The following is a 50,587-nucleotide window of genomic DNA, read 5'->3' on the forward strand; positions in this document are numbered from 1 at the left end:
ACCTGGTCCCAGCAGCCCGTGACCAGCGTGCACAGGAGAACGACCATGCAGGCCAGAGTAAGACGCCTATTCATGGCCCCTCACCCCGCGGATGATGGCGAGCAGCAGTAGCAGGATGGGGCACAGGTAGACGATAATCATTCCGAAATACGTCACATAGTCGGCAAACGTAAAGAAGTCGACCAGATTTTGCGGGAGCATCGCGACGAAGTAAATAATCGGCGACAAGAGCAGGATCCAGACCATTTTTTTTACGTTGCGGAACATCGACGCTAAATTGAGGATCGTGATATCGAGCCACATCATGCACGTATCGAAAATCGTCATGATCCAGATCGCAAAAAAGATCGATTCGACCCGCTCGAAAAAACCGCCGGGAATTTCCACTTCTTTCGCAAGATCAATCGTCGGGTACGTCAAGTTTTTGGCGACCTCGGCCGAAAAGACGCCGATGACGAAAATGTAGATCGTCAAGTAGAGGGCCACCGGGATGAACAGCCCGAGCGCCATGGCCTTTGTTCCGTCTTTTGGCCGTTTCATCAGCATCGTATAGAAGAGAATGATTTCGAACCCGGAGTAGGAAAGCCCCACCGCTTGCGAGCCGTCCAGCAAGGAGCGCCAGTCGGATGAGAAAAAGGGGCGAACGTTTTCGACTTCGATCAATTGCGAGGTGAACAGCAAGACGAAAAACATCACGACCAGGACGACTGGCAAAAACAACAGGTTGAGCCGCAGCATGGAGATGCGCGATCCCGCCACGGCATACTGGACGATCAACAGAAAGCTCAACGTAATCATTTCGACTGGGGTGTTGTAAAACAAATACTGCTTGGCGATGTTGCCGATCGCGCGAATCTCGAAGGACACGAACAGCATCGTGTACAGACAGACGAGCAAGGTCAGGACGTAGCCGACCGGCTTGCTTGCGATCATCGAGGTGTACTCGAAAAAAGTTTGCCTGGGGAAGCGGGCGGCGAGCTTGGCGAGCAGCCAGCCGATCAGAAAGGCGATCAGGCCGCTGATGACGACGGAAATCCAGCCGTCGAATCCGCTGGTCGCTTTGGCGAGCCCGCGCGGGAAGGTCAGGATGCCGACACCGATCGTAACCGCGGCGATGTTGATACCCATATGATTTTTGGTGAGCATTTTATCTGACAAGGTTTGTGCACTCATTTGGAGTCCCCTGTTCTCATTCGGATTTCATCTTCTGGGTGCAGGACTTCGGGACGGTCTTTTAAAAAGGTGACAGGCGCGCGCAAAATCAAGTCTTTCCAGTCTCTGGGCATTTGCGGGGCAAACGGAGCCAGGTACGGATGGCCGATGCTCGTCAGATTGGACAGGTGGATGATGATCGTAATCAGGCTTAGCACGACGCCGTACACCCCGAAGATGGCGGCGGCAAACATGGCGAAAAACCGGATCATGCGAAACGCGATCGCCAGGTGGTACGACGGAATGGCAAAGGACGAAATCGCTGTCAGCGCTACGACGATGACCATGACCGGGCTGACGATCCCGGCTGATACCGCGGCGTCGCCGATGACGAGACCGCCGACGATGCCGACCGTCTGGCCAATCGGTTTGGGCAGACGCAGCCCCGCCTCCTGCAACAGCTCCATCGTCGTAATCATCATGATCGACTCCACGAAAGCCGGAAATGGAACGCCGTCCCGTGTGGCGGCAATGGAGAAGGCGAGATCGGACGGAATCAGGCCAGGGTGAAACGTGACCAGGGCGATGTAGAGCGACGGCGAAAATACAGCGAAAAAAGCGGCCAAATAACGCAAGAGCCGGGTCAGTGTGCCGACGATCCAACGCTCGTAGTAGTCCTCGGGAGAGTGCATGAGCAGACCGAGCGTGACGGGGAGAATCAGTACCATCGGCGTGCCGTCCAGCATGATCGCGACCCGCCCTTGAAACAGGGCGGCACTCACCTTGTCCGGGCGCTCCGTATTGTGCACCTGGGGGAAGGGCGAGAGAAAATCGTCCTCGATCCACTGCTCGATAAACCCTGACTCTTCTACTTCATCAATGTCGATGGTGGCGATTCTGCGGTGAACTTCCTTGACCAAATTGTGATCCACAATATTGTCGATGTAGGCGACGATCAGCTCGGTTTTGCTGCGCGTTCCTACCAGGGTGCTATCAAAGCGCAGGCTCGGGTCCTTTACTCTTCTGCGGATCAGCACCGTGTTGTCCCGGATGCTTTCAGTGAAGCCGTCGCGTGGACCGCGCACAAGCCCTTCGGAGACGGGCTCCTCGATGGCCCGGGACTTCCAGCCTTTGCTGTCAATGAGGATGATCTCGCTCGTGCCGTCGACAAAAATGGCGGTATCTCCGGACAAAATACAGTCGATGGTGGCTGCGAGAGACGTTTCTTTTTTTATTTCGACAACGGACAAGACCTCATCAAAAAGCAGGTTGAGGATCGCATCTGGTTCAGTAGGAACGGTTTTTTCCGCGGTAGAGATCATCAACTGGATATGGCCCAGCACTTGCGCATGGAGCATATCCGCATTGGCCAGACCATCAATCGCAATGACGGCGCACGGATGGTTGCTGTTGCCGATGAGAAAGCTGCGGATCAGCAGATCGTGAGGGTTGCCAAGCAAGGAGCGAAACAGGTCCATGTTTTCCTGCAGGCTGCTGGACAGCTTTTTGCCGGCAAGCTGTGGCTGTGACTGCTGCATGTGCTGCATGAGGGGAGAGGTTTTCTTTTTGCGTCGCTGGGCGAAAAATTTTCGCATCATGGAAGTCCCTCCCGTTCAAAATGCGAATAGCATGTTAGTGCGATTTTTTCCAGAACAAAGGGAATTTATGCGGATGAAAGTTCCACGACAAACTTTCGCACAAAGAATTGAACAACCCTATGAGGTATGATACATTCGGCATGGTAGAATAGAGAGTAGTAGAGAGAGTAGGAAAGACGGAGAAGGGTGGAATCGTAGTGCTTGACAGTCAAGTTTTGGTTCGGGAGACAGACTTTGCGAAACTCGCGCATACATGGGAAGAGCTGGCGCAAGCGATGGCCGGGCAGGGAGATCAAGCGACTCCTGCCAAGCTGAAGCAGCTTGCAAAAAAAACGCGGAAAGCCGAGCTGAACATCGCTTTCTGTGGACACTTTTCCGCAGGGAAGTCCACGATGATTAATACGCTGCTGGGGGTCAGCCTGCTGCCCTCCAATCCGATTCCGACCAGCGCCAATGTCGTGAAGATCCGCGGTGGCGAAAAAGCTGCTCGCGTCTATACAATGAACGGCGACGTCGTGACGTTTGATCCGGATACGGAGATGGAGAAGCTCAAGCAGTTTGCCGTTGATGGAGATACCGTGGAGTCTGTAGAAGTCTCCTATCCGGGAACGCTTCTCGACGAGCATTCCAGCCTGCTCGATACGCCAGGGATCGACTCGACCGACGCCGCGCACAAAATCGCGACGGAATCCGCGCTGCACCTGGCTGACGTCGTCATTTACATGATGGATTACAACCACGTCCAGGCAGAGGAAAACTTCAACTTTACGAAAACCTTGAAAGATCGCGGCAAGCCAGTCTATCTGGTTGTGAACATGATTGACAAGCACATTGACTTTGAGCTTGATTTTGAGAGCTACAAGGAAAGTGTGGAGGAAGCGTTCGCGACCTGGAACATTCATCCCGACGGCATTTTTTACACCTCGCTCGCGGAGCCGGACCATCCGGAAAACCAGTACGCGGAGTTTCGGCAAAAGCTGCTGGCGCTGATCGCTGGACGCGAGGAGCTGGTAGGCAAAAGCGTTCGCAGCGCTGCCGAGCATTTGATCGAGGAACACGTCCAGGCGGTAAAGGCCAGCCATGCCTCCAAGCGTCAGGAGCTGGAAAGCAAGCTGGACAGCCTGGAGCTGGCAGACGTAGACAGCCGCGATGCCCAAGGGGTGTCCGCCGCGCTTGCCCAGGCAGAGGCGCTCATGGCGTCGCTGAAAAACCGCACAGCAGAAGCGCGCGCCCAGATGGAAAAAGACTTGGGCTCGCTGCTCGACAACGCCCGGTTGACGTACTACAGCACGAACGAAGCGGCGCAAAGCTACCTGGAGAGCCGCAAGCCTGGCTTCAAGGTGGGCTTTTTGTTTGCGGGGAAAAAGACCGAGGAAGAGCGCCAGCGCCGCGAGGAAGCGCTGTTGGCCGAGTTCCGCGAAAAAGTGGCGGGCAATCTCGACTTCCATTTCAAGGAACTGATGAGCAAGCAGCTTCAAGCGCATGACATCCGCGACGAGGAGTACCACGCGCGTGTCCATGCGACCGAGATCGCAATAACGGGCGAGTTCCTGGCCAAGCACATCAAGGATGGGGCGGCTTCCCGCGAGTATGTGATGAACTACTGTACAGACGTCGCGAACGCGATCAAGCTGGAGTACAGACGCGCGGGTCTTCTGTTCATCGAGGAAGTCGTCGGACGCCTGGAGAGCCAAAGCGAGCAGGAGAGCGCGGCACAGCTCGAACGCCTTGGCGTCCTGCGCGAGATGGCTTCGCTGCATGAACAGCTTGCAAGCCTCACCGCGAGCGAAGAAAACACGAGAGAAAGATTGCAGGCAATCATGCGTGAAGGAGAATAGGAATCATGAATCAGCTTCGAGACAAACTTGTGGCGGCCGCAGAACGGCTGCGCCGCGCAAGCCATGAAATCGTTTCCGTACCAGGGATGCAACAACAGGCGCAGGCGATGCAGGAGCGGGCAGAGCGCCTGACCGCCAACCGCTTCACGGTCGCCTTGTTCGGCGCATTCAGCGCCGGAAAATCTTCTTTTGCCAATGCGTTGATGGGCGATCTCGTCCTGCCTGTATCGCCGAACCCGACGACGGCGGCGATCAACAAAATCATGCCGCCAAGCGCGGAGCACCCGCACGGCACGGTGCGCGTGGTGCTGAAACAAAGAGACGCGGTGGAGCAGGACGTGCTGCGCTCGCTCGCCGTTTTTGGACTGCATGCCGCAAGCCTGGAAGGCGCGCTGTCCGAACTGAACAAAATTGACGTGGCGCAAATTCCGCCGACAGCGAAGCCGCACTACACGTTTTTGAAAGCCGTCACGAAAGGTCTTCCCGAGATGGACACGCATCTGGGCGGAGAGCTGATCGTGGACATGCAAGCATTTAAAAGCTTCGTCGCCAAAGAAGAAAAGGCTTGCTTTGCCGAATACATCGAGCTTTTCTACTCTTGCCCGCTCACCGATCAGGGCATCGTGCTGGTCGACACGCCAGGGGCGGATTCCATCAATGCCCGCCATACGGGTGTGGCGTTTGAATACATGAAAAACGCGGACGCTGTCCTGTTCGTCACGTATTACAATCACGCGTTTTCCCAGGCTGACCGCGAGTTTTTGCTGCAAATGGGCCGGGTCAAGGACACGTTCGAGATGGACAAGATGTTTTTCATCGTCAATGCGGCTGACCTCGCCGCTTCGGAAGAGGAGCTGCAGGGTGTCATTGCGCACGTAGAGAAAAACTTGCTCACCTGCGGCATCCGCCTGCCGCGCATTTATCCGGTATCCAGCCAGACGGCGCTTTTGGCGCGCATGCATGAAAAAGGCAAGCTGGCGGCTTCGGCGGAAAAAGTGTACCGTCAGCGCACGCAAACGGCAGAAGGCGCTCCGCTCATGCCGGCAGAGGAAGCGTTCAAGCTGTCAGGCATGGCCGCTTTTGAAACAGCGTTTCTCCGGTTCACGATCGACGAGCTGACACAGATTGCCGTGAACGCAGCGATGGGCGAAATTCGCCGCGCTTACGACACGTTGACCGAGTTCATGCGCATGGCCCAGTCCGGTGAAGACGAGCGGCTCGCCCGCAAGGAAGCGGCGAGCAAGGCCCAGTCGGATGCGTTGGCTGCCGTAGCGGCTCTGTCTACCGCTTCGTACGAGCGCGACCTGGCAAAAGAGCGCGAGGAACTGCTCTACTACGTCAAGCAGCGGCTGTTTTTCCGCTTCAACGAGCTGTTCAACTTCGCCTTTAACCCGGCGGTTCTCAAGGAAGACGGGCGCAGCATGAAGCAGGCGCTCCAGGGCTGCCTGACCGATCTGCTGCGCTCGATCAGCTACGATCTGGCACAGGAGCTGCGCGCCACCACACTGCGCCTGGAAAAGTTCCTGAGCAAGCAGGGAGCCGCGCTCGTTTCCGCGTGGCAAAAAGACGTGCACGCCTACGCAGCAGGTTTGACGCTGGCGCCGTACCAGCAGCGCCAGGTCGAGACGCTCGCCTTTGCCGAGGAGCTGCCGGTGTCTGTTGAGGCATTCCAGCCAGCGCTTGGGCTGTTCAAAAACACGAAAGACTTTTTTGAGCAGGACGGCAAGCTGAAGCTGCGCGAAGAGCTGGAAAAGCGCATGCAAGAGCCGGTAGCGGCTTACGTCGCGACCGGAAGCGAGCAGCTTGGCGAGCAGTTCAGCGCGCTGTTCAGCGAGATGGTCGCGACAGAGCGGAACCGGGTTGTCGAGCAGATTAACGAATACTTCACAGGGCTGTTTGCCGCGCTGGATATGACCGTGGATCTCGAAGAGCTGGGAGCGAAGGTAAACCGCGTGGCCGCGGAACTGGAGTAACGGCTTGTGAAGCGATAGAAAAAAGAAGGCAGCGCACGCTTTTCGTCAGGCAAGGGACGGGCGTGGCTGCCTTTTTTTACGTGCAGCTAAGACGGCGCCAGCGGCTTGGCGCAGCCAAATTTTGTCATGCGGTCCGAATCTGTCGGAACAAGAACCGCTGCGGGCGGGTAAGCAAGTTTGGCGCACAGCAACGGTTGCTCGTGCGAGGGCCTGACAAATAGCGGCCAAAGCTTTAACCGCAACGAAAAAAACGCCCAAGCATTTGCACGGGAGGCAAAGCGTGGGCGTTTTTTGCTTGGGCCAGTTTTATTCGCTTGCTTTTTTGTACTGGTCAAACTGGGCAGCCACTTCCTTGGACGGTTCGCTGGTCAGCTTGCTGACGATAAGGATGGCGAGCAAGCTTGCGGCGAAGCCCGGAACCATTTCGTACAGGAAGTCTTTCAGCACATCGAAGCGCGTCCAGACGATGACGGTGACGGCTCCGGCGATCATGCCAGCGAGCGCGCCCCATTTGTTCATCCGCTTCCAGTAGAGGGACAGCAGGATGACAGGACCGAACGAAGCGCCGAATCCGGCCCAGGCGTAGCCGACGAGGTCGAGGATCGTATCGTTTTTGTTCAGCGCCAGCAAAAAGGCGATGACGGCGACGATCAGGACGGAGAGGCGGCCGACGGCGACCAGCTCTTTATCCGAAGCCGAGCGCTTGAGAAACGTTTTGAAAATGTCTTCCGTCAGCGAGCTGGAGGTTACGAGCAACTGGGAAGAAATCGTGCTCATGATCGCAGCCAAAATCGCAGCGAGCAAAAAGCCGGTGATGAGCGGATGGAACAACACAGTACCGAGCTGGATAAAGATCGTTTCCGGGTCGGCAATCGTCCAGCCTTGCTTCGCGAACAGCGCAATCCCGATCAGTCCGGTAAACATGGCGCCAGCTACGGAGAAAATCATCCAGCCCATTCCGATTGAACGCGCTTTCTTAATTTCTTTTGTTGAAGTAATCGCCATAAAGCGGACGATGATGTGCGGCTGTCCGAAGTAGCCGAGCCCCCAGGCGAACAAGGAAATAATTCCGAGCAGACTTGTATCTTTGAAAATATCGAGCAGGGACGGATCGACCGAGCGAATGGTCGTAAACGTTTCGCCCACGCCGCCAACGGTCAAGATCGTGACGAGCGGCACCATGATGAGGGCAATGACCATAATCAGCCCTTGCACGGCATCGGTCCAGCTTACGGCGAGGAAGCCGCCAAACAGCGTGTACGCGATGGTAACCAGGCCAACTACCCACAAGCCTGTACGGTAGTCCATGTCAAACGTGTTTTCAAACAGGACACCGCCGGATACAAGGCCAGACGAGACGTAAAACGTGAAGAAGATCATGATAACGAGTGCCGAGACAAGGCGCAGCATCCGGGAGCCATCACCGAAGCGGTTTTCCAGGTAAGCCGGGATCGTAATGGAGTTGTTGGCTACCTCCGTGTACGTGCGCAGACGCGGAGCCACGTACAGCCAGTTGGCATACGCACCGAGTGTCAGACCGATGGCGATCCAGGAGGCGCTAAGGCCTGTGGCGTACATCGCACCGGGCAATCCCATCATCAGCCAGCCGCTCATGTCGGATGCGCCAGCGCTGAGAGCGGTTACAGTTGGTCCGAGTGACCTGCCGCCGAGCATGTAGTCACTCAAGTTGGAGGTACGCTTGTAGGCATAATAGCCGATGAGCAGCATGCCTACCATGTACACAATGATGGACGTGAGCAGCATATTCATGGATAGCACCTCTTGTTCAGTTCAATATTGTTAAAAGTAATAGTGACGTCTTACACAATATCATGCCCAGATATGAAAATCTACAAAAAAACACAGAAAATTTAGTAGAAAAACAATAAAAAGTTTTTAATCGAATTAAAAAAACCCGCGATTTTACCATCGCAGGTTCAATTTTCTATTTTATCCTTTTTTTACTGCACTTGAATCTGTCCATTGCCGTCAAGAGTCACCTTGAACTCCTTCACGACAGTAGGCTCTGCACCCGGGTTGTTCAAATCGTGTTTCAGCACTTGAAAAGACCCGTCGCCAGCGAGCTTGCCTGTGTATTCCACTCCGAACAGTTCGGACTTGTAAAAACTGAAGTTGGCCAGCTCAGTCTGCTGCAACTGGTCGACGAGCAACTGTCCGTCACCGCTGAACATGGCGTTGCGCAGAGGCTCAGAGGATTCGTATTTTTGCTGGAGATAAGTCTTCAATTGCTGGGCGATTTCCGATTCTGCGAGCTGCTTGCCCGCTTCCACCGCCTGCTTGCCTACCTCGATGGCCTGTTTGCCCGTTTCTACTGCCTGTTGCGCTGTCTGTACGCCTTCGGAAATTTCCGAGCAGGCTGTCAAGAGCAGCGCGCAGCCGAGAATCCATGCTTTTTTCATGTTCGTGCTCCACCCCTTCCTTGCACTCTTGAATCGTACTTTATTTATTTTACTGTATATCCACTTTCGGCGCATCCGCATATGATGAGGTAAGCGTAAGAGCTGCACTGATTACAGGGAGGAAGCGCAATGATTCAAGGGAAAGTAAAATGGTTCAGCAAGGAAAAAGGATATGGATTCATCGAGCGGGATGGAGGCCCTGACGTGTTCGTGCACTATTCGGCGATCACGGGCACAGGCTACCGGAATTTGGAGGAAGGCGAGCAGGTCGTGTTTGAGATTGTGAATGGACAGCGGGGATTGCAAGCGGCAAATGTCGCGCGCAAAATCGTCTAGGCAAGAACAGAGCTTATACTGTAGCCTGTAAAAACAGCAGATGACCGATCCGTCATCTTTTGATTCCAGACGCCGTCACACCCGTAAGGGCAGACGGCGTCTTATTGTTGGCAGACCGTTCTTCCAGGGGGGGTTTCCCCCGCAGGGAGTGCAAGTCCTACAGGTTGTAGAGAAAGACGGCCAAGGCGATGACGAGCATCGACGTAATACACCCGTATATGAGCAGCAGGTTGCGCGAACGCTGCTTGAAGCTGCGCTGCTTGGCTTCCACAGGCTTCAGACCGATGAGAAACGTCCCGACGAACGCAAAGACAACGAGGATGATGACGGCAACAATAAAGGGAAAAATAGTCATGACGGACCAATCGTCCTTTCTGTATCACACAGTCATCCTGTGAGGCACACACAAGGATGCAGATGGTTGGTAAGGTATCTGCTTCGATCATATACCGTCCTATGCAAAAAGTGGCCATCCACTTTGCGGTTTTTTTGCTCATCCACTTGCGGTAAATGCTTCTGCAAAACGCTCGACTGCGGCAGGAATTTGTCCGAGAGAGGCTCTTCCGAACGTAAAGCGCACATGCCCCGGCGCTGCTCCGAACAAATGGCCGGGCACGAAGACGACGCCCCGCTTGACGGCTTCGGTCAGGAGCTGCTGCTCGCTCCATGTTCCGGCAAAGCGGCACCAGAGATGGATGCCGCCTTGTGCTCCCGCCATGTCGACCTGTTCGCCGAATGTTTCTTGCAGCGAAAAAAATAGCTGGTCGTGACGGAGGGCAAGCTGCGTGCGCAGCCGATCGACGTGCCGGGCAAACTCGGCGGAAGCCAAAAAGCGGTCGGCCAGCCATTGCGGGAAAATGCTGTGCCCGAAGTCAAACTGCTGCTTCGCGTCCGCCAGCCGCTCGATGACGGTCTGCGGGCCGACAATCCAGCCGATGCGCAGGCCGGACGCGACGATTTTGGTCAGCGAGCTGATGTACAGGACTGTGCCGTGCTTGTCCAATGATTTGAGCGTAGGGATCGGTTCTTTGGAAAAAGCGGTCAGGCTGTAAGGATCGTCCTCGATGATCGGAATGCCGTTTTCAGCGGAAAAAGCGAGCAGTTGCTTCCGGCGGGCAAGCGACAGGAGCGTCCCGGTCGGATTTTGGAAGTTCGGGTTGAGAAACACCATTTTGATCCGATGCTTGCGGTGCAGTTCGGCGAGCTGGTTCGGGTCGATGCCATGCCGCTCGACGGGAAGCGAAAAGGTGCGCAAGCCAGCCGAGTGAAACAGCGGCAAGGAATGGCAGTACGAAGGCGTCTCGATCGCTACGGCGTCGCCTGGTTTGAGCAGGCATTGCACGACGAGGTGCAAGGCTTGCTGCGCCCCGGAAGTAATCATGATCGAGGTGGCGGGCGCTTCGATGCTGCGCCATTCTTGCATATGGCGGCCCAGCGTCTCGCGCAGCGACCAGTTGCCTTGCGGATGCTCGTAGCCGAGGTGAGCGGGAAAGTCATCCGGGCTTATCAACTGTCGCAGCGTATCGCGGGGAACGAGATCAGGCGAAAGCTCGCCGCTCGCCAGGTCGATCAGTTCGTTTTCCTGCGTTTCTCTGCGGATTTTCCGGATGAGCGGCAGATTGGGGCGAAACGATCCGGTCTCGGTCAGATGCCGCCAGTTCGGGACCCGCGTGCGAGCCAAGCCCCAAATGTCCTGGCTGACGAGCGTTCCGCTCCCTTGCCTGCGCTCCACGATCCCGGCCGCCTGCAGCTCGTCGTAGGCGGCGACAATCGTCGAACGGTTGACGCCCAGCTCTTTTGCCAGCGAGCGCTCCGAGGGCAGGCTGCTGCCCGGGCCGAACTCGCCGCTGCTGATGCGCTGCTCGATCTGCTCGGCAATTTGCTTGTATAACGGCTTTGTTTTTGTCCCTGTCGTCTTGTCGTCCATGTCCATCCTGCTTTCTGTGCGTGTTCAAATTCCGTGGCAGAAGTTAAAATCATCCAGCTCATTATACCATTGATCGAATCTTGGCTTTCAATTTTGACACGGTTTGTTTAGTATAGAGGACGAAGGAGTTGATGGGGTTGAAACAATATTTAGACTTGTGCCGACGCATTTTGGCTGAAGGCGTCACGAAAGAAGACCGGACAGGCACAGGTACGATGAGCGTTTTCGGGCATCAGATGCGTTTTGATTTGAGCGAGGGCTTTCCGTTGGTCACGACGAAAAAGCTGCATATGAAATCAATCATTCACGAGCTGTTGTGGTTTTTGTCTGGAGACACCAACATTCGCTACCTCCAGGAAAACGGGGTGCGAATCTGGAATGAGTGGGCAGACGAGAACGGCGATTTAGGCCCGGTGTACGGCAAGCAGTGGCGTTCCTTTACCGGGCGCGACGGCAAGACCGTGGACCAAATTCAATGGGTGGTGGAGGAAATCAAAAAAAATCCGGACTCCCGCCGTCTGGTCGTGAGCGCGTGGAATCCGGCGGACTTGGACGAGATGGCGCTGCCGCCGTGCCATTTGCTGTTCCAGTTTTACGTGGCGGACGGCAAGCTGTCGTGCCAACTGTATCAGCGCAGTGCCGACACGTTTTTGGGCGTGCCGTTCAACATTGCTTCCTACGCGCTGTTGACGCACATGGTGGCACACGTCACCGGGCTCAAGGTCGGCGATTTTGTCCACACGCTGGGCGACGCGCACCTGTATGTGAACCATATCGAGCAGGTGAAGCTCCAGCTCACGCGCGAGCCGAAGCCGCTGCCCAAGCTGAAGCTCAATCCGGCGGTCACGTCCATTTTTGACTTCACGTATGACGATATCGAAATTGTCGATTACGAGGCGCATCCGCACATCAAGGGCGAGGTGGCGGTATGATTAGCCTGATTGTGGCCTACGCGAAAAATCAGGTGATCGGCAAAGACGGCGACATGCCGTGGAGCCTGCCAGCCGACTTGAAAAACGTCAAGGAGATCACGACCGGCAAAACGATTGTCATGGGCAGGAAGACGTTCGAGTCGATCGGCAAGCCGCTTCCGAACAGGCGAAACGTCGTGCTGACCCGCAGCCGGGCCTTTCACCCGGAGGGCGTCGACGTCGTGCACACAAAAGAAGAGGTGCTCGCGCTGGGCGACGTCATCATTTTTGGCGGTGCCGAGATTTACCGCCAGTTTCTGGATGTCGTGGATCGGATGTACATTACGGAAATTGATCTGGAGACGGAAGGCGACACGTTTTTTCCGGCCTGGGACCGCGACGCGTTTGTGCTTGTGGACAAGCGCGAGGGCGTAGTGGACGAGAAAAACGCGCATCCGCATACGTTTTACGTGTACGAGCGCAAAAAATAGATGATCGGCGATCATATAGAAAAAATGCCTCCTGTCAGTCAGGAGGCATTTTTGGTTTGGCGGCGCGTTCAGATAGCTCCAGATAGGCGTCACGCAGCCACGGATGCACGACGCGGAGCTTGTCGCGCCGCTCCCACAAATACGCCAGATAGACGAGCGCGGCGCACTCCAGCGAATCGTCCAGCGCCGCGAGCAACGGCTGGAGATAGGGGGGCGTGCCCGGCTGATCCCACTTGATTTTGTCGGCAACAAAAAGGACGAGGTCCAACGGCTTCGCGCCGGCCTTCAATGTCGTGTGGCAGCCGATAGCAGATAAAATGTCTGCATCCGAAACCGCAAAAAGCTCGCGGGCTATGACGACGGACAGCTTTTGGTGCACGATCATCGGAAATTGTTCTTCCTCTGGCAGCACGTCCACCCCTGCCAGCCTCGCTACCTCGATCCTCTGGCTGTTCGGAAAAATCGCGCTGCTGTCGTGCAAAAGCCCTGCCGTGACGGCGGCTTGCCGATCCACGCCGAAGCGGATCGCCAGCCGTTCTGCCTCCTGGGCAACCAGTACGGAGTGCCGCGCTGTTTCGGTGCATCCGTGCAAGCGAAAGAGGCTGCAAATATCGCGAGCCAGGCTATCTGTACGTTCCCATTCTTTTGTCCACGCTGCCAAAAGCGTCATGGGCATTCTCCTTTTGCCGAACAGGCTGGACTCCCAAAAGGGGCAAGACTTTTCGTGCGAAAAATCAGTATATTCCTATTGTACAAACAAAAGACGGCGCGTGTCGAGCTTTCCCTCTCCCCAAGACATATCGCAGCCGACTTTCGCATACAAACAGTAGAAAACGGGTGGACAAACCGCGGGAGGAATAGGATGAAGGTCGACTTTCACGTGCATCTGGAAGAAGGGCCATACTCGCTGGACTGGCTGGTCGGGCAGGCTTGCGCGCTCCGGCCGTTTTTGGACGAAAAGGAGGAGAGCGAAAGCCGAGGCTGGGCCAACGAACTGGTCAAAGGGCTTGCCCAAAGGCTCCAAAACGGCCCGTACTCCAGAGAGTGGCTGGACTTGTATCGGGCGCGGGCCAAGCAGGCAGGAATCGTGCAAGTGTGTGTAGCGGAGCATCTGTACCGTTTTGCGGAGTACCGCCCCTACTACGAGCGGCATGTTCGCGTAGGCGACGACCGCCTGGGCAGGGCGCAGCGGCGCTGGCTTGCGCAGATGGCCAACGATTCGCTTCCGGCCTACGTCGCGTTTCTGGCGGAAGAGCGCGAGCGATGGGCGGAGGACGGCCTTGCGCTGCGCATGGGGATTGAGCTAGATTATTTTCCGGGCGGGGAAGACGTGCTGCGTGAAGTGAGCGGGCAGTATCCGTGGGACGTGTGCATGGGAGCGGTCCATTTTCCCGGGGGATGGGGCTTTCCGGTTCGGGACGTCCAGGAGCATTGGGAAAGGGTGGCGCCAGCGGGCTTGTACAGCAGCTATTTCGATGTGCTGGAGCAGGCGATCGAAAGCGGCCTGTTCGATGTCATGGTGCACCTCGACGGGATCAAAGCATTCGGGCCGAAGCCGGACGAGACGGCGCTCTTGCCTTATTACCAGCGGGTCGCCCGGGCGCTGCGGCGCAAAGACATGGCCGCCGAGCTGAACGCCGGGTACGTGCGCGCCCAGTCGCTGCGCGAGTTTTCCCCGAGCTTTCGCTTTTTGCAAATTCTCGCGCAGCACGAGGTGCCGATCACGCTGTCTTCGCATGCGACCGCTCCCGATCAGGTGGGGCAGCATCTGGCCGAGGCGCGGGCGCAGTTGAAGCGGGCAGGCTTTGCCGCTGTCGCCGTTTTTGCCGACAGAAAAAGGAGCGAGCTTGCGATTGGCTGAGGGAGCTTCCCCATTGTGGGCGCATTTTTGCTATGATAAAGACAGGCATAAAAAAAGTGCACCCAGTGGGAGGAGAAAAACAGATGTCCTTGCAGGAACAACTGAAATCGTTGCTCAAAGAGGTGGAGCCGCAAATCATTTCGTGGCGCCGCCATCTTCACCAATATCCGGAGCTTTCCTTTCAGGAGGAAAAGACGCCGGCGATGATTGCGGAAATCTTGAGAAATCTGAATTTTGACGAAGTGCGGACAGGAGTAGGCGGCCGCGGAGTGATCGGAGTGCTCAAGGGCAGCCGTCCGGGCAAGGTCGTCGCGTTGCGCGCCGATTTTGACGCGTTGCCGATTCAGGATCAAAAAGACGTTCCGTACAAGTCAACTGTTCCTGGGGTCATGCACGCATGCGGCCACGACGCCCATACCTCCCAGTTGCTGGGGCTGGCAAGCGTACTCGCTTCGCACCGCGACCAGTTCGCCGGAGAGATTCGCTTTTTGTTCCAGCATGCGGAGGAAGAATCTCCGGGCGGCGCGATTCAAATGACGGAGGACGGGGCAGTCGACGGCGTCGATGCAGTGTTTGGCGTCCATCTCTGGTCCATGCTGCCAGTAGGCAAAGTGTTCATCAGCGGCGGCCCGATCATGGCGAACACGGATGACTTCGTGATCGAGATCAAAGGGCGGGGCGGCCACGGCGCTGTTCCGGAGGAAACGGTCGACTCCATCGTGATCGGCTCGCAAATCGTCGGGAATTTGCAGACGATCGCCAGCCGCAACGTCAGCCCGCTGGAGAGCGTCGTCGTGACGGTCGGTACGTTCAATGGCGGCGACAACAACAACATTATTGCAGATAGCTGTCGCCTGACGGGAACCGTGCGTACGTTTTTGCCGGACGTGCGGGATCGCGCGGAGCAGCGCCTCGGCGAAATCGCCATCGGCACGGCGAAGATGATGGGCGGCGAGGCGAAAGTATCGTACGAGCGCGGCTACCCGGCTGTCATCAATCACGAAGAGGAAGCGCAGCTCGCCCGCGAGGCGGCAGTGGCGGCGTTTGGCCCTGAGCGCGTGGAGCCGATGAAGCCGCTGATGGGCGGAGAAGATTTCTCATACTACCTGGAAAAGGTTCCTGGCGCCTACCTGTTTGTCGGGGCGGGCAATCCGGAAAAGCTGGCGAACTACCCGCACCACCATCCGCGCTTTGACATCGACGAGGATTCGATGCTCATTGCCGGAGAGCTGTTGGGACGAACAGCCCTGCTCTACTTGGAAAAGCATCAGGCGTAAACAAGAAGACTTGCAAAGATGCGCTTTTGCCTAGCGGTGGCAAAGGCGCTTTTTTTTGCCTGCTACCATAAACTGATGAAATGAGGCGTCACACACCGCACACGGCATACGGGTGAACAAAGGAGGGACGGCCTCAGTGAGAAAACGGATCGGCATACTGACCTACCGGGGAGAAGCCGGATTTGTCGAACCAGGATTTTTGCGCCGTCTGGTCAAAGAAGGCAACGGCATGGGGGCGGATGTTTTTGTATTCGGGCCGCAGGATGTCCAGTTTTCCAAGCGCAGGATCAAAGGCTTCATCCCCGCCGAAAAAGGCTGGAAGAGTGAATGGTTCGACTGGCCGGACATTGTCATCGACCGCTATCGGTATTACCCGTTGGCGAAGCACAGCCGCTACCTGCCGTTTCGCAAGCAAAACTGGTTCCGCTATGCCAACAGCCGTTTCACGAATAAATTTAATCTGCATCAAATTTTGCAGGTAGATCCGCTTTTGACTAGGTGGCTGCCGGAAACGTTCGCCTACTCCAGAAGCACGCTCGTTTCCATGCTGGCACGCCATCGCCTGGTCTATCTCAAGCCGACAAACGGCTCAGGCGGGCGGAGCATCCTGCGCGTGGAAAAAACCGAAGAGGGCTACTTGCTGCACGGCCGAACCAAGCAACAGGCGAAAAGCAGCGAAAAGCTCCCGTCCATCGCCAAAGTATGCGAGCGGCTGGAGGCGTGGATGGAGCGCGAGAAAAACGGCAGAGAAGACTTTTTTCTGCAACAAGGGCTACAGTTGTCGCTGGTGCCGGGGCGAACCGTCGATGCGCGAGTGCTGGTGCAAAAAGACGGAAAAGGCATCTGGGGGCTGACGGGCATGGGAATCCGCATCGGCTCGACGCGATCCTCGACCTCGAATTTGCACGGCGGAGGCACGGCGATGGCGGCGATCCCTTTTTTGGTCAATCGCTTCGGGCAAGAAGAAGCGAGGCGCATCGTGCTGGAATGCAAAGAGCTCGTCGTGCAAACGGTGGCGCGCATCGAGCAGCACTTCGGGCAGATGATGGAGTTTGGCTTTGATCTCGGCATTGATGTGCACGGCAGGGTGTGGATTATCGAAATCAATCCGAAGCCGGGCCGGGAAATATTCAGGCAGTTGGGAGAGCTTCGCCGCTATCGGCAGGCGGTGCGCCGCCCTTTGGAATACGCTTTGTACCTGATCGAACAGGACGCGCAGCGAAAAGACCAGTCATTCGGTTGACACGACCCTTCCGCAGCTTGAAGGGTCTTTTTTAAACCCTGAGACGCTGTTTGACCGTCGTAAGCCACTTTCGAACATATTTCAAAAAGAAGAAACTGTAAAAAAGGTCTGGAGGAAGGAATGCATTTCAGTGCTATTGCTATATTAACGTGATGGCGGGAGCAGATATGTCGAACAATCGTGGGGCGATTTAGTAATTGTCTAAAAGAAAAAAACTGGACGCACTCAATCGTACCAGTTCCTCCGTATGTTGTATCCAGTATGAATCTCTCATTTACTAGATTGTCTATTCATGATGATTTGAAATTGCACAATATATTCGTCCAGACATTGGCTTAACACTATAACTTCGCTGTCGGAAATCCCCTTTTCTTGGACCAGTTTCACTAATTGTTCTCGCATTTCCTCTATGATTTCTGATATGTTCTCTTTTTTTCGATTATTCTCTGTCAGATCAGTAGAGGGAACGCTTATTTTTTTCCCCGTATCTACAATCATCAGCTCCCTATTTTTTCAATATAAGGGTACATATAACTATATGTTATTCTGCCAAAAACAAGCAGTTGGGGAATATTGCATAGATATGAAGATAAACATAACCAACGATAGGGGGGAGGGGAAAATATAGATTTTTTTGTCGCGACAAGATATAATTTGTAATAAAATGTAAAAACATGGTCCGAAAGCAGAAATGCAGTCTCTGATTACCTGGAATATATGCTTGTTGTAATAGAAGATGGGGTGCCGTTTCCTGTGGATGATGTCGGAAGAATGAAACCGAGAAGATATTATTTTGAAATCGGTCTCTGGTATTTGACAGGAAAAATTGTATAGGAGTTTGGAAATGGACAATTTAATCATCGAATCTGGGGAGGGCATCGGTTTAATAAAATTTGGCATGAGCAAAGATGAAGTTGAAAAATGCATTCAAAGTTATACTGAAAAGTATCAGAAAGAATATCATATTCAGGACTATTTCAAGGGCTCTTCATGTTGGAATATGATTCTGAAGGTAAGGTTGATTTTATAGAAATTCCTGAGGTTTTAAAGGAAACATTTAACTGCTTATTGATGGGCATTGATGTATTCAACACGAAAGCTGAAGATCTTGTAGAGAAAATTGATGAAATTGCAGAATATGATCGAAATCAATCTGATGGCTATACGTATTTTTTTCCGTCATTAGGGCTCTCTTTATGGAGATCAGATATATTCAAAGAGGAATGCTAGAAGATTCGTTTAAAAAGCTAAGTTCAGAAAATCAAGAGGATAAAATAAGACACTTATATTTTGAATCCGTCAGGGAATGTAAATTTTTTTGGGGTAAATGGGTTTTTAACAGATGGAGGGCTACGTCAACGGCTTTACATGGAGGGGCGGGCATGATAGGCTCGTTTGCCAACGGATAGTGAAGGTCAACTCGACTGCTTGAGTAGCACCTACCTTTCCATCTCACTATGTTGTTTGACTCTGCTATAATGGAACAAAGATCAGTAAGGATTGGCTAAGAATTTGGAGAGTCGAAAAGTTACCCAGAGACTGACAGGTTCGTGAACATCATACGGCGTTTTCTGGAGTTTATACACGCTACGATTCTTGATGTAGACTCGGTGATCTTTCAAACGGAGGATTCACAAAACGTTTTGCATATCTACCCCAAACCTAATTTTAAGCAACTAAGCGTTCCTCATCGGGAAGAAATTTTTCGTTTACTGGCTCCACATCTTCAGGGAGAGGCTGAGAACGATTTGAAAATTCGTACAGCTTTGGGGGTCTGGACGAGTTTCTTTCTAAAGAATCCACAACATGCTTTTCTTGAAAGTATGGAAAAAGTAATGCGACCATATGAACATAAGGCGAAGAATGATATCATATCGGATCGAGTGGACTTCTTAGCTGGAATGATAAAGATTGTACACCCTGACCAGGCAAAATTCCCCAATGGAGACGAGAAAAATACTGGCAGATTGCTAAGGGATCAACTTAAGGCTCTACTTAAAGGACCGAGGAAAGCTACTGAACTTAAGTATAATTATATGAGTGATAAAATTGAGAGATGTAAAAATGTCAGGAACTTAGTGATCCATAAGTTACAAGACAGCGATAAAAAGACCGATGTTAATCAAGTCGATTATGATATTTTTAGCACGTTTTTCTTCGAGAGTTTTGCTCACTTAATGTTACTGTCTCTGGAGTCATCTGTTGCGGATAGAACATCAAACCAAGCTTAGTGTGAGAAGCGGTCAATTGGGGTCTCATTGATTAATGTTATATGATTGTGACTAACAGCGGCAACCTAAATTATTCAGGTTGCCGCTGTTAGTTTTCTGATGAAGTTCGCATGGTTATTTCAGATAAAATTGATGGAAAGCTATCAACGCCTACTGTGACTTCAACGGAGAAAACCGCTGGAACCTGATCTGTTCTGCAAAAGATTGGCTTAGCGTCAGCGTTAATGGTTTACCGTACATCGACTTGAACCATGAAATTGATGACGTTCGTTCACTAAATGTCGCACAGTTAATAATGACTTACGACATAGTTGTCGAGTCAGTAAAGAAGCTGCTTCAGGTATTCGATCTTGAGCATCTGTTAAAAGGTGACAACTCCATCTTTAACAAGCCTGTACCAGATGACAGGTATTTTAAGCAGATACGAGCTTGTTTCGCAGCACATCCGGTAGATTTTGATAGCACTGATGGGGTAAAAGTCAAGGTAAAGGGCAGCAACCAAAAGCCAGAGAGGTATCTCGCTTCTTGGTCTAGCGATGTTGGGGGTAATGCCGATTATTCGGTTTATCTCTACAGCAATAAGCCAGGGTCAGATCCTATCCCCCTTCTTGATGAACTTTGCTCAGATCCACGCTTATACAGCTTACAGCACCACAAGAGTTCAATGAACAAGAGCAGGAAGCCATAGCGGTATGTGTCAAACCCGACTTTATTTTGACCCACCATCGCTGGTTTAGAACTGACCCACCCGGCGATTTTTTGTTGGTTAGGTAGTAGATTCGGAGAATTTATCAGCCGCCCACACCATGATCGTATTGAATGATTGGAGGTTTTATTGTGATTACTTTTCCATCTGCAATATGGACGTTAATACCGAATCCTAAACCCAATACCAAGCATAATGATAATACAACCCCTTTTAAAAATTTCTTCATGTTTGCTCGCTCCTTTCGTCTACAACACTTTGAAAGATCTTTTTCTGTTCATCCGATGCATGTTGAAGATGTGACCAAAACATACCAATACAGCTTTTGAAATAATCAAAGTCCTTGGATGCACTAGTTAAAATAAGGCACCGTAAAGTTTCATCCAAGCCCTCTGAATACTTCCCTTTTTTAAACAAGTATACCGCTAAATGGTATCTGAAGTGAAGATGATGAATTTTATCAATAACCCCCTTAGCATTTCTAAATCCTTCTATATCTTCTGAAAATCGCTCTAATACTGATTCAACTGGAAAACCAAACTCATTGGCAGACTTGATTATCGTTACCAGACCGGGAAGTATCTCCTTTGGATTTTCGGAAAGGAACTCAAGGTAATCTGACAGAACCTCCGTGTTTCCCATAGACATAGACAAAGTGTATGAGTTAGCTAAAGCCCATAATCGAAGCTTATCAACTTCTGCTTCGCTTTCTTGATCGCGAATTTCAAACCAGCTTAAATCAGCATAGCCATTCGTGTAAATCTTTGATTCTTCATACTTGCCCATATTTTTCAGTGCTACAGCTTTTAAAAGATAACCCTGTCCATAGTACAGAATCAAAGGACGCTCTGTTTTTGGTAATTCACTAGGCTTGTTGTTTTTTCGTCTACGAAGCTCATCTTCATAGACAATTGTTGCTAATTCCCTTAATTCATCAGCGTATTTCCCGACGTCTTCCCACCTGCGCAGGGTGTAACAAATCTTTGCCAGGTGCAATAGCGCATCAAGCTGATGGTTTTCAGGCAACCGCCTTCTATATGGTTCAAAGCGGATAACAGCCTTAAACTTTTCTTCAGAGTTCATCCCTTCGACAGCTCGGAACAGTCGATACTGGCTCATCACAAAGTGATTAGCATAGCTATCCTTTTCGTTATCGATTACGAGCAGATAAAAAGGGATTGACTCCTTCAGTTTCCCTTTTTCAGAAAGCTGCTCGGCTACTGAAAAAAGGATTCTGATATTTTTAGGATTCTCCAGCAGCTTTGAGGCAGTCTCGCTAATACAATCCTGTCGGCCGAGTTCAGCACAGCGAGCCAGATACGGGATAACACGTGGACGGGAAAATTTGTCCTCTGTTATACATTCTTCCGGATACAGTTCGTATAACCATCCTGGCTCGTGCCCAAACGCAATGGCCAGTTGATCCAGTTGGCATATCGTCATGGGACGAGGAGGATTACCATTGAGAATCGTGCTGAGCGTCCCTGAATTAATGCCGGTTAATTCGCTGAGCTTACTAATTGTAAACCCTGTCAGTTTCAAATTCCTTTCGATCTCTGATCGCAATGACGGCTGGACCATTACCCCCATAAGTAACACTCCTCAAATACATGAATTACTGATTTCCTTCTGCCAATTTCTTTGCTCGATAGAAAACGTTATGTACTTAAACTATATATTATATTACTGCGATATCCAGTAAAAGTAAATAAAAGGTTATTTATGGTAAATAAGAAGAGAAGTTATGATGCAGGAAATAAAGGAACCTCTGAAAGTTTCGGAGATCCTGGGCACTACTCGAGCCACGATTGTATACATGTATTGCAAAAAACCCCCCATTTGCCCAAGGGATGCGGCATAATAAAAGTAACTGTCGCCGCGGGCGGGCAGCGAGCACCATTTCAGCCCCGAGAGCGGCGATCATCACGTAACGAGGAAGGAGAACGAGCATGAGACAGGAAGCGTTTTCCATTGATCTGGGAGAAGGATTGACACTGCGAGGAAACATACATACGGAGGAAGCAGCCGGGTCTGCGCAGCCGCTGCTTTTGTTTTGCCACGGCTTCAAAGGCTTCAAGGACTGGGGCAGCTTTCCGTACGTAGCGGATGAGCTGGCGAAACGAGGCATTGCGACGATTCGCTTCAATTTCAGTTGCAACGGCGTCGGGGAGAGCCTGACCGAGTTTGATGAGCTGGAAAAATTCGGGCGCAACACGTATGCCCGCGAGCTTGCCGACCTGCACGCACTGGTCGAGCGGATCGTGTCTGGCGAGCTTTCTTTGCCCGCCTGCGTGGACAAAACGAAGCTGTACGTGCTTGGACACAGCAAAGGCGGCGGAGATGCCATCCTGTTTGGCGCGAACAATCCGCATGTGACAGGCATCGTGACGTGGAACGGCATCGGCGACGTCAACCTGTTCGACGCAGCGCTGCGCAAACAAATCGAGGAAAATGGCGTCGGGTACATAGCGAATGCGCGCACCGGACAAAACATGCCGATTACGCGCGTCGTCATTGACGATATCGACCAGAACCGGGACGAGTATGACATTTTGGCCAAAGTAGCGACTATGGAAAAGCCGCTGTGCATCATTAGCGGAGAAAAAGATTTTGTCCGTCTGGTAGAGGCTGCCAAAAGAATCCACCAGGCTGCGAAAAACAGCGAGCTGCACTGGATCGAAGGCGGCGACCATACATTTAACGCGCGTCATCCATTTGCGGGCACTTCGGCTCCGTTAGAGGAAGCGATCAAGCAGACGGCAGCTTTTGTCCTCGCCCCGCGGACATAGAAAAAGCCGCGATTTTCCTGCGTTTTCAATCCATTTAGGCTATGATATACTGGGTAACGTCTAAAGATTAAAATGATGTGATTATTCAGAAAAATATCAGGAATAGGTGGAGAAGAAACATGAACAGCAAGGTGTATCTGTATGATACAACCCTGCGAGATGGGACGCAGGGAGAGGGGATCAGCCTGTCGGTGGAAGACAAGATAAAGATCGCACTGCGGCTGGATCAGTTCGGCATTGATTTTATCGAAGGCGGCTGGCCGGGGAGCAATCCAAAGGACATGGCGTTTTTTGAACGCATCCGCGAGGTTCCGCTCCAGCATGCCAAGGTGACCGCTTTCGGCAGCACCTGTAGACCGAATGTGGCGGCATCCGCGGACGACAACCTGCAAGCCCTGATCGCAAGCGGCGTGCAGGCGGCGGCGATCTTCGGGAAGTCCTGGGACTTGCACGTCACAGACGCTTTGAAAACGACACTGGAAGAAAACTTGCGCATGGTCGCCGATTCGGTGGCTTTTCTGAAACATAAAGGCTTGACGACGCTGTTTTTGGCGGAGCATTTTTTCGACGGCTACAAAGCAAACCCGCGCTATGCCCTGCGCGTGCTGGAAGCCGCCGAGGAAGCCGGAGCGGACTGGATCGTCCTCTGCGATACAAATGGCGGAAGCCTGCCGCATGAAGTGTACGAGATCGTCAAGGCGGCTGTCGGTCATCTGCACACGCCGCTCGGCATCCACCCGCACAACGACAGCGGCGTAGCGGTAGCGAACGCGCTGGCGGCGGTGCAAGCCGGAGCCAAGCAAGTACAAGGGACGATCAACGGCATCGGGGAACGCTGTGGAAACGTCAACCTGATTTCTGTCGTGCCCAATCTGCAGCTCAAGCTCGGGTACGAATGCGTGAGCAGCGAGCAGCTTCAGGAGCTGACGCAACTGTCGCGCTACGTGGCGGAGATCGCCAACATGACGCTGCCTAACAATCAGCCGTTTGTCGGGCACAGCGCCTTTGCGCACAAGGGCGGCATCCACGTCAGCGCGGTTCTGCGCGATCCGAAGACGTATGAGCACATCGAGCCGGAAAACATCGGCAACAAGCGCCGCGTGCTCGTCTCCGAGCTGGCCGGCCAAAGCAATCTGCTCGCCAAAATGGAAGAGCTGGAGATCGATTTGTCGCTGGATCGGGAAAAGACCCGCGAGATCATCACGCGCATCAAAGAGCGCGAGTTCCAGGGCTACCAGTACGAGGGCGCGGAGGCTTCGCTCACGCTCATGCTGCTTGCGGCGGCGGGCAAGCTGAAAAATTTGTTCACGCTCGATTCTTTCAAAATTTTGATGGAAAAGGCAGCCGTCCAATCGATCACGTCCGAGGCGACCGTCAAGCTGCGCGTAAATGGCGAGAGCGTCCATACGGCAGCGGACGGAAACGGCCCTGTCAATGCGCTGGACAACGCCATGCGCAAAGCGCTGGAGAGCTACTACCCCTGTATCGCCAACATGCACCTCGCCGATTACAAGGTGCGTGTCCTGGATGAAAACGGGGCGACGGCAGCCAAGGTCCGCGTCCTGATCGAATCGGCGAGCAACGGCGAAAAGTGGAGCACGGTCGGCGTCTCGACCAACGTGATCGAAGCGAGCTGGGAGGCACTTGCGGACAGTATTCGCTACTTCTTGTGGAAGGAAGGCTGCGAGGAAGCGGGCCATCTGGCTTCTGCGGAAGCGCGGGTTGGGATCGTCAATCATTGACCGTCCTACGGGATGGAAAGCCTTGTTGACCGCGCGCGAGCGGTAGCACGTTAAGCGCGTTTAACGCGTTCACCCCGTTTACTCGTTAAAAAAAGACCAGCAAAGCTCCGGGGAGCTGCTCTCTTTTTGTCAGCTACATCTGACAGGGGGAGAGCGGCTCGGGTGAGAGCGAGCTGGTCTTTTTGTTTGGCGTTTGCCTGCTCAGTCGGCTGTCTCCGAAGCAGGCCGATCAATCAGTTGGCGCAGCTTCGTTTCCGTCGAGGACTGGGGATCTGGCGTGTAGATGCTGCAACGCAGGTCAGCGCTGCCCTGCACTTGCAGGGAGGTCAGATGGAACTGCATTTTTCCTGCCTTGGCGTGGCGAAATTCAAGCAACACCTCGGGGGCGGAGCTGACGTGGCTCTGCTCCCAGAGCGTTTGGAAATCGGGGTGAACTTTTTTCATTTCAGTCAAAAAATGCGCGTACCATTCGTCCTCGACGTACTGTCCGTAGTACGCCCGGAAAATCGCGAGAAAACCGCTGACGAAATGCTCCCAGTTGACGGCGAGCCGCCGCAGCTCTTTTCGCGTGAACAGCAGCCGGATCAGGTTGCGCTCTTCAAAAGGAATTTGCTCGAAGTCGAGAAAGACGTGCGCCGCGGCGTTGTTCCAGCCGACGATGTGCAGTCGCCTGTCGGAGATGATCGTCGGACAGGAGCGCAGCTCGTGCAAAATTCTTTCCAGCGCGGGGCTGATCTGCGGCGGTTCTTCTTTTTGCAGGCTCGTGCCAATGCCCGTCCCGCTTTCCAGCGCCAGCGCGTACAAATATTTGCGCTCGTCGACCGTCAGTTGCAGCGCTTTGGATACGGCGTCCAGCACAGAAGGAGAGACTTTGATGTCCCTGCCTTGCTCCAGCCACGTGTACCAGGTGGAGCTGACGCCCGCCAACTGCGCCACTTCCTCGCGGCGCAACCCGGGTGTCCGGCGGCGGGTGCCAGGGGCGAGGCCGACTGATTGCGGGAGAATTTTGGCGCGCTGCGCTTTTAAAAACGACGAGAGAGCCTGCAGGCGTGTCTGATTGTTCATAGCCGCCTCCTTTCCTGGTCTTTTAGCCCAAGCTGTTACTTGTTATACTAGGATAAACAAAAACTTGTAATAGGATAACACGTGTGACAAGATGGTTTCCATAAGGACTTGCAAAGGAGGATAACCATGGAAAAAGTAGTGGTTACAGGGATGGGCGTCATTTCGCCTGTCGGCAGCGACGTACAGCAGTTTTGGAGCAGCTTGACGCAAGGAAAATCAGGCATTTCGCAAATTGATAGATTCGATACATCGCGGTTCAAAACGAAAATCGCCGGACTCGTCCGCGACTTCGATCCGGAGGCTCGCTTCGGGCGCAAAGAGGCGCGGCGCATGGACCGCTTTTGCCAGTTCGCCATCGCGGCTACGGATGAAGCGCTGGAAGACGCGGGGCTTAGGCTGGAAGAGTGCGACCGCGAGCGGGTGGGCGTCTACGTCGGCTCCGGCATCGGCGGCGTGCAGACGCTTCTGGAGCAGCACGACATGCTGCGCAACCGAGGACCGGAGCGGATCAGCCCGACGCTCGTGCCGATGCTGATTTCCAACATTGCGCCAGCCATGATTAGCATCAAGTACGGCATCTACGGCCCGACCATGTCGCCTGTCACAGCCTGCTCGATCGGCAACACGGCGATTGGCGAAGCGTTTCGCCTCATTCGCTCCGGCCGGGCAGATGTCGTCATTGCCGGAGGAACCGAGGCCGCGATCAACGAGGTGTCGCTGGCAAGCTTCAGCAACGCCACGGCCTTGTCCACGCGAAACGACGATCCGACAGCCGCGAGCCGGCCGTTCGACGCGAAGCGGGATGGCTTCGTCATGGCAGAAGGCGCAGGCATCCTCATTCTGGAATCGCTTTCGCATGCGCTGAGACGCGACGCTCGCATTTACGCAGAGGTCATCGGCTACGGCGCCAGTTCGGACGCCTACCACATGGTCGCGACCCATCCGGAAGGCATCGGGCCGTACCGGGCGATGAAGTGGGCGCTGGAAGAAGCAGGCATCCAGCCGGGCGAGGTAGACGTCATCAGCGCCCACGCCACCAGCACCGAAATCGGGGACCGCTCGGAGACGTTGGCGATCAAGCGTTTGTTCGGCGAGCACGCAGAGCGCATCCCGATCACGGCAAACAAGTCGATGACGGGGCATATGTTTGGCGCAGCCGGAGGCGCAGAAGCCATCGCCCTGGTCAAAAGTCTCCAGGAGGGAATCGTGCCGCCGACGATCAACCAAGAGGAGCGCGACCCGGTCTGCGATCTCGACTACGTACCGAACACAGCCCGCCAGATGCCGCTGAACATCGGGATGTCCAACTCCTTTGGCTTTGGCGGCCATAATGCGGTGATTGTTTTGCGGAAGTACGAGGGGTAAGATGGAGTTTTTCGGAACCTTTCCAAGTTGTTTGGGGAGGTTCTTTTTTGTGTCGTGGCAAATTTAAACAAAGAAATCATAATCCGGTTTCAAAATAGCAAGGAACCGATTGCCCCGTTTTTTGAACTTCAAGGAGTGATTCGTATCGACTTGCGAATTGGTTTAGTGATTGGCAGGAATCTTGATGTGCGGAAAATGAGAGAAAGATTATACGCTCACGAAAATGAGGCGGAAGCGACAAGCAAGGTCGTATTAAACTTTATGGAGCTTGACCCAGCTATCTTCTTAGATCAGCAAATTTCTTCTACAGAAGAAGTGTTGATAAAAGACGTAACGCTACTAGAAGAAGACCTCTTGCAAATCACGGACTTTGTATGGTGCGAAGTTTTAGGCGGGATAGAAAAGCACGGCCACCCTACTGTTGTAATTGACGACATAGAATACGAGGGAATGCTCATCCATGCTTTAGACAATCACATGTATTTATTTTTAAGAGAAATTAGCGGAGGAACAGAGGCGGCGCAGCTTCTTGCGAAAATAAAAAATGTGCCAAAAGAATTACAGTGGCTGAAAATCGCTAAAGAAGACGGGAAGACTCCGCCCGCCCCATTTATTCTGGAGCAGATGCGGAACTGGATAGCGGCATTAAAAGCATACAGCATAGAATGACTTGATTTGGGCTTGATAGCCAAAAGCTGGGGCAATGACAAGCATTGCTTTGCCTGGCTACTCAAAAAAACATCCCCGTATGCGACAAGTCGACTGTTGGGGAGTAAAACTGTATGAAGCATGTTTTGCCAAGATTTTTGAGTAGCCACCGCATTTGGGAAGGCTAGCTTTTAAAGTTTTTCTTTCACCCCCGATAAACTCGCCAAGCCCCTGCCGAGGAAAGAGGAGAAATCCGCGAAAGCTCTTTGGGATCCCAACCGAGGTGGAGGGGAAAAAGCGAAACACGCCTTTAAGCGTCCACTCTGAGAAACCTCTTTTGAACCCGCCACTTTGGACGCGGTTTCGCTTTTTCCCCGGAGCCGGGCAGTAGAGCTTCCCCGCAGGGAGCCCAAGAAGCTACAGCGATTTCTCCTCTTTCCTCGCTCCGCAAAAGCGACGACTAAGCGGCTTTTCAAAACAAAAAAGTCGCGGTACCCCAAAGTCGCTGACTGACGCAACCGCAACGACAGAACCGATCGCACTTGCAAAAAAGCGAACAGAACCGAGCCAGCCTGCTAATCGGGAAAGCCCCAAAACCGAGCACACACCCGAAAGCTGCCGATGTACAAAGAGTGACTGCTTCCATCCCCTCACCCGGAATGCCATCTGGAAAAAGTCTGCATATTAACGAAGAAACCCAATCCACGAAAACGTAGACGATCAAACCAGAACCGAAAAAGGGGAATCATGCATGGCAAGCGAGCAGCGAGTCAAAGAAACAAACATCCACCGGGCACCGATTCTCGGTGTCATCATTGCTGGCGCGATTGCGGCCCTGCTCAACCAGACGCTTCTCAACGTCGCTCTGCCCAAGCTGATGGAGCAGTTCCACATCACCACCTCGACCGGGCAATGGGTCATCACCATCTACATGCTGGTCAACGGCGTCCTGATCCCTACCACCGCTTTTTTGATGGAAAAATACATGACCAGGCAGTCGTTCATTTCCGCGATGAGCCTCTTTGCCGCCGGAACCCTCGTCTGCGGCATCGCGCCCAGCTTCGCCATCATGCTGCTCGGACGAGTCGTGCAGGCAGCGGGGGCAGGCATCCTCATGCCGCTCATGACCAACGTCATTTTCAACCTGTTCCCCGCAGAGCGCCGCGGCTCGGCTATGGGGATCGTCGGCATTGCCATGGTATTTGCCCCGGCGATTGGCCCGACCTTATCCGGCTGGATCGTCGAGCATTACTTCTGGCGCCTGCTGTTTTTCGTCGTGTTGCCGATCGCCCTGATCGTTTTGCTCGTTTCGTTTTTCATCCTGAAAAACGTGACCGCGACAGCCAATCCGAAGCTGGACTTCTGGGGAGTCGTGCTGTCGACAGTCGGCTTCGGCGGGCTGCTGTACGGCTTCAGCACGGCTGGCGGAGCGGGGTGGAGAAGTACCGAGGTCATCCTCATGCTGCTCATCGGCTGTATCAGCCTGGCCGCCTTTGTCTGGCGGCAGTTGTCCATCGACCATGCCATGCTCGAGTTTCGCATTTTCCAGACCCCGGCCTATACGCTGGCCGTGCTCATCAGCCTATTGGTCAACATGTCGCTCTACTCGGGCATGATCTTGCTTCCGGTCTACGTGCAAAACATCCTGCACTTTACTCCTGTGCAGTCAGGTCTGCTGCTTTTGCCGGGGAGCATTCTTATGGGCATCATGTCGCCGATTACGGGCAAGCTGTTTGACAAGTTTGGCGCCAAATGGCTCGCCTGGATCGGGCTTGTCATCACCATCGTCACGACCTACGGCTTTACGAAGCTGAGCCTGTCTACTAGCTACAGCTACCTGGTCACGTTGTACACGGTGCGCATGTTCGGGCTGTCCATGCTGATGATGCCGGTAATGACGTCCGGACTGAATGCGCTGCCGCTGCGGCTGAACCCGCACGGGACCGCCATGTCCAACACGGTCAACGCCATCGGGGGAGCGCTTGGCACGGCGCTGTTTGTCACGATCATGACGACGAAAAGCGCCGCCCACACGGCAGACATTGTACGAAGCCAGCACCTCAATCCGGCCGATCTGGCACAGATGGAGCTGGCGACGAAGCAAGGAATCGCCATGGGGACGAACGACGCCTTCTGGATCGCCACGCTGTTTACCGTCATCGCCCTGATTTTGGCGCTGTTTTTGCGCAACAACACGCCACGTCCGGAAAAGGTAACCGCGAAAAAGCGAGTGCCCCAGCTCTCGTAACTACGCGATTCTCCCGTTGAAAGGCTGCGACGACAGTTTTGGCTAGAGGGGAAGGGGCGAGAGTGAGCGAGAGAGTGTGAGTGAGCGAGTGAGTGAGCCAGTGAGCACGAGTAAGATTAAGCGCGAGTGCCCAAGAGCAAACGAATACAACAGTACAATCCCCCCAAAACAATCAACTACGAAGTCGCGAACCGGACACCCCCAGCAAAAAAAGCGCCGCTTCCCAAACGGGAGGCGACGCTTCAACCTACTTCATCCGATATGTTCGCTAGGACTGCTTTCGCATTGCACCCAATTCTTCCACGATCGCCGTCATCTCATTGATGCCGAACGCCGTTTTTTTCTGCACCATGTTGTACAAGTACAACAGGTCCTCGTAATGAACAAGGTCAAAATCTTCCGCGCGCATGACGGCCGTGTTCGCCATGTTCAGCTTCGCTTTGATGCCTTCGATCAGCACCGCCAAATTTTCCTGGGTCGCCTCTTTCAAATCTGCCATGGTTGGTCTCCTCTCCAAAAACGCTGCTAGTTATTTGGTAAGCTGCCCACGCGTGACGCCAAGCTGGTTGGTTGCCTTCAGTGTGCGCCATACGTGTGTGCCGCTAACTTCTCCGCGCAGAGCCTGACGGTACAGGCTGATGACTTCGCGCACACGCTCCGGTTCTTCCTCCAAAAACTCGATGCGGTAGCTGCCGACGTGCAGGGAGCGAAACTCGTTCAAATACTCTGCGCCCGACTGGTCGATGGCGTTGTACACCGTGTTGCGGCAGCCGGTGTCCACCCGCACCGGGTGCGAGAAGCCGACGCGATCCTTGAGCGAGATGCGAGAGGTTTCGCACGGGGTTCCGCAGTTGGTGTGGTCGGTTCCCTCACTCATGAACGTGCAGTACACGCAATGCTCGGTATGGAACATCGGCATGTGCTGATGGATGACCAGCTCCATTTTGGCGGCGTTGGAGCGGCCGAGCAGGTCCACCATCTGCTGGATGTTCAAATCGTACGAAGGCGTGACCCGTGTCAGGCCCGCTTCGAGAAACAGCTCGACAGCTTTATGGTTGGCCACGTTCAGGGAGAAATCGCCGATCAGCGGGATGTCGATTTCGTCCTTGCGGGACAGGTAGTAGTAGAGTGCCCCGGTGTTGCGCACGAGAATCGCGTCCGGCTTGCTTTTGGCGATCAGGGCGAGCACGCCGTTTTCGTCCGGCATGTGAATGCGCATCGTCGCGATCCCGATTTTTTTCCCGTACTTGTGCGCCAGCTTGACGCCTTCCGGGTACTGCTTGACGAATTCGAAGTCCGCGTAAAGGAAATCGACGTCCGTCTGCGCCGCCGCCTCCAGTTGCTCAAGCGAGCGGCACAGCGCAGTCAGCATCGGCTTTTCCACTGGCTGTGTGCGAGGCACGTCCGCGTACACGTCTACGTCGCGATGGCGGTAGACAGGCGGCTTGGAGCGCAAATAGACGAGCTGCTCCACGGCCTCCCGGCGCATCCGGTTCAGCTCGCTGACAGGCACGATCAAGTCTCCGTCCAGATCGACAGTCAGGTCGCGAGCGTCCAGATGGAAAATCGTTCCGCCCAGACGGCTTAACTGGTCGTGCAGCAGCTCATGCGTCAACGGGCGCTTCACGGCAGCCTCAAGCGGCTTTTCCGACGGTACGGTCACAGCGTGGTTCGCCTGTTTGTCCACCCAGGTAATGCTGAGCATCTCGCCCAGTTTGCCGCTGACGTGCACGGCGAGCGGGAAAGTGCGGTACGGCTTTTCCGTTTCAAACGTTTTGCGCAGGCGGCGATCCAGCTCAGGGTCGCTCGTTTTCCATACGCGGTCGCCCACGTGGAGCCGCTTCAGGTTGACGTCGTTGCGGCCCATGACGATCTCGTACAAGCCTTTTTCGACTTCGCCCTCGACCTTTTTGCCGCGGGAGAGAATATCGTAGACGCGTCCGCCTTCTTCTTTTTGCGTCGGATCGCCCGCGTCGAACACGATGCCGTCACCGCGCTTGACGGGAGCGGCAATTTCGACGAGCACGCTTGTGCCGAGCAGCTTTTTCACTGTGCCCAAAAACACGCCGCGGCTTTTCGGGAACGAGCCGTCCACGAGTTGCTTGTTGTTCGTTCCTTCCAAAAATCCATGGGTAAAGCCGCGGGAAAAGCTTTGCTGCAGCTCGCGAACCTCGACCTCGGTCGGACCCGTATCCTCTCCGGCAAAGTAGCGCTCGATGGCCGCGTTGTACTTGCTGACCACGTTGGCGACGTACTCCGGCGATTTCAGGCGGCCTTCGATTTTGAACGAAGTCACGCCCGCCTCGATCAGCTCAGGAACGAGGTCAATGGCAGCCAGGTCTTTTGGCGAGAGGACGTACGCGATGTTGCCCATGTCCTTTTGCACGCCGTCGACCATCAGATCGTACGGCAGGCGGCAAGCCTGGGCGCATTCGCCGCGGTTGGCCGAGCGTCCGCCCCACATTTCCGAAGTCAGGCATTGTCCGGAGTAGGACACGCACAGCGCGCCGTGGACGAATACTTCCATCGGCAGCTTCGCTTTTTCCCCGATCTTCTTGATTTCCTTGAGCGAGTTTTCCCGTCCCAGCACGACGCGCTCGATGTTGAATGGCTTCGTAAATTCGACCGCTTCCGGCGAAGTGATCGTCATCTGCGTGGAGCCGTGAATCGGGAAGTCAGGGGAGATTTCGCGAATCAGCTTCACCAGACCGAGGTCCTGGACGATGACCGCGTCCACCCCGGCGTGAATACAGGCGTCAATCAGCTCGCGCGCATCCTCCAGCTCGTTCTCGAACACAAGAATATTAAAGGTAAGAAACCCTTTTACACCGTACATATGCAAATAAGCCATAATCTCAGGCAGTTCAGCCATGTGGAAGTTCTCTGCGCGTGCGCGGGCGTTGAACTTTTCCACCCCGAAAAAGACGGCGTTGGCACCATTCGCGACAGCGGCCTTCAAACAGTCCCAGTTGCCGGCAGGAGCCAACAGCTCAATATCTTCTCGCTTTATTCCATTTCGCATGTGAATGTCATTACCTCCAAGGTCTATAAAACAAGCTCTTCTTCATCATAGGGAAATGTCTTTGCTCCCGCAACAAAAACCTCCACTTCTCCAAATGTTGAAAATTGTCGCTTCCAGAAAGTGTGAATATGATGGTGTTCTGTAAGAACTTCAGCGGCAAAGCGAAGCCGGAGGAGATCGGCGTGAAGGCGACGGATGACAAGACGCTGGTTGTCCAATTGGAAAATCCGACTCCCTTTTTCCTGGAGTTGACGGCTTTCTACAGCTATTTCCCGGTCAACGCGAAGGTCGCGGCCGCGCACCCCGACTGGGCCAAGGATGCGGGGCCGAACTACACCTCGAACGGGCCGTTCAAGCTCGCTGCCTGGGAGCATAAAAACAAGCTCGTGCTGGAAAAAAACGAGCATTACTGGGATGCGGACACAGTCAAGCTGACGAAAATCGAAATGAACATCATCAACGATGCCAACACGGAGCTGTCGATGCTGGAAAACGGCGATCTGGACTGGGCGGGCGCCCCGACCGGAAACTTGCCGCTCGACGCGATGCAGACGCTGAAAGAAAAGGGCCTGCTGGAAATTACCCCGAAAGCCGGAACGTACTGGTACGAATTTAACACAGAGCAAAAACCGTTCAATAATAAGCAAATTCGCCAAGCGTTCGCGTATGCGATCAGCCGCCAGGACATCGTGGACAACGTGACACAGGGCGGAGAGCTGGTGGCGACGGCGGTCGTGCCGCCGACCATGTTTGCGGAGAACGGACAAGGCTTGTTCAAGGACAACGATGTGGAAAAAGCGAAGCAGCTTCTGGCAGAAGGCATGAAGGAAGAAGGCTATGCCAGCGTCGACAAGCTGCCGCCGGTCACGCTTTCCTGCAATACAGAGGAAGCGCAGGCGAAGATCGCGCAAGCCGTGCAGGACATGTGGCAAAAAAATCTCGGGGTACAGGTGAAGCTGGAAAACCAGGAGTGGAACGTGTACTACGAAAACGTGAAAAACGGCAAGTTCCAGGTAGCGCGCATGGGCTGGACGGGCGACTTCAACGACCCGATCAACTTCCTGGAAATTTTCCGCACGAAAGAAGGCAACAACCATACGAGATGGGAGAGCAAGGCATACGCCGACCTGCTCGCCCAGTCCTCCAAGGAAAAGGACGCCGCCAAGCGCAAGGCGATCTTGCAAGAGGCTGAAAAGCTGTTGGTCGACGAAATGCCGGTGATCCCGTTCTACTTCAAATCGACGGTGTACGCCAAAAATCCGCGCCTGAAGGACGTCGTCATTTCCGGCCTGGGCCATGCCCAATACAAATGGGCGTACTTTGAATAGGCGGGAAAACAAACTCGAAGGGCTGGTCGCTTGGATTAATCCACGACCAGCCCTTCGAATACGATCGAAACCTTCTCTTCCATAATCTCTTCCAACGCCCATGCGCCTTCGCTGCGCACCCAGTCGTACAGAGCGTTGTAGTAAATGTTTTCCAGCATGTTCGCCGCTACGAGCGGATTGAACTTGGTCTTGAGCTGCTGTTTTTCCTGCGCTTCCTCGATCAGATCGGCGAACAGTTGCCGCAGCTCGAAGTACATGTTCTTTTCGTTTTCCAGCACTTTGCGATGCTTCATTGACGATTCCACGACGACCTTGATGAAGTCGAAGTTCGTGATCGTCACCTCGTTCATGATCTTGTAAATTCGCAAGACCTTGGACTTGCAATCGTCCCCGTAATCCCATTCCTGGCGGCGCTCTTCGATTTCATGAAGCCGCTCGTATCCCCAGTTCGCGAGGATCGCTTCCTTTGACGTGAAATGCAGAAAAATGGTGCCGCGCGCGACGTCTGCTTCTTCCGAGATCATGTCGATGGTCGTGGCTTCAAAGCCGTGCAGCTTGAACAGCTTGATCGCGGCATTGAATATTTTTTCGCGAGTTTCCCGCTTTTTTCGCTCCCGTCTCGTCGTCAAAAAGGTAGTACCTCCTCTGCTTCGTTTGCTTGATTATAACATAACAGTTACTTACAAAAGAATTTTCCGTGCATTTCCCGTGAAAAAGGGCAAAAAAAGGGATAGACTTCTCGGGACGTCGAATGTATATTTATATACTATAATGAATAAATATTTAATCATACCGAGCCGTAAGAGCATGGGGTGGAGGAGTGTAAAATGAGCGTTGTAAAAGCGCTGACAGTACGTCAGGCAATGATGAAGGACGTCGATGCCATGTTGGAGATCATTAATGAATATGCACAACAGGGATTGATGTTGCCGCGTACGAAACTTTCTGTCTGTGAAAATTTGCAGTCATTTATCGTCGCTCATGATGGAGATACAGTGGTGGGAGTTGCCGGACTGCATATTTTGTGGGAGGATTTGGCCGAAATTCGCTCGCTGGCGATTGCGGAAAAAGCAAAGGGCATGGGCGTGGGCAAGCATCTCGTTCTCCATCTGGTAGAGCAGTGCCGCAACCTGGGAATCAAGCGGGTGCTTGCGTTGACTTATCAAAAAGCTTTTTTTGAAAAATGCGGATTCTGGATCGTCGCGAAGGAAACGTTGCCGCAAAAGGTGTGGAAAGACTGCATCAACTGTTCCAAACTGCCGATGTGCGACGAGATCGCGATGATTTTTGAGACAGCCTGATATTTTGATACATTTGGTATAGCCTTCCTTTTTTCATTTCTGGTACTATATTCGTAACAATAATAAAAATATAGAGAATATTGAATCAGAAATGAACGTTCAAAATTGGGGGGCTTTCCATGAAGCTGGGCGCGCGCGTACTGATTGTGCTCTTAGTCGCGAGTATTGTACCGTTAACGGCGGCAGGTGTGTTTGCTTATCAGGAGACTAAACAGGAATTGCTGGACGGCAGTGCGGCCAAGCTGGAGGCATTGCGGCTCAGCAACAAGGAGCAGGTGGAGAATTACTTTCGCGAGCGCACCAGAAACGTCGATACGCTGGCCGCCTCGGGAACAGTGATCTCTGCCCTTTCTGTCTTTCAGGAACTGTGGCAGGAGGGAAGGGAATCCGCTGCCTACAAAGAGGCAGAGATGACCTACGCCAAGGAACTGAAGATGGAGGCCGCGCGCTACGGCTTTTCCAACGCCTACTTGCTCAATGAAACAGGCGAAATCGTCTACGAGACGAAGCCGCAGTCTGACTTCGGCACCAATTTGCTGACGGGGCCGCACGCCAACTCTGTGCTGGGGCAAACCGTCCAGCAGGTCGTGAAGGGCCAGAGTGCGGAAGTGTCTGACCTCGGCAGGTACGAGCCGTCAGGAAATGTGCCGGGTGTGTACATTGCGGCTCCGATTTATGAAAAAGGCTTCATGATGGGGCAACTCGCCGTCGAAGTGCCGCTCGATTACATTTCCCGCCTGCTGAATCAGCGCGAGGGGCTGGGCGAGACGGGAAAAATATATCTCGTCGGGCCGGACAAGCTGATGCGTTCGCAACTGGGCAGCGGCCAGGAGACGATTTTGCAGCAAGCAGTCGACACGCCGATCATCGAGCGAGTTTTCCAGGCCGAAGGGTTTGCAGGGACAGAGCAGAGCGTCGATTTTCGCGGGCAGCCTGTGCTCGTCTCGTTTGACCAGATAAAAGTCGCGAAGCATACGTGGGCGATCCTGGCCGAGATCGACATGACGGAAATTTTGGCCGGGCCCAACCGGATTCAAACCGCGATGATCGTCTTTAACGGCGTCGTCCTGCTTCTGATCGTTGCGATCTCGCTCTACACCGCGGGGTGGCTGCGGCGCTCCTTTAGCGGGATGCTGCACGTGGCGGAACGGATCGGACATGGCGACTTCACCACCGCCGTTCCCGACAAGCTGCTGAAGCGCAAGGACGAGCTGGGCGAGCTGGCCCGCTCGCTGTCCACGATGCAAAAGCAACTGCACGGCATTCTCGTGCAGGTCGGGCAAGCCGCCGCTTCCGTGGCGCATGCGGTGCGGGAAATTCACGGCAACACGAATGAAATCGCCGCGTCCAGCCAGCAAATTGTCCAGGTCGTCGATCAGGTGGCGGCGTCGAGCGAAAGCCAGATGGAAAAAATGGGCCAGACGCTCAATCTGGCGGTAGATCTGACGAACGATGTCGCTGGCGTCACCGAAAATGTGCGGCAGGTCAGCCTGTCCTCAACCGAGATGAAGCAGCACGCAGAGGAAGGCAGGGAGGCCGTGACGGCGGTCATAATCAGCATGGAGGAAATCAATCGCTCCGTAGCGGCTGCCACTGAGGTGATTCACGTGCTGGAGCAGCGGTCGCAAGATATTTCGCGGATTATTTCCGTCATTACCGAGATTGCCAGACAGACCAATCTGCTCGCGCTGAATGCGGCGATCGAGGCGGCGCGCGCCGGGGAGCATGGAAAAGGCTTCGCGGTCGTGGCCGGGGAGGTGCGCAAGCTGTCAGAAGGCACGAATGAAGCGGCGCAGCAAATTGTGCGGATGATTAACGACGTGCAAAACGACACGATGATCGTCGTAGCGAAAATGGCAGAGGGGGCCGAGACGACCGCTCACGGGATGAAAACGGCCCGCCAATCGGGGGAAATGTTCCAGCGGATCGAGCAAAATATTTTGCGCGTCTCGGCCGAGATCAACCGGGTCAGCGAAGCTTTTGCACGGATGGCGCCAGATGCCCAGCAGGTCGTCGTCGTGGCCAAGGAAGTTTCGGCAGCGTCTGTTCAGGCGACGGCTGGCGTGCAGAGCATTTCCGCAGCGGTAGAAGAGCAGAGCGCAGCCATGGAGCTGATCGCCCAATCCGCCGATCAACTGGCGAAGCTGGCTGACGAGTTGCGCGGGTCGCTCGCCGCCTTTGTGCTCAAGTAAGCGGGTCAGACATAGCGAGTGGGAGGGGCCGGGAAATGTTCGTTTTCCCGGCTCTTTTTGCATTTTGGAAGGATATCTCACACAAAATGTTGAATGATAAGGACGATGGAGAGTTTCGGGCCGGAGGGACGTAAGCGTGCACAAACTAGATTGGGAACTTTATTTGCTGCCGTTCGAGCAAGCTGTAGAAGAGATCAAAGTCAAAATCAAAAATATCCGCAACGAGCTGCGCAAGCGCAAGGAGCATTCTCCCATTGAGTTTGCCGTCGGACGGGTGAAATCAATACCGAGCATCTACAACAAGGCGAACCGCCTGCAATTTCCGATTGATGAAAATATATGCTGGGAGATCAGAGACATCGCGGGTGTTCGCGTCATCTGCCAGTTTATTGACGATATACCCGCCGTAGTGGAGATGATCCGCAAGCGCGGCGACATGCGCGTCTATTTGGAAAAAGACTACGTTTCCACGCCAAAAGAGAGCGGCTACCGCGGCTATCACCTGGCTGTCGAATACCCGATCATGATGGCGGGCGGCCAGGTGACGATTCCGGTGGAAATCCAGATTCGTACACTCGGCATGAACTTTTGGGCGACGATTGAACACTCGCTGAATTACAAATACGAAGGAATCATTCCGTCGAACATTCGCCAGCGCCTGTTCGAAGCCGCCAAGGCATCGTACAAGCTGGACAGCGAAATGAACAACATCCGCGACGAGATCAAGGAAGCACAGGCCGAGTTCACGAAAAAAGAAGTGCCGATGGAATCGCTGCTTTCCCTGGTAGAGCTGGATTTGGACGTCGACGCAGGACTGATGGACGGCAGCCATAACGAAAGGAACGAAAACGAAGATGACGACCATTAATTGGCTAGAGGAAACAAACAAGCTCAAGGACGAGCTGATTGCCACCACCCAGGAGTTTTTGCGGATCAAAAGCGTGCTCGATCCGGCTACCGCTCGCGAGGGAGCGCCGTTTGGCGAAGGCATCCGCGCCGCGCTGGACTTTGCCTTGAACGTCTGCGAAAAGGCCGGGATGACGACAAAAGATGTGCGCGGCTATGCCGCTCATGCCGAGTTCGGGCAAGGAGAAGAGCTGGTCGGCATTTTGAGCCACGTCGACGTCGTGCCGGAGGGAGACGGCTGGAGCACGCCGCCGTACGCGGCCGAGATCGTGGACGGCAAGCTGGTGGCGCGCGGAGCGATTGACGACAAAGGGCCGACGATGGCGGCGATTTTTGCAGCCAAAGTGGTCATGAACCTGGGACTGCCGCTCTCCAAGCGCGTGCGCTTTATTTTCGGAACGGACGAAGAGTCGAGCTGGCAATGCGTCAAGACGTACTTTGAAACCGAGGAAATGCCGACGATGGGCTTTACGCCTGACGCCGATTTTCCGCTGATTTATGCGGAAAAAGGTCTGACCGACCTGACCTTGCGCCAGACGTACGCCGCGTTCCAACAGCTCGGCAAGCCTGTAGCGGAGCAGGCGGAAGCCAAGCTTGTGTCATTGCAGGCGGGCTTGCGGATGAACATGGTGCCGGACAAAGCGGTGGCGATACTCGCGCCGCTTTCCGTGGACAGCCAGACGATTATCGACCGCTACCGCAAGCACCTGGAGCAGACAGGCTTGAAAGGGCTGGCGGAAGAAAAGGACGGTTCGGTCGTCTTGCACATGGAGGGCGTCTCCGTACACGGAATGGACCCGAAAAAAGGCGTCAACGCGGGCACGGAGCTGATTCACTTCCTGCGGACGCTCGCTCTCGACGCGCGCGCAGCCGTGTACGCAGAGGCTGCAGACCGCTACCTGCACAAGCAGCACGGCGGGGAAGCGCTCGGAATCGCGCATGACGACGAGGAGATGGGCGCGCTTACGCTGAACACGGGCGTACTGGAATACGCAGCGGAAGGGGACGCGCTGTTCCGCCTGAACATTCGCTACCCGCACTCCATTTCGTTTGCAAAATGGTCGGCGATCCTCGCTGAGCGCTTTGGCGAGGCCGCGTTCGAACTGGAAGTCGTGGAGCATCTGACGCCGCATCGCGTCGATCCGAACCATCCGCTGGTGACTACGCTGCAACGGGTGTACACCGAGCAGACAGGCGAAGAGGCAGGCATCATCGCCATCGGCGGCGCCACCTACGGCCGTTCGCTGGATGTGGGCGTGGCGTTCGGGCCGCTGTTCCCGGGGCGTCCGGACAGTGCCCATCAGCGGGACGAGTACATTTTGGTCGACGATCTCGTCAAGGCGACCGCGATTTACGCGCAGGCGATTTACGAGTTGGCCAAATAAACAGCACAGGTAGGCAGAGGATGCGGCGTAAGGCTTGTGTCCTCTGCTTTTTTTGTGCGGATCGGAATGGACAAGGTTCTGCTCAGTATGACGGTAGCGAAGGCTTCGCCAATGGCTTGGCGCAGCCTGTTTTTCTCATTTTGCAAAACAAAACGCTTTACAATTTGTGGGAGCAGACGCTATAATCCGAATAACGATTGATCGGTTAATCATTCATGGAAAAAGGAGCTTTGCTGCATGCCGCTTTCTGATGCACAGGTGCAAAAAATGAAGCAAAAGCGGGAAACGATTCTGGAACAAGCGATCCAGATGTTTGCCGAGCACGGCTACAATGACACGACGATCGCCAAAGTCGCAAAGGCGTCCGGTGTCAGCTTTGGCAGCGTGTTTACGTATTTTGAAAACAAAGACCAGCTTTTTTACGCGGCGGTCGTGGAGCCGCTGCGAGTGTATGCAAAAGAGCTGCTCGACTTTGACTCGAATGCGGAGGACACTGTCGCGGAGCTGCGAAAGATGGTGACGGCGCACATCAAAATCTTTTCCAGCTTCGAGACGTATTTGCGGCTCGTCGTGCAAGTCATCGGCTACCATAACCGCTTTGCCGAGCCGTTTGCGGAGCTGGATGCGTTTCACAACACGTTTCGGGGAAAAATCGGCGAGCTGGTGAAAAAGGGCCAGGAGCAGGGCCAACTGCAAGTCCGGGACGCCAATTACGCGGCGACTGCCTACACCAGCTTGCTGATCGGTTTGCGGGTCAATCTCACCGATTCGCCGGACAGCCAGATGTGGGAAAAGTTCGTGCCGTTTGCGATGCAGCTTTTTGGACCGAAAGGCGAGTAAAGCTGCGTTCTTTTTGTTCAAAAAACGATTGATTAATCAATCATAAATGTAAAGGGGAGCTTTCCGTGAAAATTTTGGCGTTTGATCGAACGATCCAAATCCGGATGGTCTTGCAGTTTTTGACGAATCTGGCGGTCATGTCTGTTACGCCGTACTTGATTATCTTTTTTTCCGGCCAACTGGGAACGGTCGTAACCGGACTGATGTTCGTCGCAGTCATGACAGCGAGCATCATCGGCTCGTTTGTCGGCGGGTACGTGGCGGACAGGATCGGGCGAAAAAAGGTGATTGTCGTCTGCGAAGCGCTCATTATGGTTGGCTTCAGCGCAGTCGCGCTCGTGAACTCGCCGTGGCTCCAGCTTCCGTATGCGACGTTTGCCCTGTTTGTGCTCATTCAGCTTTGTACGGGTGCGGCAGGGCCGGTTTATCAGGCGCTTATTATCGACGTCAGCGAGCCTGCGAGCCGGCGAGCCGGCGCTCGATTTTTACCGCGATGTACTGGATCAATAACTTGGCCGGGGCTGCTGGCGGCATGATCGGAGCCTTTTTGTTCAAGGAGCATCATTTTTGGCTATTCGTCGGTGTGGCGGGCAGCACGGCCATCGCGTTGGCGATCACGATGTTGTTCATCCAGGAAACGTACATCCCGGCAACGCACGGAGGCAAAGCGCAAGCGGCAGCCCCGTCAGGCAAAAAGCAACGGTTCGGCCAGATGCTCGGGGCGTACCGAAGCGTTTTCCGGCAAAAGTGGTTTATGCGCTTCGCCCTCGCCAGCCTGCTCATTTTGTCCATCGAGGAACAATTGACGAATGTCATCGGCATTCGCCTGGTGGCGGAAATACCAAAGCCGGTTCCGCTCCTGCCGTTTCTGTCGCTGCAAGTAGACGGCCTGAACATTCTCGGAATGCTGCGGTCGGAAAACACTTTGCTTGTTGTTTGCCTGACCGGGCTTGTCGCCAGCGTGATGAAAAAATACAGCGATCGCTTTGCCCTGCTGTGGGGCCTGGCGCTTTTTTTCGCGGGCTATCTCGTCATCAGCTACAGCGCTTCTCCGGGCCTGCTGCTCTTCGCGATGCTTGTCGCAACGGTCGGGGAGCTGGTGCACATGCCAGCCAAGCAGACGATGCTCGCGAACATGGTGCCAGATCACGCCCGCAGCACGTACATGGCCGTGTACTCGCTGCTCAACATCGTCGGAATCGGCAGCGCCGGCGTGTTTATTTTCGCAAGCTCCTGGGTGCCGTTCGCGTTCTTCCCAGTCGCATTTGCCTGCATGGGCGCGGTCAGCCTTTACCTGTTTGCGGGGGTTACGAAGCAACTCGCGAAGGAAACGGGTTCTCCGGCGGCTCCGATTCAGACCGGAGCTTAGAGCGAGCTGGTGGCGGTCAGGAAAGGGCCGCCGCCCGCTTTTTCCCCGGATGGCTCACCGTGTCAGTTGCCTGATCCCGGGAAAAATAGAAACAGGATCAAACGGTTTGGTTGTATTTTTGATTCGACTCCTTTAGTATAGGTAGGATAGGATTTCGCAAGGGCTGCAACCTGACCGGGTTGATACCGCAAGTGACGGTGCCCGATTTTTTCCACCCGCTGTCCATGCAGGCCAGGGTGCGCGAAAACGGAAGACCGCGTGTGAAAGGAAGTGGATATGATGGCAAAATCGTTTGCGTCTTTTGGCTTTCGACCGGAGCTGATGCAAGGGATTCAAGACCTGTACTATAAAGAACCTACCCCGATCCAGGAGGAAGCGATTCCGCTGATTCTGGAAGGGAAAGACGTGATTGGACAAGCGCAGACCGGAACGGGGAAAACAGCGGCGTTCATGCTGCCGATCCTGAACCGTCTGGATGCGGGCAAACGCGACATTCAAGCGCTGATTCTCACCCCGACGCGCGAGCTGTCCATTCAGATCGCCAAAGAAGTGGAAAAGCTGGGCAAGCACCTCGATGTGAACGTGCTGTCTCTGCACGGCGGAACGGATATCGACAGACAGTTGAGCAAGCTGAAATCGACTGTACACATCGTCGTGGGAACACCGGGACGCGTGCTGGATCACATGAAGCGCGGCTCGCTGCACTTCGGGCGGATTTCCACGCTCGTGCTGGACGAGGCGGACAAGATGATGGAGATGGGCTTTTTGGAGGACGTGGAGCAAGTGATCGTCCATACGCCTTCCCAGCGTCAAGTGCTGCTGTTTTCTGCGACCATGCCGGATTTGGTAAAGCGGCTGGCGCATCGCTTCATGAAGCAGCCGCCGCACATCAAGATCGAGGGCAAGCAAAAGACTGTGGAGAAAATCGAGCAGTTTTACTACGTAGTCAACCAAAGCGACAAGACGGATGCGCTCGTGGACGTATTGGAGCAGGAGCAGCCGTTTTTGACCATCGTTTTCGCCAATACGCAAGTGCGCGTGCAGCAGCTCACGGCTCGCCTGCAGGAAAACGGACTTACGGCGCAAGCGCTGTACGGGGACTTGTCGCAGAGCAAGCGCGAGCAACTGATGCGACAGTTCCGCGAAATGCGCTTCCAGTACCTGGTGGCGACGGATATCGCGGCGCGCGGGCTGGACGTCGAGGGCGTCACGCACGTCATCAACTACGATTTGCCGAATGACGTGGAGAGCTACATTCACCGCGTGGGCCGGACAGGGCGCGCCGGACAGAGCGGAAAAGCGATCTCGCTCATTTCCCCGCGCCAGAAAAACTTGATGGGCCGCTTCGCCAAAGCGACGAAGGCGTCGATTGAAGAGCGGATTCTGGAGCCTGGCCGCCACCTGGATGCAGGCCGTCGCCAGCGCGCCCAGGAGCGCGAGGCGCACTTCATCGAGCTGCGCGCCCAACAGGCAAAAGAGCAGCAAAAAGAAAAAGACAAAGAGTTCGCTCCTGTTCGCGAAGCATTGAAGAAAAAAGCCAAGGTGAAGCCGGGCTACAAAAAGAAGCTGGCGCGCGAGCTGGATGAGCTTCAGGCGCGATACGAGAAAAACCGCAAAAAGGCGGAAGCGATCGCGGCCCGCAAAGCAGGCAAAACCGTGAAGCCCGCCGACGCCAAAAAAGCGGGCAGAGGCGGAGCAAGCCGCTCTGCCAAAGGGGCAAGACCGTTCCGCCAAGATTCGGGCAAGTCGCGCGGATAATCAACAGAAGAGAAAACGAAAAAGAGGTCCAGATTCGCTTCGTGCGGTCTGGACCTTTTTGCGTTTAGGGGAAGGTGGGTGTTATGAGAATTATTTGAATCATAAAGGAAAGTGAAGAAAAATTAATTCTGATAAAACATATCGGAATTATATTGATTATATATTTCTCATCCAGTAGACTCAAACCTAAGTTTGGGATAAATCATAGTATTCTCATCTGATTAGTATGTAACAAGGAGGAAGCGATGATGGGGAAATACTTGCTCAAGCGGTCGCTGTCGATGGTGATTACGCTCTGGCTCATCGCCACGTTGACGTTCGTCATCATGCATTTGATCCCGGGCGATCCGTTTGCGACAGAGGCCCGCATGCTGCCGGAAGAGGTGGTGCAAAACATGCGGGAGCGGTACCACCTCGATAAACCGTTGATGGAGCAGTATGTCCGGTATATGAACGGCCTGATCCACCTCGACCTGGGGCCTTCGATCCAGCAAAAGTCGCAGGATGTGACGACGCTGATCCAACAGGGCTTTCCCGCCTCGGCCGTGCTCGGCTTGCAGTCGCTGGTTATGGCTTTGGTCGGAGGCATTGCGCTCGGAGTGGTCGCCGCCCTGTTTCACAACCGTTTGCCGGACTACGCCGCGATGTTTTTTGCGATTCTCGGCATTTCGGTTCCGAGTTTCATTTTGGCTCCTTTGCTCATCAAGTATTTTGCCGTGAAGTGGGAGCTGCTCCCGGTCGCTTCCTGGGACGGCTGGGAGTATTCGCTGCTTCCGTCCGTGGCGCTGGCGATCGGGCCGCTGGCGATTATTGCCCGCTTCGTCCGCACCAGCATGATCGAGGTGTTCGACCAGGACTACATGAGCACGGCGGAGGCGAAGGGGCTGTCCACTTTTCACATCGTGGTCCGGCACGGCATCCGCAACGCGATTTTGCCGGTGATTACGTTTATCGGCCCGCTCTTTGCCAACCTGATTACGGGCACGTTTGTGATCGAAAAAATTTTCGCCATACCGGGCATCGGCAAATATTTCGTGGAGAGCATCTTCAATCGGGACTATCCGGTCATTCTCGGCACTTCCGTATTTTACAGTGCCGTCCTCATTTTGACACTGTTTTTCACCGACATTTTATACCGATTCGTCGATCCGCGAATCAAGTTAGCCAACGGGGGGGAATGAGGCGATGGCAGAAGTGTCACAAGTGCGTGACGAGCTGTTCCGGCCGCTTGATCGCAGCCGCTTCGACCAGCACAGCGCGATGCGGACGAGTGCGAGCTACGGATGGGAGAGCGTGCGGAAAATGTTTCGCAACAAGCTGGCGGTATTCGGCTTTTGCTTGCTGGGAGCGATCGTCTTCCTGTCGGCTTTTGGCCCGAGCATGGTCCCATATTCAGCCAGCGAGCAATCTCTCGTCTCGGGAAATTTGCCGCTGTCGTCGGAGCACTGGTTTGGAACGGACGATCTGGGCCGCGACATGTGGGTGCGCACCTGGGAAGGCGGACGCATCTCCTTGTTTATCGGAGTGGTCGCTGCGCTGATTGACCTCGTGCTGGGCGTGGTGGTCGGCGGGCTGGCGGGCTATATGGCCGGGCGCGGCAAGTGGGGCGACCGCATCGACAATGTGCTGATGAGGCTGGTGGAGATTTTGTACGGGATTCCGTACTTGCTCGTCGTGATTTTGTTGATGGTCATTATGGAGCCGGGGCTGACCACGATCATTACGGCTTTGTCGATTACCGGCTGGGTAGGAATGGCTAGGCTCGTGCGCGGGCAAATTTTGCAGGTAAAAGGCCAGGAGTACGTGCTCGCGGCCGAAAAGCTGGGGACACCGCACGCGAAAATCATTTGGCGGCACTTGCTTCCGAACGTGGCGGGAATCATCATCGTCAACCTGACTTTTACCATCCCCCAGGCGATCTTTGCCGAGTCGTTTCTGAGCTTTCTCGGGCTGGGCGTACAGGCTCCGACGGCGAGCTGGGGCACGATGGCGAACGATGCGCTGGCCGTCATTTTGAGCGGGCAATGGTGGAGGCTGTTTTTCCCGGGCGTGATGATCTCGCTTGTCATGTTTGCCTTTAACGCGATCGGAGACGGCTTGCAGGACGCTTTCCATCCGCGAAGCAGCAAAGCTTGAAGGAGGAATGACAAATGACCAATGTGCTGGAAGTGGAAGATTTGCACGTCTCCTTCCGGGCTTATGGCGGGGAAGTCCAGGCGGTGCGCGGCGTGAGCTTTTCCGTGCGGCCAGGGGAGACGCTGGCGATCGTCGGCGAGAGCGGCTGCGGAAAAAGCGTGACGGCCCGGGCGATCATGGGCATGGTGAAAGCGCCGCGGGGCCGCGTGAAAAAGGGGAGCGTCCGCTTGCACGGCAGAGAGCTTTCCTGTCTCGGAAAAAAAGAGTGGCAGCAAATTCGCGGCGCGCAGATCGGGATGATTTTTCAAGACCCGATGACGTCGCTCAATCCGACGATGAAGCTCGGGACGCAAATCGCCGAGGTGCTCGTCAAACATCAGAAGCTGTCCGCCAAAAAAGCGCGGGAAAAGGCGATTGAGCTGTTGGCGGCAGTCGGCATACCAGAGCCGGAAAGAAGGTGCGACCAGTATCCGCACGAATGCAGCGGCGGGATGAGGCAGCGGATCGTCATCGCCATTGCGCTCGCCTGCGACCCGCAGTTGATTATCGCCGACGAGCCGACGACGGCGCTCGATGTGACGATTCAGGCGCAAATTCTTGCGCTGCTCCACGATTTGCAGCGGACAAAAGGGACGTCGATCATCATGATTACCCACGATTTGGGCGTCGTGGCGGAGGTGGCCGATCAGATGGCGGTGATGTACGCAGGCGTCATCGTCGAGCAAGGTCCGGTGGCAGAAGTTTTCGACAACCCGCAGCATCCGTACACGCGCGGACTGCTGCAATCCGTTCCCCGTCTGGATCAGCCGAGCGAGGAGCGGCTCATCCCGATTCAGGGCGCTCCGCCGGATTTGTTTGCGCCGCCCGCAGGCTGCCCGTTTGCCGCGAGGTGCGACTACGCCATGGAGGTGTGCGCGGAACACATGCCGCAGAGCACGGCCTTTTCCTTGCAGCATCAGGCGAAATGCTGGCTGCACGATTCGCGCGCGCGGCGTGTGGAGGAACTGGTGAGTGCAGGGAGGGAGCGGCATGTCTGACATTTTGCTAGAAGTAAAAGAGTTGCGCAAATATTACCCGATCGGCAACGGCAAACAGGTCAAATCGGTCGATGACATCTCCTTTTCAATCCGCAAAGGGGAGACGCTCGGACTGGTCGGCGAGAGCGGCAGCGGCAAATCGACGCTCGGCAGAACGATTGTCGGGCTGTATCCTCCGACGAGCGGCTCGGTCGTTTTTGATGGAACCGATCTGGCCGAGGCAAAAGGCGGGAAAAGGCGCGAGATCAATCGGCGGATGCAGCTCATTTTCCAAGACCCGCAATCTTCGCTCAACCCGCGCATGAGAGTAGGGGACATTATCGCGGAAGGAATCGAGGCGCACGGCTTGGCAAAAGGGCGCGAGAAAACAGAGCAGGTGCGGCAGCTTTTGGAAAAAGTCGGTCTGCACCCCGATCATGCACGGCGTTATCCGCATGAATTTAGCGGCGGACAGCGGCAGCGGATCGGGATTGCCCGGGCGTTGGCGGTACAGCCAAGCTTTATCGTGGCCGATGAGCCGATTTCGGCGCTGGACGTGTCGATTCAGGCGCAGGTGGTCAATCTGCTGGCTGACTTGCAGCAGGAAAGCCAGTTGACGTATTTGTTCATCGCGCACGATCTGGCTATGGTCAAATACATCAGCGACCGCATCGGCGTCATGTACCTCGGCCGGATGATGGAGCTGGCCGACAGCGACGCGCTGTTTGCCAGTCCGCTGCATCCGTACACGCAGGTGCTGCTGTCGACCATGCCCGTGTCCCACCCGAAGCACCGCGCCGCTCGCGAGCGAATTGTCATCGGCGAGCCGCCGAGCCCGATCCATCCGCCGCCAGGCTGCCCGTTCCAGACGAGATGCCCGAAAGCGATGAGCATTTGCAGGCAAATGGCCCCGGCCTGGAAGGAGGTGGAAGCCAAGCACTGGGTAGCCTGCTTTTTATACGAATAAATCGGGGAGAAACATACGGAGGAAAGAGACATGAAGAAAAAACTGATTACGGCTGCTGCCCTGCTGCTGCTGGTTGTTCCGGGATTGGCTGCGTGCAGCAAGGATACGCCGGCAGCTTCGGATACGAATCAAGGACAGGCTGCTTCTGCAGCCGCCATCAAGCAAGAGGTGACGGCGAACCTGAAGGGCGAGCCGTACACGCTCGATCCGGCATTCGCCTCGGACTCGACTTCGTACTGGGTCATCGACCACCTGTACGAAGGGCTGTACCGCTATGACCAAAACGGCGAGCTGGTCGAGGGCGCAGCGGAAAAAATCGAGATTTCCCCGGACGGGAAGACGTACACTTATCACATCCGCAAAGGGCTGAAATGGTCTAACGGCGATGCGTTGACCGCCAAAGACTTCGAATTTGCCTGGAAGCGGGTGCTGGACCCGAAAACGGCCGCCTATGAACCGTCTGCCCTGTACTACATCGAGGGAGCGGAGGAGTACAACACAGGCAAAGGCCCGCTGGAAAACGTGAAAATCGCCACGCCAGACGACTACACGCTCGTCGTCGGGCTGAAAAACCCGACCAGCTTCTTCCCGAAAGTCGCGATCGGCCGTCCGTACTTGCCTGTGAATCCGAAAGTGGTGCAGGCGGACAAAAACTGGGCAGCGGAAGCGAAAAGCATCGTGACGAACGGCGCTTACAAAGTCAGCGGCTGGGAGCACAACAACGAGCTGACGCTGACCAAAAACGACCAGTACTGGGACAAAGACGCCGTGACGATGGAAACGGTTCATTTCAAAATGGTCAACGACGCCACTACCTCCTACCAGATGTACAAGACAGGCAAGCTCGACCTGATCGACTCGTTGCCGACCGATGTTATCGAGCAGGAAAAAGGCAAGGAAGAGTACAAGACAACGGCTGACTTCGGCGTGTACACCTACACGTTCAACACAGAGGCAGAGCCGTTCAACAACGCGAAAATCCGGCGAGCTTTTGCGCTGGCGATCGACCGGGAAGCGATCACGCAAAACATTACGAAGGGCGATCAAAAAGCGGCCTACGGCTACGTCGCCTACGGCGTGACCACACCGTCCGGCAAAGACTTCCGCGACGAGGCGGCACCGTACTACAGCTACGATCCGGCCGCAGCGAAAAAGCTGCTGGAAGAAGGCATGCAGGAACAAGGCTGGTCGACGCTGCCTGCCGTCACCTTGAAGTACAGCACAGGCGAGTCGCATAAAAAAGTAGCGGAAGCGCTGCAAGAGATGTTCCGCAAAAACTTGGGCGTAGAAATCAAGTTGGAGCATCAGGAGTGGAAAACGTACATCGACACGTACAAGCAAATGAACTTCCAGATCGCGCGCATGGGCTGGACCGGAGCGTACCTGGACCCGCTGGCCGTCCTGGAGCTGTACACGAGCAAGTCGTCGAGCAACTTCACCAAGTGGGAAAATGCGAAGTTCGACGAGCTGATCGAGCAAGCGCGGGTGGAGCAAGATCAGGAAAAACGGACCAAGCTCTTGCATGAAGCGGAGGATGTGTTGATGGCGGAAATGCCGATTATTCCGGTCTACTTTTACACACAAAACTACTTGAACAACAAAAAGATCGAAGGCATTCGCTACAGCGTGACGACAGAGCCGGACTTCCGCTGGGCGAAAAAGGTGGCGGAATAAGCGCGCCCGCCGCGCCTGCAAGACAAGATTGATTAAAGGAGCCTCCTGCTTGCTTGCGGGAGGCTCCTTGCTGTCTGGGCGATTTTGCGGCGAAAAACGACGATGTTGTGAAATAGTGTTTTCCTCCTGGAAAAATGCGGGTAATATATAGGTAGATAGAACCCTATGCGAGAACGTTGCATGAGAGTACAGGGTGTGAGGAGAACGAATGATGATGGATACGTGTTTCAAATGCGGAAGCAAAATGAAGCCGAATGAATACACTTGCCACGTCTGCGGCGAAAACGAAATGGAAGACTACCGGATGATTCGCAACTACGTGCGAAGCTACCCGAATTCGAATGCGATGCAAATTGCCAATGCGACAGGTATCTCCGTGTCCAAAATATTGCGCTACATCAAAAACGGCTCCTTGACCGTGGTCGACAACCAATCCCGCAGAGGACGGCGTTTTGAATGACGAGGAAATGGACGAACAGCCCGCAAGCTGCAACATGCGCCAAGCATGTGAGCGTGCGGCTTTGTTGCGATTGAAAAAGTGGAGCTTCATCTAAAATTGTAAGAACATGCTATAAGTAGTGAGCAGCTTAAAATATGTCACCGTGTTTGACCTAAATGTGCCCCCGAAAATGGGCTGTTTTTATTTTACAGATTTTCCGAACGAGAAAGCCCGCTACGGTGCGATAGCACCCCCTTTAGGGGCGGGATGAGAGTGAGGTCAAATACGGAGTACCACGAATAAACTGAAGGTTTGTGGTACTTCAAGTATTTGAAAATTCCACTCTTTTTTGTTGTTCATCTGTTGTAGTATATAAAACAAACTGATACGATAGGTGTATGAACGAATACAGAAGAACAAGCACAACCCTTTC

General features: G+C 54.5%; 44 protein-coding genes and 1 pseudogene (1 of these 45 running past the window's edge). 30 read left to right on the forward strand and 15 right to left on the reverse strand.

Features of this window, described 5'->3' with window-relative positions:
- The 3 genes in view from AC27IT_RS15680 to AC27IT_RS15690 are tightly spaced (each overlapping or abutting the next) and all read right to left on the reverse strand, a layout consistent with a single transcriptional unit that may run on beyond the window.
- Window positions 1-74 carry the start of a Ger(x)C family spore germination protein gene (locus AC27IT_RS15680; RefSeq protein ID WP_025844433.1) on the reverse strand. The gene continues 1,159 nt to the left of window position 1, outside the view, so only the first 74 of its 1,233 coding nucleotides appear in the window; it begins with the start codon at window positions 72-74; the stop codon falls past the left edge of the window.
- Window positions 67-1,173 (reverse strand): GerAB/ArcD/ProY family transporter, encoded by a 1,107-nt coding sequence (locus AC27IT_RS15685; protein WP_025844432.1) that lies wholly within the window; start codon window positions 1,171-1,173, stop codon window positions 67-69. Before AC27IT_RS15685 ends, AC27IT_RS15680 begins: the two co-directional genes overlap by 8 nt.
- On the reverse strand, window positions 1,170-2,750 hold the full coding sequence (locus tag AC27IT_RS15690; RefSeq protein ID WP_025844430.1) for a spore germination protein: 1,581 nt from the start codon (window positions 2,748-2,750) through the stop codon (window positions 1,170-1,172). Before AC27IT_RS15690 ends, AC27IT_RS15685 begins: the two co-directional genes overlap by 4 nt.
- Before the next feature lie 197 nt (window positions 2,751-2,947).
- Here AC27IT_RS15690 and AC27IT_RS15695 point away from each other — a divergent pair, with 197 nt between their 5' ends.
- The gene (locus tag AC27IT_RS15695) at window positions 2,948-4,588 is read left to right on the forward strand and encodes a dynamin family protein (protein ID WP_026557816.1); all 1,641 of its coding nucleotides are present in this window, start codon (window positions 2,948-2,950) and stop codon (window positions 4,586-4,588) included.
- Window positions 4,589-4,593: 5 nt separating this feature from the next.
- Entirely contained in the window at window positions 4,594-6,561 is a 1,968-nt protein-coding gene (locus AC27IT_RS15700) for a dynamin family protein (RefSeq protein WP_340673238.1), read from the forward strand.
- 306 nt (window positions 6,562-6,867) lie between these two features.
- Here the strand turns inward: AC27IT_RS15700 and putP are convergent, their stop codons facing one another.
- Both putP and AC27IT_RS15710 read right to left on the reverse strand, forming a co-directional pair.
- Window positions 6,868-8,331, reverse strand: a complete 1,464-nt coding sequence (putP, locus tag AC27IT_RS15705) for a sodium/proline symporter PutP (protein WP_025844423.1) — start codon at window positions 8,329-8,331, stop codon at window positions 6,868-6,870.
- Between the two features lie 191 nt (window positions 8,332-8,522).
- On the reverse strand, window positions 8,523-8,981 hold the full coding sequence (locus AC27IT_RS15710; RefSeq protein ID WP_005831639.1) for a hypothetical protein: 459 nt from the start codon (window positions 8,979-8,981) through the stop codon (window positions 8,523-8,525).
- 129 nt (window positions 8,982-9,110) lie between these two features.
- On the opposite strand from AC27IT_RS15710, the gene AC27IT_RS15715 reads away from it, so the two are divergent.
- Window positions 9,111-9,317: a cold-shock protein gene (locus tag AC27IT_RS15715; protein ID WP_005831638.1), complete on the forward strand. Its 207-nt coding sequence runs from the start codon at window positions 9,111-9,113 to the stop codon at window positions 9,315-9,317.
- 157 nt (window positions 9,318-9,474) lie between these two features.
- On the opposite strand, the gene AC27IT_RS15720 is transcribed toward AC27IT_RS15715, so the two are convergent.
- Window positions 9,475-9,672 (reverse strand): hypothetical protein, encoded by a 198-nt coding sequence (locus AC27IT_RS15720; RefSeq protein WP_005831636.1) that lies wholly within the window; start codon window positions 9,670-9,672, stop codon window positions 9,475-9,477.
- 138 nt (window positions 9,673-9,810) lie between these two features.
- Entirely contained in the window at window positions 9,811-11,244 is a 1,434-nt protein-coding gene (pdxR, locus tag AC27IT_RS15725) for a MocR-like pyridoxine biosynthesis transcription factor PdxR (protein ID WP_005831633.1), read from the reverse strand.
- Between the two features lie 137 nt (window positions 11,245-11,381).
- Here pdxR and AC27IT_RS15730 point away from each other — a divergent pair, with 137 nt between their 5' ends.
- Window positions 11,382-12,176, forward strand: coding sequence for a thymidylate synthase (locus AC27IT_RS15730; RefSeq protein ID WP_005831631.1), 795 nt, complete (start codon window positions 11,382-11,384; stop codon window positions 12,174-12,176).
- Window positions 12,173-12,646 (forward strand): dihydrofolate reductase, encoded by a 474-nt coding sequence (locus AC27IT_RS15735; protein WP_005831629.1) that lies wholly within the window; start codon window positions 12,173-12,175, stop codon window positions 12,644-12,646. Before AC27IT_RS15730 ends, AC27IT_RS15735 begins: the two co-directional genes overlap by 4 nt.
- Window positions 12,647-12,680: 34 nt before the next feature.
- Here AC27IT_RS15735 and yqeK read toward each other — a convergent pair whose 3' ends face one another.
- On the reverse strand, window positions 12,681-13,316 hold the full coding sequence (gene yqeK, locus AC27IT_RS15740) for a bis(5'-nucleosyl)-tetraphosphatase (symmetrical) YqeK (RefSeq protein ID WP_005831627.1): 636 nt from the start codon (window positions 13,314-13,316) through the stop codon (window positions 12,681-12,683).
- A 192-nt stretch (window positions 13,317-13,508) separates the two neighbouring features.
- Here yqeK and AC27IT_RS15745 point away from each other — a divergent pair, with 192 nt between their 5' ends.
- The 3 genes from AC27IT_RS15745 to AC27IT_RS15755 all read left to right on the forward strand — a co-directional run bounded on the left by AC27IT_RS15745 (window position 13,509) and on the right by AC27IT_RS15755 (window position 17,027).
- Window positions 13,509-14,507, forward strand: a complete 999-nt coding sequence (locus tag AC27IT_RS15745; protein WP_283858085.1) for a PHP domain-containing protein — start codon at window positions 13,509-13,511, stop codon at window positions 14,505-14,507.
- Between the two features lie 83 nt (window positions 14,508-14,590).
- Window positions 14,591-15,784: a M20 metallopeptidase family protein gene (locus AC27IT_RS15750; RefSeq protein WP_005831624.1), complete on the forward strand. Its 1,194-nt coding sequence runs from the start codon at window positions 14,591-14,593 to the stop codon at window positions 15,782-15,784.
- Window positions 15,785-15,920: 136 nt separating this feature from the next.
- Window positions 15,921-17,027: a YheC/YheD family endospore coat-associated protein gene (locus AC27IT_RS15755; protein ID WP_283858084.1), complete on the forward strand. Its 1,107-nt coding sequence runs from the start codon at window positions 15,921-15,923 to the stop codon at window positions 17,025-17,027.
- 270 nt (window positions 17,028-17,297) lie between these two features.
- Here AC27IT_RS15755 and AC27IT_RS15760 read toward each other — a convergent pair whose 3' ends face one another.
- Window positions 17,298-17,525 carry an aspartyl-phosphate phosphatase Spo0E family protein gene (locus AC27IT_RS15760; protein ID WP_025847378.1) on the reverse strand — a complete coding sequence of 76 codons (228 nt, stop codon included), beginning with the start codon at window positions 17,523-17,525 and terminating at the stop codon, window positions 17,298-17,300.
- Window positions 17,526-18,017: 492 nt separating this feature from the next.
- Between AC27IT_RS15760 and AC27IT_RS15765 the strand changes: the two genes are divergently transcribed.
- Both AC27IT_RS15765 and AC27IT_RS15770 read left to right on the forward strand, forming a co-directional pair.
- On the forward strand, window positions 18,018-18,257 hold the full coding sequence (locus AC27IT_RS15765; RefSeq protein WP_174435229.1) for a hypothetical protein: 240 nt from the start codon (window positions 18,018-18,020) through the stop codon (window positions 18,255-18,257).
- 320 nt (window positions 18,258-18,577) lie between these two features.
- Window positions 18,578-19,258 carry a hypothetical protein gene (locus AC27IT_RS15770; protein WP_327944974.1) on the forward strand — a complete coding sequence of 227 codons (681 nt, stop codon included), beginning with the start codon at window positions 18,578-18,580 and terminating at the stop codon, window positions 19,256-19,258.
- A gap of 791 nt (window positions 19,259-20,049) precedes the next feature.
- On the opposite strand, the gene AC27IT_RS15775 is transcribed toward AC27IT_RS15770, so the two are convergent.
- Together AC27IT_RS15775 and AC27IT_RS15780 are read right to left on the reverse strand one after the other, a co-directional pair.
- Window positions 20,050-20,193, reverse strand: coding sequence for a hypothetical protein (locus AC27IT_RS15775; protein WP_283858081.1), 144 nt, complete (start codon window positions 20,191-20,193; stop codon window positions 20,050-20,052).
- On the reverse strand, window positions 20,190-21,554 hold the full coding sequence (locus tag AC27IT_RS15780) for a helix-turn-helix domain-containing protein (protein ID WP_487091905.1): 1,365 nt from the start codon (window positions 21,552-21,554) through the stop codon (window positions 20,190-20,192). The genes AC27IT_RS15775 and AC27IT_RS15780 overlap by 4 nt, the downstream gene beginning before the upstream one ends.
- A 359-nt stretch (window positions 21,555-21,913) precedes the next feature.
- On the opposite strand from AC27IT_RS15780, the gene AC27IT_RS15785 reads away from it, so the two are divergent.
- Both AC27IT_RS15785 and cimA read left to right on the forward strand, forming a co-directional pair.
- The gene (locus AC27IT_RS15785; RefSeq protein ID WP_340673235.1) at window positions 21,914-22,753 is read left to right on the forward strand and encodes an alpha/beta hydrolase; all 840 of its coding nucleotides are present in this window, start codon (window positions 21,914-21,916) and stop codon (window positions 22,751-22,753) included.
- A gap of 119 nt (window positions 22,754-22,872) precedes the next feature.
- Entirely contained in the window at window positions 22,873-24,495 is a 1,623-nt protein-coding gene (cimA, locus tag AC27IT_RS15790; RefSeq protein ID WP_005831611.1) for a citramalate synthase, read from the forward strand.
- 201 nt (window positions 24,496-24,696) lie between these two features.
- Here cimA and AC27IT_RS15795 read toward each other — a convergent pair whose 3' ends face one another.
- The gene (locus AC27IT_RS15795; RefSeq protein ID WP_005831609.1) at window positions 24,697-25,560 is read right to left on the reverse strand and encodes a helix-turn-helix transcriptional regulator; all 864 of its coding nucleotides are present in this window, start codon (window positions 25,558-25,560) and stop codon (window positions 24,697-24,699) included.
- Window positions 25,561-25,686: 126 nt separating this feature from the next.
- On the opposite strand from AC27IT_RS15795, the gene fabF reads away from it, so the two are divergent.
- From fabF to AC27IT_RS15810, 3 genes are all read left to right on the forward strand, one after another.
- Window positions 25,687-26,925, forward strand: a complete 1,239-nt coding sequence (gene fabF, locus AC27IT_RS15800) for a beta-ketoacyl-ACP synthase II (protein WP_340673234.1) — start codon at window positions 25,687-25,689, stop codon at window positions 26,923-26,925.
- A gap of 54 nt (window positions 26,926-26,979) precedes the next feature.
- Window positions 26,980-27,594, forward strand: a complete 615-nt coding sequence (locus AC27IT_RS15805; RefSeq protein ID WP_238502075.1) for a hypothetical protein — start codon at window positions 26,980-26,982, stop codon at window positions 27,592-27,594.
- Between the two features lie 730 nt (window positions 27,595-28,324).
- The gene (locus tag AC27IT_RS15810; RefSeq protein WP_290426734.1) at window positions 28,325-29,821 is read left to right on the forward strand and encodes a DHA2 family efflux MFS transporter permease subunit; all 1,497 of its coding nucleotides are present in this window, start codon (window positions 28,325-28,327) and stop codon (window positions 29,819-29,821) included.
- A 268-nt stretch (window positions 29,822-30,089) separates the two neighbouring features.
- On the opposite strand, the gene AC27IT_RS15815 is transcribed toward AC27IT_RS15810, so the two are convergent.
- On the reverse strand, window positions 30,090-30,320 hold the full coding sequence (locus AC27IT_RS15815) for a DUF1128 domain-containing protein (RefSeq protein ID WP_005831605.1): 231 nt from the start codon (window positions 30,318-30,320) through the stop codon (window positions 30,090-30,092).
- Between the two features lie 30 nt (window positions 30,321-30,350).
- Window positions 30,351-32,843: a U32 family peptidase gene (locus AC27IT_RS15820; protein WP_005831603.1), complete on the reverse strand. Its 2,493-nt coding sequence runs from the start codon at window positions 32,841-32,843 to the stop codon at window positions 30,351-30,353.
- A 149-nt stretch (window positions 32,844-32,992) separates the two neighbouring features.
- On the opposite strand from AC27IT_RS15820, the pseudogene AC27IT_RS15825 reads away from it, so the two are divergent.
- Window positions 32,993-34,171: pseudogene (locus AC27IT_RS15825) on the forward strand (peptide ABC transporter substrate-binding protein); the annotation flags it as partial.
- A 35-nt stretch (window positions 34,172-34,206) separates the two neighbouring features.
- On the opposite strand, the gene AC27IT_RS15830 reads toward AC27IT_RS15825, so the two are convergent.
- Window positions 34,207-34,800 carry a TetR/AcrR family transcriptional regulator gene (locus AC27IT_RS15830; protein WP_005831599.1) on the reverse strand — a complete coding sequence of 198 codons (594 nt, stop codon included), beginning with the start codon at window positions 34,798-34,800 and terminating at the stop codon, window positions 34,207-34,209.
- A gap of 198 nt (window positions 34,801-34,998) precedes the next feature.
- Between AC27IT_RS15830 and AC27IT_RS15835 the strand changes: the two genes are divergently transcribed.
- From AC27IT_RS15835 to AC27IT_RS15900, 14 genes are all read left to right on the forward strand, one after another.
- Window positions 34,999-35,472: an N-acetyltransferase gene (locus AC27IT_RS15835; RefSeq protein WP_005831597.1), complete on the forward strand. Its 474-nt coding sequence runs from the start codon at window positions 34,999-35,001 to the stop codon at window positions 35,470-35,472.
- Window positions 35,473-35,591: 119 nt separating this feature from the next.
- Window positions 35,592-37,664 carry a methyl-accepting chemotaxis protein gene (locus AC27IT_RS15840; protein ID WP_005831595.1) on the forward strand — a complete coding sequence of 691 codons (2,073 nt, stop codon included), beginning with the start codon at window positions 35,592-35,594 and terminating at the stop codon, window positions 37,662-37,664.
- A 136-nt stretch (window positions 37,665-37,800) separates the two neighbouring features.
- Complete coding sequence (locus AC27IT_RS15845) at window positions 37,801-38,532, forward strand: GTP pyrophosphokinase (RefSeq protein WP_005831593.1); 732 nt, start codon at window positions 37,801-37,803, stop codon at window positions 38,530-38,532.
- Entirely contained in the window at window positions 38,519-39,955 is a 1,437-nt protein-coding gene (pepV, locus tag AC27IT_RS15850) for a dipeptidase PepV (RefSeq protein ID WP_238502084.1), read from the forward strand. Before AC27IT_RS15845 ends, pepV begins: the two co-directional genes overlap by 14 nt.
- Before the next feature lie 237 nt (window positions 39,956-40,192).
- The gene (locus AC27IT_RS15855; protein ID WP_122953298.1) at window positions 40,193-40,795 is read left to right on the forward strand and encodes a TetR/AcrR family transcriptional regulator; all 603 of its coding nucleotides are present in this window, start codon (window positions 40,193-40,195) and stop codon (window positions 40,793-40,795) included.
- 65 nt (window positions 40,796-40,860) lie between these two features.
- Entirely contained in the window at window positions 40,861-41,331 is a 471-nt protein-coding gene (locus AC27IT_RS15860) for an MFS transporter (protein ID WP_005831587.1), read from the forward strand.
- Window positions 41,289-42,164 carry an MFS transporter gene (locus AC27IT_RS15865; RefSeq protein ID WP_283858071.1) on the forward strand — a complete coding sequence of 292 codons (876 nt, stop codon included), beginning with the start codon at window positions 41,289-41,291 and terminating at the stop codon, window positions 42,162-42,164. The genes AC27IT_RS15860 and AC27IT_RS15865 overlap by 43 nt, the downstream gene beginning before the upstream one ends.
- A gap of 279 nt (window positions 42,165-42,443) precedes the next feature.
- Window positions 42,444-43,922: a DEAD/DEAH box helicase gene (locus AC27IT_RS15870; RefSeq protein ID WP_007776751.1), complete on the forward strand. Its 1,479-nt coding sequence runs from the start codon at window positions 42,444-42,446 to the stop codon at window positions 43,920-43,922.
- Window positions 43,923-44,170: 248 nt separating this feature from the next.
- Window positions 44,171-45,103, forward strand: coding sequence for an ABC transporter permease (locus AC27IT_RS15875; protein WP_283858070.1), 933 nt, complete (start codon window positions 44,171-44,173; stop codon window positions 45,101-45,103).
- Between the two features lie 4 nt (window positions 45,104-45,107).
- Entirely contained in the window at window positions 45,108-46,058 is a 951-nt protein-coding gene (locus tag AC27IT_RS15880; protein WP_221842561.1) for an ABC transporter permease, read from the forward strand.
- A 14-nt stretch (window positions 46,059-46,072) separates the two neighbouring features.
- Entirely contained in the window at window positions 46,073-47,095 is a 1,023-nt protein-coding gene (locus AC27IT_RS15885) for an ABC transporter ATP-binding protein (protein WP_005831577.1), read from the forward strand.
- Window positions 47,088-48,041 (forward strand): ABC transporter ATP-binding protein, encoded by a 954-nt coding sequence (locus AC27IT_RS15890; RefSeq protein WP_025847409.1) that lies wholly within the window; start codon window positions 47,088-47,090, stop codon window positions 48,039-48,041. The genes AC27IT_RS15885 and AC27IT_RS15890 overlap by 8 nt, the downstream gene beginning before the upstream one ends.
- A 30-nt stretch (window positions 48,042-48,071) precedes the next feature.
- Complete coding sequence (locus AC27IT_RS15895; protein WP_005831573.1) at window positions 48,072-49,715, forward strand: peptide ABC transporter substrate-binding protein; 1,644 nt, start codon at window positions 48,072-48,074, stop codon at window positions 49,713-49,715.
- Window positions 49,716-49,926: 211 nt separating this feature from the next.
- On the forward strand, window positions 49,927-50,175 hold the full coding sequence (locus AC27IT_RS15900) for a hypothetical protein (RefSeq protein WP_235694774.1): 249 nt from the start codon (window positions 49,927-49,929) through the stop codon (window positions 50,173-50,175).
- The last annotated feature ends 412 nt before the right edge of the window (window positions 50,176-50,587 follow it).

Source organism: Brevibacillus sp. YAE8 (genome assembly GCF_057543335.1).

Excerpts from the sequence above, each read along its gene's own strand:
- AC27IT_RS15720 (WP_005831636.1), bottom strand. The coding sequence starts at position 9,672 with ATGACTATTTTTCCCTTTATTGTTGCCGTCATCATCCTCGTTGTCTTT.
- AC27IT_RS15810 (WP_290426734.1), top strand. The coding sequence starts at position 28,325 with ATGGCAAGCGAGCAGCGAGTCAAAGAAACAAACATCCACCGGGCACCG.
- AC27IT_RS15760 (WP_025847378.1), bottom strand. The coding sequence starts at position 17,525 with ATGATTGTAGATACGGGGAAAAAAATAAGCGTTCCCTCTACTGATCTG.
- AC27IT_RS15775 (WP_283858081.1), bottom strand. The coding sequence starts at position 20,193 with ATGAAGAAATTTTTAAAAGGGGTTGTATTATCATTATGCTTGGTATTG.
- AC27IT_RS15900 (WP_235694774.1), top strand. The coding sequence starts at position 49,927 with ATGATGGATACGTGTTTCAAATGCGGAAGCAAAATGAAGCCGAATGAA.
- AC27IT_RS15815 (WP_005831605.1), bottom strand. The coding sequence starts at position 30,320 with ATGGCAGATTTGAAAGAGGCGACCCAGGAAAATTTGGCGGTGCTGATC.
- AC27IT_RS15895 (WP_005831573.1), top strand. The coding sequence starts at position 48,072 with ATGAAGAAAAAACTGATTACGGCTGCTGCCCTGCTGCTGCTGGTTGTT.
- AC27IT_RS15840 (WP_005831595.1), top strand. The coding sequence starts at position 35,592 with ATGAAGCTGGGCGCGCGCGTACTGATTGTGCTCTTAGTCGCGAGTATT.
- AC27IT_RS15780 (WP_487091905.1), bottom strand. The coding sequence starts at position 21,554 with ATGGGGGTAATGGTCCAGCCGTCATTGCGATCAGAGATCGAAAGGAAT.
- cimA (WP_005831611.1), top strand. The coding sequence starts at position 22,873 with ATGAACAGCAAGGTGTATCTGTATGATACAACCCTGCGAGATGGGACG.
- AC27IT_RS15835 (WP_005831597.1), top strand. The coding sequence starts at position 34,999 with ATGAGCGTTGTAAAAGCGCTGACAGTACGTCAGGCAATGATGAAGGAC.
- AC27IT_RS15715 (WP_005831638.1), top strand. The coding sequence starts at position 9,111 with ATGATTCAAGGGAAAGTAAAATGGTTCAGCAAGGAAAAAGGATATGGA.
- AC27IT_RS15745 (WP_283858085.1), top strand. The coding sequence starts at position 13,509 with ATGAAGGTCGACTTTCACGTGCATCTGGAAGAAGGGCCATACTCGCTG.
- fabF (WP_340673234.1), top strand. The coding sequence starts at position 25,687 with ATGGAAAAAGTAGTGGTTACAGGGATGGGCGTCATTTCGCCTGTCGGC.
- AC27IT_RS15885 (WP_005831577.1), top strand. The coding sequence starts at position 46,073 with ATGACCAATGTGCTGGAAGTGGAAGATTTGCACGTCTCCTTCCGGGCT.
- AC27IT_RS15875 (WP_283858070.1), top strand. The coding sequence starts at position 44,171 with ATGGGGAAATACTTGCTCAAGCGGTCGCTGTCGATGGTGATTACGCTC.
- yqeK (WP_005831627.1), bottom strand. The coding sequence starts at position 13,316 with ATGACGCTTTTGGCAGCGTGGACAAAAGAATGGGAACGTACAGATAGC.
- AC27IT_RS15750 (WP_005831624.1), top strand. The coding sequence starts at position 14,591 with ATGTCCTTGCAGGAACAACTGAAATCGTTGCTCAAAGAGGTGGAGCCG.
- AC27IT_RS15785 (WP_340673235.1), top strand. The coding sequence starts at position 21,914 with ATGAGACAGGAAGCGTTTTCCATTGATCTGGGAGAAGGATTGACACTG.
- AC27IT_RS15865 (WP_283858071.1), top strand. The coding sequence starts at position 41,289 with ATGTACTGGATCAATAACTTGGCCGGGGCTGCTGGCGGCATGATCGGA.
- AC27IT_RS15870 (WP_007776751.1), top strand. The coding sequence starts at position 42,444 with ATGGCAAAATCGTTTGCGTCTTTTGGCTTTCGACCGGAGCTGATGCAA.
- AC27IT_RS15690 (WP_025844430.1), bottom strand. The coding sequence starts at position 2,750 with ATGATGCGAAAATTTTTCGCCCAGCGACGCAAAAAGAAAACCTCTCCC.
- putP (WP_025844423.1), bottom strand. The coding sequence starts at position 8,331 with ATGAATATGCTGCTCACGTCCATCATTGTGTACATGGTAGGCATGCTG.
- AC27IT_RS15820 (WP_005831603.1), bottom strand. The coding sequence starts at position 32,843 with ATGCGAAATGGAATAAAGCGAGAAGATATTGAGCTGTTGGCTCCTGCC.
- AC27IT_RS15795 (WP_005831609.1), bottom strand. The coding sequence starts at position 25,560 with ATGAACAATCAGACACGCCTGCAGGCTCTCTCGTCGTTTTTAAAAGCG.
- AC27IT_RS15685 (WP_025844432.1), bottom strand. The coding sequence starts at position 1,173 with ATGAGTGCACAAACCTTGTCAGATAAAATGCTCACCAAAAATCATATG.
- AC27IT_RS15735 (WP_005831629.1), top strand. The coding sequence starts at position 12,173 with ATGATTAGCCTGATTGTGGCCTACGCGAAAAATCAGGTGATCGGCAAA.
- pdxR (WP_005831633.1), bottom strand. The coding sequence starts at position 11,244 with ATGGACGACAAGACGACAGGGACAAAAACAAAGCCGTTATACAAGCAA.
- pepV (WP_238502084.1), top strand. The coding sequence starts at position 38,519 with ATGACGACCATTAATTGGCTAGAGGAAACAAACAAGCTCAAGGACGAG.
- AC27IT_RS15880 (WP_221842561.1), top strand. The coding sequence starts at position 45,108 with ATGGCAGAAGTGTCACAAGTGCGTGACGAGCTGTTCCGGCCGCTTGAT.
- AC27IT_RS15700 (WP_340673238.1), top strand. The coding sequence starts at position 4,594 with ATGAATCAGCTTCGAGACAAACTTGTGGCGGCCGCAGAACGGCTGCGC.
- AC27IT_RS15710 (WP_005831639.1), bottom strand. The coding sequence starts at position 8,981 with ATGAAAAAAGCATGGATTCTCGGCTGCGCGCTGCTCTTGACAGCCTGC.
- AC27IT_RS15890 (WP_025847409.1), top strand. The coding sequence starts at position 47,088 with ATGTCTGACATTTTGCTAGAAGTAAAAGAGTTGCGCAAATATTACCCG.
- AC27IT_RS15855 (WP_122953298.1), top strand. The coding sequence starts at position 40,193 with ATGCCGCTTTCTGATGCACAGGTGCAAAAAATGAAGCAAAAGCGGGAA.
- AC27IT_RS15765 (WP_174435229.1), top strand. The coding sequence starts at position 18,018 with ATGTTGGAATATGATTCTGAAGGTAAGGTTGATTTTATAGAAATTCCT.